Annotated in this window: 46 protein-coding genes (1 of these 46 cut by a window edge); 4 read left to right on the forward strand and 42 right to left on the reverse strand. The window is 40.7% G+C overall.

What is annotated here, in order from left to right; translation table 11 throughout:
• The 9 genes from QM374_RS02190 to QM374_RS02230 form a co-directional block, all read right to left on the reverse strand.
• Positions 1-212, reverse strand: the 5' portion of a protein-coding gene (locus QM374_RS02190) for a CPBP family intramembrane glutamic endopeptidase (RefSeq protein ID WP_153224597.1). It extends 463 nt beyond the left edge of the window; 212 of the gene's 675 nt are visible here — the first part of the coding sequence; it begins with the start codon at positions 210-212; its stop codon lies off the left edge, out of view.
• Between the two features lie 120 nt (positions 213-332).
• Positions 333-1,001 (reverse strand): lysostaphin resistance A-like protein, encoded by a 669-nt coding sequence (locus tag QM374_RS02195; RefSeq protein WP_414310732.1) that lies wholly within the window; start codon positions 999-1,001, stop codon positions 333-335.
• Between the two features lie 11 nt (positions 1,002-1,012).
• Positions 1,013-1,690, reverse strand: a complete 678-nt coding sequence (locus QM374_RS02200) for a CPBP family intramembrane glutamic endopeptidase (protein ID WP_371559651.1) — start codon at positions 1,688-1,690, stop codon at positions 1,013-1,015.
• Between the two features lie 122 nt (positions 1,691-1,812).
• On the reverse strand, positions 1,813-2,481 hold the full coding sequence (locus QM374_RS02205) for a lysostaphin resistance A-like protein (protein ID WP_414310733.1): 669 nt from the start codon (positions 2,479-2,481) through the stop codon (positions 1,813-1,815).
• Between the two features lie 115 nt (positions 2,482-2,596).
• Positions 2,597-3,460, reverse strand: coding sequence for an XRE/MutR family transcriptional regulator (locus QM374_RS02210; RefSeq protein WP_414310734.1), 864 nt, complete (start codon positions 3,458-3,460; stop codon positions 2,597-2,599).
• Positions 3,461-3,564: 104 nt separating this feature from the next.
• Complete coding sequence (gene tsaD, locus QM374_RS02215; RefSeq protein ID WP_414310735.1) at positions 3,565-4,575, reverse strand: tRNA (adenosine(37)-N6)-threonylcarbamoyltransferase complex transferase subunit TsaD; 1,011 nt, start codon at positions 4,573-4,575, stop codon at positions 3,565-3,567.
• Positions 4,565-5,002 (reverse strand): ribosomal protein S18-alanine N-acetyltransferase, encoded by a 438-nt coding sequence (gene rimI, locus QM374_RS02220; protein WP_414310736.1) that lies wholly within the window; start codon positions 5,000-5,002, stop codon positions 4,565-4,567. Before rimI ends, tsaD begins: the two co-directional genes overlap by 11 nt.
• Positions 4,999-5,682 carry a tRNA (adenosine(37)-N6)-threonylcarbamoyltransferase complex dimerization subunit type 1 TsaB gene (tsaB, locus tag QM374_RS02225; protein ID WP_414310737.1) on the reverse strand — a complete coding sequence of 228 codons (684 nt, stop codon included), beginning with the start codon at positions 5,680-5,682 and terminating at the stop codon, positions 4,999-5,001. The genes rimI and tsaB overlap by 4 nt, the downstream gene beginning before the upstream one ends.
• 110 nt (positions 5,683-5,792) lie before the next feature.
• Positions 5,793-5,999 carry a hypothetical protein gene (locus QM374_RS02230; protein WP_414310738.1) on the reverse strand — a complete coding sequence of 69 codons (207 nt, stop codon included), beginning with the start codon at positions 5,997-5,999 and terminating at the stop codon, positions 5,793-5,795.
• 399 nt (positions 6,000-6,398) lie between these two features.
• Between QM374_RS02230 and QM374_RS02235 the strand changes: the two genes are divergently transcribed.
• Positions 6,399-6,632 carry a DNA-dependent RNA polymerase subunit epsilon gene (locus QM374_RS02235; RefSeq protein ID WP_315640276.1) on the forward strand — a complete coding sequence of 78 codons (234 nt, stop codon included), beginning with the start codon at positions 6,399-6,401 and terminating at the stop codon, positions 6,630-6,632.
• Between the two features lies 1 nt (position 6,633).
• The gene (gene rnjA / locus QM374_RS02240) at positions 6,634-8,313 is read left to right on the forward strand and encodes a ribonuclease J1 (RefSeq protein WP_311522443.1); all 1,680 of its coding nucleotides are present in this window, start codon (positions 6,634-6,636) and stop codon (positions 8,311-8,313) included.
• Positions 8,314-8,414: 101 nt separating this feature from the next.
• Here the strand turns inward: rnjA and QM374_RS02245 are convergent, their stop codons facing one another.
• The 13 genes from QM374_RS02245 to QM374_RS02305 all read right to left on the reverse strand — a co-directional run bounded on the left by QM374_RS02245 (position 8,415) and on the right by QM374_RS02305 (position 22,431).
• On the reverse strand, positions 8,415-9,293 hold the full coding sequence (locus tag QM374_RS02245; protein WP_414310761.1) for a glycosyltransferase family 2 protein: 879 nt from the start codon (positions 9,291-9,293) through the stop codon (positions 8,415-8,417).
• A gap of 237 nt (positions 9,294-9,530) precedes the next feature.
• Positions 9,531-10,751 carry a hypothetical protein gene (locus QM374_RS02250; RefSeq protein ID WP_414310739.1) on the reverse strand — a complete coding sequence of 407 codons (1,221 nt, stop codon included), beginning with the start codon at positions 10,749-10,751 and terminating at the stop codon, positions 9,531-9,533.
• Positions 10,752-10,758: 7 nt separating this feature from the next.
• Complete coding sequence (locus QM374_RS02255; RefSeq protein WP_414310740.1) at positions 10,759-12,246, reverse strand: glycosyltransferase; 1,488 nt, start codon at positions 12,244-12,246, stop codon at positions 10,759-10,761.
• Positions 12,247-12,344: 98 nt separating this feature from the next.
• Positions 12,345-13,553 carry a glycosyltransferase family 8 protein gene (locus tag QM374_RS02260; protein ID WP_371607936.1) on the reverse strand — a complete coding sequence of 403 codons (1,209 nt, stop codon included), beginning with the start codon at positions 13,551-13,553 and terminating at the stop codon, positions 12,345-12,347.
• Between the two features lie 105 nt (positions 13,554-13,658).
• Positions 13,659-13,838 (reverse strand): glycosyltransferase, encoded by a 180-nt coding sequence (locus tag QM374_RS02265; protein WP_371607937.1) that lies wholly within the window; start codon positions 13,836-13,838, stop codon positions 13,659-13,661.
• A 603-nt stretch (positions 13,839-14,441) separates the two neighbouring features.
• Entirely contained in the window at positions 14,442-15,479 is a 1,038-nt protein-coding gene (locus tag QM374_RS02270) for an aldose epimerase family protein (RefSeq protein WP_414310741.1), read from the reverse strand.
• Between the two features lie 146 nt (positions 15,480-15,625).
• On the reverse strand, positions 15,626-16,621 hold the full coding sequence (gene lacD / locus QM374_RS02275; RefSeq protein WP_223140328.1) for a tagatose-bisphosphate aldolase: 996 nt from the start codon (positions 16,619-16,621) through the stop codon (positions 15,626-15,628).
• 10 nt (positions 16,622-16,631) lie between these two features.
• Positions 16,632-17,798: an SIS domain-containing protein gene (locus QM374_RS02280; protein ID WP_414310742.1), complete on the reverse strand. Its 1,167-nt coding sequence runs from the start codon at positions 17,796-17,798 to the stop codon at positions 16,632-16,634.
• 224 nt (positions 17,799-18,022) lie between these two features.
• Positions 18,023-18,427 carry a PTS sugar transporter subunit IIA gene (locus tag QM374_RS02285; protein ID WP_000167443.1) on the reverse strand — a complete coding sequence of 135 codons (405 nt, stop codon included), beginning with the start codon at positions 18,425-18,427 and terminating at the stop codon, positions 18,023-18,025.
• Positions 18,428-18,430: 3 nt separating this feature from the next.
• Positions 18,431-19,252, reverse strand: a complete 822-nt coding sequence (locus QM374_RS02290; RefSeq protein WP_000185293.1) for a PTS system mannose/fructose/sorbose family transporter subunit IID — start codon at positions 19,250-19,252, stop codon at positions 18,431-18,433.
• On the reverse strand, positions 19,239-20,144 hold the full coding sequence (locus tag QM374_RS02295) for a PTS mannose/fructose/sorbose/N-acetylgalactosamine transporter subunit IIC (RefSeq protein WP_075232293.1): 906 nt from the start codon (positions 20,142-20,144) through the stop codon (positions 19,239-19,241). The genes QM374_RS02290 and QM374_RS02295 overlap by 14 nt, the downstream gene beginning before the upstream one ends.
• A gap of 26 nt (positions 20,145-20,170) precedes the next feature.
• Positions 20,171-20,647 carry a PTS sugar transporter subunit IIB gene (locus tag QM374_RS02300; RefSeq protein WP_414310743.1) on the reverse strand — a complete coding sequence of 159 codons (477 nt, stop codon included), beginning with the start codon at positions 20,645-20,647 and terminating at the stop codon, positions 20,171-20,173.
• Positions 20,644-22,431 (reverse strand): beta-galactosidase, encoded by a 1,788-nt coding sequence (locus QM374_RS02305; protein ID WP_414310744.1) that lies wholly within the window; start codon positions 22,429-22,431, stop codon positions 20,644-20,646. Before QM374_RS02305 ends, QM374_RS02300 begins: the two co-directional genes overlap by 4 nt.
• 324 nt (positions 22,432-22,755) lie before the next feature.
• On the opposite strand from QM374_RS02305, the gene QM374_RS02310 reads away from it, so the two are divergent.
• On the forward strand, positions 22,756-23,472 hold the full coding sequence (locus tag QM374_RS02310) for a GntR family transcriptional regulator (protein WP_414310745.1): 717 nt from the start codon (positions 22,756-22,758) through the stop codon (positions 23,470-23,472).
• Between the two features lie 271 nt (positions 23,473-23,743).
• Entirely contained in the window at positions 23,744-28,126 is a 4,383-nt protein-coding gene (locus tag QM374_RS02315; RefSeq protein ID WP_414310746.1) for a G5 domain-containing protein, read from the forward strand.
• Between the two features lie 96 nt (positions 28,127-28,222).
• Here QM374_RS02315 and purB read toward each other — a convergent pair whose 3' ends face one another.
• The 20 genes from purB to QM374_RS02415 all read right to left on the reverse strand — a co-directional run bounded on the left by purB (position 28,223) and on the right by QM374_RS02415 (position 48,289).
• Positions 28,223-29,521 (reverse strand): adenylosuccinate lyase, encoded by a 1,299-nt coding sequence (gene purB / locus QM374_RS02320; protein ID WP_414310747.1) that lies wholly within the window; start codon positions 29,519-29,521, stop codon positions 28,223-28,225.
• Positions 29,522-29,576: 55 nt separating this feature from the next.
• Entirely contained in the window at positions 29,577-29,804 is a 228-nt protein-coding gene (locus QM374_RS02325; RefSeq protein WP_414310748.1) for a phosphoribosylaminoimidazole carboxylase, read from the reverse strand.
• Between the two features lie 9 nt (positions 29,805-29,813).
• Positions 29,814-30,905: a 5-(carboxyamino)imidazole ribonucleotide synthase gene (gene purK / locus QM374_RS02330; protein WP_414310749.1), complete on the reverse strand. Its 1,092-nt coding sequence runs from the start codon at positions 30,903-30,905 to the stop codon at positions 29,814-29,816.
• Positions 30,892-31,380 (reverse strand): 5-(carboxyamino)imidazole ribonucleotide mutase, encoded by a 489-nt coding sequence (gene purE / locus QM374_RS02335; RefSeq protein WP_414310750.1) that lies wholly within the window; start codon positions 31,378-31,380, stop codon positions 30,892-30,894. The genes purK and purE overlap by 14 nt, the downstream gene beginning before the upstream one ends.
• Positions 31,381-31,582: 202 nt before the next feature.
• Complete coding sequence (purD, locus tag QM374_RS02340) at positions 31,583-32,848, reverse strand: phosphoribosylamine--glycine ligase (RefSeq protein ID WP_414310751.1); 1,266 nt, start codon at positions 32,846-32,848, stop codon at positions 31,583-31,585.
• Positions 32,849-32,969: 121 nt separating this feature from the next.
• The gene (purH, locus tag QM374_RS02345) at positions 32,970-34,517 is read right to left on the reverse strand and encodes a bifunctional phosphoribosylaminoimidazolecarboxamide formyltransferase/IMP cyclohydrolase (RefSeq protein WP_414310752.1); all 1,548 of its coding nucleotides are present in this window, start codon (positions 34,515-34,517) and stop codon (positions 32,970-32,972) included.
• Between the two features lies 1 nt (position 34,518).
• Complete coding sequence (locus QM374_RS02350; RefSeq protein ID WP_371607952.1) at positions 34,519-34,983, reverse strand: GNAT family N-acetyltransferase; 465 nt, start codon at positions 34,981-34,983, stop codon at positions 34,519-34,521.
• Between the two features lie 44 nt (positions 34,984-35,027).
• A complete protein-coding gene (gene purN / locus QM374_RS02355) occupies positions 35,028-35,582 on the reverse strand; it encodes a phosphoribosylglycinamide formyltransferase (RefSeq protein WP_248034513.1) in 555 nt (184 codons plus the stop codon).
• Positions 35,582-36,604: a phosphoribosylformylglycinamidine cyclo-ligase gene (gene purM / locus QM374_RS02360; RefSeq protein ID WP_414310753.1), complete on the reverse strand. Its 1,023-nt coding sequence runs from the start codon at positions 36,602-36,604 to the stop codon at positions 35,582-35,584. The genes purN and purM overlap by 1 nt, the downstream gene beginning before the upstream one ends.
• A gap of 36 nt (positions 36,605-36,640) precedes the next feature.
• A complete protein-coding gene (purF, locus tag QM374_RS02365) occupies positions 36,641-38,083 on the reverse strand; it encodes an amidophosphoribosyltransferase (protein ID WP_414310754.1) in 1,443 nt (480 codons plus the stop codon).
• 306 nt (positions 38,084-38,389) lie between these two features.
• Positions 38,390-42,115, reverse strand: coding sequence for a phosphoribosylformylglycinamidine synthase (locus QM374_RS02370; RefSeq protein ID WP_414310755.1), 3,726 nt, complete (start codon positions 42,113-42,115; stop codon positions 38,390-38,392).
• 55 nt (positions 42,116-42,170) lie between these two features.
• Positions 42,171-42,878: a phosphoribosylaminoimidazolesuccinocarboxamide synthase gene (purC, locus tag QM374_RS02375; RefSeq protein WP_414310756.1), complete on the reverse strand. Its 708-nt coding sequence runs from the start codon at positions 42,876-42,878 to the stop codon at positions 42,171-42,173.
• 168 nt (positions 42,879-43,046) lie between these two features.
• Positions 43,047-44,387 (reverse strand): bacteriocin secretion accessory protein, encoded by a 1,341-nt coding sequence (locus QM374_RS02380; RefSeq protein WP_414310757.1) that lies wholly within the window; start codon positions 44,385-44,387, stop codon positions 43,047-43,049.
• A gap of 12 nt (positions 44,388-44,399) precedes the next feature.
• Positions 44,400-46,553 carry a peptide cleavage/export ABC transporter ComA gene (comA, locus tag QM374_RS02385; protein ID WP_414310758.1) on the reverse strand — a complete coding sequence of 718 codons (2,154 nt, stop codon included), beginning with the start codon at positions 46,551-46,553 and terminating at the stop codon, positions 44,400-44,402.
• Positions 46,554-46,733: 180 nt separating this feature from the next.
• Positions 46,734-46,913 carry a hypothetical protein gene (locus QM374_RS02390; RefSeq protein WP_414310759.1) on the reverse strand — a complete coding sequence of 60 codons (180 nt, stop codon included), beginning with the start codon at positions 46,911-46,913 and terminating at the stop codon, positions 46,734-46,736.
• The gene (locus tag QM374_RS02395; RefSeq protein WP_373115410.1) at positions 46,906-47,142 is read right to left on the reverse strand and encodes a hypothetical protein; all 237 of its coding nucleotides are present in this window, start codon (positions 47,140-47,142) and stop codon (positions 46,906-46,908) included. Before QM374_RS02395 ends, QM374_RS02390 begins: the two co-directional genes overlap by 8 nt.
• 106 nt (positions 47,143-47,248) lie before the next feature.
• The gene (locus QM374_RS02400; protein ID WP_049531242.1) at positions 47,249-47,458 is read right to left on the reverse strand and encodes a hypothetical protein; all 210 of its coding nucleotides are present in this window, start codon (positions 47,456-47,458) and stop codon (positions 47,249-47,251) included.
• A 24-nt stretch (positions 47,459-47,482) separates the two neighbouring features.
• Positions 47,483-47,671, reverse strand: a complete 189-nt coding sequence (locus QM374_RS02405; RefSeq protein ID WP_049549432.1) for a hypothetical protein — start codon at positions 47,669-47,671, stop codon at positions 47,483-47,485.
• A gap of 39 nt (positions 47,672-47,710) precedes the next feature.
• Positions 47,711-47,881 carry a H354_08695 family bacteriocin-like peptide gene (locus tag QM374_RS02410; RefSeq protein WP_414310760.1) on the reverse strand — a complete coding sequence of 57 codons (171 nt, stop codon included), beginning with the start codon at positions 47,879-47,881 and terminating at the stop codon, positions 47,711-47,713.
• Positions 47,882-48,112: 231 nt separating this feature from the next.
• Positions 48,113-48,289: a class IIb bacteriocin, lactobin A/cerein 7B family gene (locus QM374_RS02415; protein WP_049526785.1), complete on the reverse strand. Its 177-nt coding sequence runs from the start codon at positions 48,287-48,289 to the stop codon at positions 48,113-48,115.
• Positions 48,290-48,864: the final 575 nt, after the last annotated feature.

The raw sequence follows: 48,864 nt of genomic DNA on the forward strand, positions 1-48,864 counted from the left end.
AAGAGACCGCATTCTTTCCAACCTTGACTCTTTACTAGAACCACTGTAGCAGCAATCCCCTCAAGAACTATCAATAAAATTTGAAATCCATAAAATCCAAAATCTGATAATTGGTTAACAAATTCTAACCTTGCTACAAAATTAAAAATTAAGTAATAGGTGACTATTATCAAAACAGTTGACAAGTATAATTTCTTATCTTTCCTTTTCATCGTTGATCCTTTTAAGTTTTATTTACGTCGTCTTTCAGCCAAACCTGTCCAGATTCCTTTCATCCAATCAGAAGCACCACGATGAGGACTCATCCCTTTATTTACAATTCTCAAAATCCACTAAAATAACAAAGGTAGAATTTGAGCAATGGCATTATTAACTATATGCAGTCCAATAGGCCAATAAATAGACTTTGTCACTCTAAAAAAGACTGCCATTATTAGACCACCACCCATATATACGAAAAAGTCTGTCAAGACCCAACCATGACTACTGATATGCAGAATTCCAAATAAAGCAGCAGAACCAAGCACATCCAATCCCCATTTCTTCCCTTTTTCCAAAGCGGTCATCACCAATCCACGATAGATCATCTCTTCAAAAATGGGACCTGCAATCACTGGATAGAAAAAATACATCAAAAATGCAGTAGGACCTGTAAAAGTAGGAAGATCCAGTTGATAAGAAATTTCATTTTGGGTGGACGGGAAAATAAAAAATGTAACGAAATTCCAAACAAAAAAAGCAAGAAGAGCTAAAAAGGAATAGAAAAGATAGGACACTTTAAATTTTCTGCTATTGATTTGTTGCCATTTTCCTGACCAAATCATGGCAACAAGAGCAAGCAAAACCACAAGAAAATTCAACATCATATCCGAAAAATAATAGCCAAAATCAGATAGACCAGCAGCCAAGTCGCTGTGTAAAACCAGACGAATGAAGAACTGGTCCGCCATGATAAGTAGAATGGCTACAAACAAGTAGTAGCGTAAGATTATCTTTTTCATATATCACCTTTCTAAAATCCAAACACCAATAAACTAACAATAAGCAAGAAGGTATTCCATGAAGCATGTAAAGCTATGGTCCAATAAATAGAGTGTGTACAGCGAAACATCATGCAAAATATCAAGCCCATTACAAAGTATAGTATGAAATCTGTCGTTATCCAACCATGCTGTAAAACATGCATAGCGCCAAATATGGCAGCAGAAACAAGAACATCAATATAGTAGTTTTTAAATTTAGACAAGCTTGTCATCAAAAAACCACGACACACGATTTCTTCTGCTACAGGTGCGATAAGGCTACCGTAAAGTACACGCGTAATAAAATAGCTAATTCCTGTCAAACTGGTGGCTACTTCCACTACAGTACTTCCATTTTGCGTACGAGGAAAGATACGAGTTGCTAGATTTGCCCACACAAATAATAAGAAAAAAGAAAGAATGAAAACACCCAGGTAAGACCAACGAAACTGGAAGCGACCGCACTCTTTCCAATGTTCACTTTTGACAAAAATAATTGTAGATACAGTTCCCAGAATAAGTACCAATAAAACCTGGAACACATAGTAGATCTCATCAGACAAAGCTACAGTAAAATCTAAGTCTGGTATGACATTAAAAATGAGGTAATAGGTCAAAAGCAACAAGCCAGTTGCTAGGTGAAATTTCATTTCTTTCATTTTCTTCATTTAATCAACTCCTATAGTATCTATCCTCTACTACGCTTAAACAACTCACCTGTTGGATCTACAACCCAAGCAAAAGCACCACGATTAGGACTCATCCCTTGATTTATGATTATCAAAATCCTCTAAAACAGCAAAGGAAGTATATGCCCGATACCGTTATAGACTATATGCAGTCCAATAGGCCAATAAATAGACTTTGTTACTCTAAACAAGACCGCAAATATGATACCGCCACCCATATATACGAAAAAATCTGTCAAGACCCAACCATAATCACTAATATGCAGAATTCCAAATAAAGCAGCAGAACCAAGCACATCCAGTCCCCATTTTTTCCCTTTTTCCAAAGCGGTCATCACCAATCCACGATAAATCATCTCTTCAAAAATGGGACTTGCAATCACAGGATAGAAAAAATACATCAAAAATGCCGTAGCGCCTGTAAAAGTCGGAACAGCGAGTTGGTAAGCAAGTCCATTTTGGGTAGGTGGGAATAGGAAAAATTTAATAAAGTTCCAAATAAATAAAGCAAGAAGGGCTAGAAAGGAATAAAAAAGATAGGAACCTTTAAATTTTCTACTGTTGATTTGTTGCCATTTTCCTGCCCCTACCATGAAAATAAAAACAAGCAGAACCACAAGAAAGTTCAACATCATATCCGAAAAATAATAGCCAAATTTAGATAGACTAGCAGTAAAATCATTGTTTAAAACCAGACCACTAAAATACTGGTAAGCAATGACAAGTAGAATGGCCACAAACAAGTAGTAGCGTGAGATGATCTTTTTCATTCTTTTTTCTCCTATACTATGGAATGAAGACAGTATAACACGAAAAATTCCATATTTTAAAAATTCGCATATTTGACATTTTTTCTGGTAGGAATTTCACATTTGCGATTTCTAACTAATCGATAAGTGCTTTGTATTGTTGTAAGCGTAGTTCAAAAAGTGCTGATAATTGTGGATTTTCTAATATTTGCAGAGATTGGATAAAGTGTTCAATCTCTTTTTGATTACTTCCCTTGGTCTGAAGGAAAACACTCAATTTCTTTAAAAATTGCCATGATACTTTCTCAAAAACATCATACGGACGGAGCATGCCCTCCAACTCAGCTTCAAAGATTGGGATGTAAGAGAAAAGTTTGCGCTCCATGAGCTCTGAGATGATATTGAGATAGCCACTTTTCATATACAGTCTATTGTGTGCCAATTCTTTAAATTCCTTGGACTTTTCGAGTAAGGAGGTTGATAAAAATATCAAATCCTGGTTGCTCAAAAAAGGCATGGTATTGCAAAAGATATAGAGTTCAAACCAGGTCCAAGACTCGATAGCATAGAGATAGGTAGTTAAAAACTCGCTATCCTCCTCTGCTAGCGGATAGCTTTTATCTAGTGAATGGATAGCATCTTTAATCACAATAGAGTTCAAACGACGATAGGTCTGCGCCATCTGTTCTTGCTCAATTTCTTTCAACAATTGCTCTAAGCCAGCTATATCTTGATGGGCAAAGCGATCCACAATCCTTCTACCAAATCGCATATGTGGAGATTCTTGATAGTTGTTGAGCTTGTGCCCAAACTCATCAAAATTCATATTGATTCCTTGGATGGCTAAGATCAGCTTGTCCGCAGATAGCATAGACTGCCCTAGTTCAAACTTGGACAACTGAGAGGCTGTTAGTCCAGCACAAGCCACATCTGACTGCTTGAGCTTTCTAGCCAAGCGCAATTCCTTGTAAAATTCTCCCAATTCCATTCTCTCAATCATCTGACCACCTCCTATTTTTTATATAGTATATCATTATTTACACTTAAGTGTCAAAATATTCTGACATTTAAGCGAGCAAAAAAAGTCAGCCTTAAGCTGACTCCTTATTCCATAGTATCAAAAGCAAGACTTGGTTTGGCGTTTAGCTCCAAGCCTGCGAAGTTTTCTTTGTTCCACTCGCTAACGCTAGCATAGGCAATCATGCCTGCATTGTCTCCGCAAAGACGCAGAGGTGGAATGATGACCTTGACGTCAGTGATTTCAGCTGCCAAGCGTTCTCTTAATCCTTTGTTAGCTGCTACACCACCAGCCACAACTAGAGTTTTAACAGGATATTTCTCCAGGGCTTTCTTGGTTTTTGCCATGAGAATATCCATGACTGCTGCTTGGAAGGAGGCTGACAGGTCTTCCTTGGATAAGCTTTCTCCCTTTTGCTCGGCATTGTGGTGAAGATTGATAAAGGCAGACTTCAAACCTGAGAATGAAAACTCCAGATTGTCTTCCTTAATCATGGCACGAGGGAAATCATAAATATCCTGACCTTGATGAGCCAACTCATCAATCTCCCGACCTGCTGGATAGGTCAAGCCCATGACACGGCCAACCTTATCATAGGCTTCACCAACTGCATCATCACGAGTTTCACCAACAATCTTATAATCACCAGCCTCAGAAACATAAACCAACTCTGTGTGTCCACCGCTGACCAAGAGGGCTAGCAAGGGAAACTCCAAAGGCTCCACACTTTGAGCCGCCATAAGGTGGCCAGCCATGTGGTTCACGGGGATAAGCGGAAGTCCATGTGCCCAAGCAAAGGCCTTGGCAGCTGACAAACCAACAAGCAAGGCTCCGACCAAGCCTGGTCCATAAGTAACCGCAACAGCTGTTACATCTTCTTCTGTAATCCCTGCTTCTGCCAGCGCCTCCTCGATACAGGCTGTAATGACCTCAACGTGGTGACGACTGGCTACTTCTGGCACTACGCCACCAAAACGTTTGTGACTCTCAATTTGACTAGCAATGACATTGGACAAGAGCTCGTCGTCATTTTTCAATACGGCAACACTAGTCTCATCACAAGATGTCTCAAATGCTAAAATATATCTATCCTTCATCTATTTCTCTCTTCATGATAATGGCGTCCTCGACTGGATCATGGTAATAGACCTTTCTCTCAGCGATGACTGCCATCTTTTCTTTCTTGTAAAATGCTTGCGCTCGTTGATTTGACTTTCTGACTTCGAGGAAAATTTCCTTATCTATTGGCAAAGTTGCAAACAAGGCAGACGCAATTCCCTGACCCTGATAGTTTTGTTTGACAGCAATTTGCAGGACTTCTGCTTCAAATAAATTTTCCTGAACAGCTAAAAATCCAATCACTTCTATCCCATCGTAGGCTAAAGCATACCAGGTTTGGTCTTGAGACAGGTCTGCTTGGATTTGTTTCAAAGTCCAAGGACTGACTGGATAAACAGCTGCCATAACAGCATAGATAGCTTGAGCCAAGTCAGGCTGCTGTTGGATTCGTTTGATTTCTATCATAGGCGTTTAATGTAAGACTCGCCAGACTCGGTGTGGTTCTTGAGCCAGTTTTCCTCAGCTTCGACACGTTTGAGGTAATTCGGTACAAAGTCATGCAAGGAGTCTGCTTCCTTATCCCAAGCCAAAAGAGCTAGATTAGCTGCATTTGGTAAGGTTTCTAGATAGTTGGCTTGTGGCAATTGTTCTTGGATTTGATCTACAAAGGCTCCAACTTCTCCAACAAAGGTTACCTGATCAGCATCTTTGACTTGCTCCAAAACTTCTGCAAAAGACAAATGCGCTTCAGGAAAGACCAAATGGTCATTTTCATAAAATCCTGCATACACATTGTTACGGCGTGCGTCCATCAAAGGGACAACCAAACCTTCCTGCTGGCTCGGCGCTAGGGCTAAAAGGCTAGACATCCCAACTAACCCGATGTTCAGAGTATGAGCCAAAGTCTTGGCAGTCGCTACTGCGATTCGCAAACCTGTGTAGCTACCTGGCCCCTCTGCCACGACGATTCGATCCAAATCCTTGGGTGTCAAATCTAGACTAGCCATCAAAAAATCAATGGCTGGCATAAGGGTAATACTGTGATTTTTTTTGATATTGATTGTCGTCTCGGCAAGAAGCTGCTTGTCCTCTAAAATAGCAAGAGAAAGAGCCTTGCTGGACGTATCAAAAGCTAATACTTTCATAACACATTCCTATCTTTTTGTCTGTTTACTATTATACTACAAAAGCCCTCGCATGGGAATTTTCTTTGTTTTGAAACAAAAATGTCCTGCCAAACAGACAGGACAAGTACTTAAGCATTCAAACCAAAGTAAAATACAAGCCAGACCACATAGGTTACAAGAAGGAGGAAAATAGAATACAGTGTTACAAAGAGAATTTTCCAGTGTAAAGCTATTTTTCTATATTCCAGCCGAACAAATAGTAGATTGCCACCATAAACACAGGCAACAAAAACAGCAAATACCAAGAGACGAATCGCGATAGCTAGTTGAAACATAGAGAGCCTCCTTTCTCCAATTCTAAAGGCAAATATTTCAAAATCATCATCTAACGAAAAGGATCACAAACAGTTGTAGCAGTATGTAGAATTTCCATCCAAATAGGTGAAACATAAAATCAAGCATAGCTAGTCCTCCTTAATCAAGAAAAACCTCTTTTCTAACTTTATTATAGCACTTGCATCTGATGGCTTCAAATACTTATACAAGGTAAAATGAAACCCATTTCAAGCTCCTTACTTTCATGTTTCCTGCTTTTACTAATTCCCCTTTTTATGTTATAATTGAGATAATTGTAACGAATCAAGGTCAATAAAGACAAAAAATGAACTGGAATCAAACCAGCTTCAAACTGAGCATTTTTGAATATAGCTGACCTGAAAGCAGAAAGGAAACATATGATTTACAAAGTTTTTTATCAAGAAACAAAAGACCGTAGCCCACGTCGTGAAACAACACGCTCACTCTACTTGGACATCGATGCTAATTCAGAACTTGAAGGACGTATCGCTGCCCGCCAGCTTGTCGAAGAAAATCGTCCAGAATATAATATCGAGTATATCGAACTCTTGTCTGACAAATTGCTAGACTACGAAAAAGAAACTGGCGCATTCGAAATTACGGAGTTCTAATATGGCCTACACTCTTAAACCAGAAGAAGTCGGCGTTTTTGCCATTGGTGGTCTAGGAGAAATCGGAAAAAACACATATGGTATCGAATATCAAGACGAAATTATCATCGTTGATGCAGGGATTAAATTCCCTGAGGATGACCTACTTGGTATCGACTACGTTATCCCTGATTACTCTTACATTGTAGAAAATATCGACCGCGTCAAGGCTCTCTTGATTACCCACGGACACGAGGACCATATCGGAGGGATTCCTTTCTTGCTCAAGCAAGCAAACATCCCTATCTATGCTGGTCCACTGGCCCTTGCCTTAATCCGTGGAAAACTCGAAGAGCATGGACTTTTGCGCAATGCTACACTTCACGAAATCAACCACAACACGGAGTTGACCTTTAAAAACCTTAAAGCAACTTTCTTTAGAACTACTCACTCTATCCCAGAACCATTGGGAATTGTCATCCATACCCCTCAAGGGAAAATCGTCTGTACAGGTGACTTCAAGTTTGACTTTACACCAGTTGGTGAACCTGCAGACTTGCACCGTATGGCAGCCCTAGGTGAAGACGGAGTGCTTTGCTTACTCTCTGACTCGACCAATGCTGAAGTGCCAACCTTTACAAATTCTGAAAAGGTTGTCGGCCAGTCAATCATGAAGATTATCCAAGGTATCGAGGGACGTATCATCTTTGCATCCTTTGCCTCAAATATCTTCCGTCTCCAGCAAGCAACGGAAGCTGCTGTTAAGACCGGGCGTAAGATTGCTGTCTTTGGGCGCTCTATGGAAAAGGCCATTGTCAACGGAATCGAGCTTGGCTACATCAAAGCTCCTAAGGGAACCTTTATCGAGCCAAATGAAATCAAAGACTATCCTGCAGGCGAGGTTCTCATCCTCTGTACAGGTAGTCAGGGTGAGCCGATGGCAGCCCTCTCTCGTATCGCCAACGGAACCCACCGTCAGGTGCAACTCCAACCAGGTGATACGGTTATCTTCTCATCTAGCCCAATTCCAGGAAACACCACTAGCGTCAACAAGTTGATTAACATCATTTCTGAAGCTGGTGTCGAAGTTATCCACGGTAAAGTGAACAATATCCATACATCTGGACACGGTGGCCAGCAAGAACAAAAACTCATGCTCCGCTTGATTAAGCCCAAATACTTCATGCCTGTCCACGGTGAATACCGCATGCAAAAAGTCCACGCTGGACTAGCGGTGGATACTGGTGTCGAGAAGGACAATATCTTTATCATGAGCAATGGTGATGTGCTTGCCCTCACTGCAAATTCTGCCCGCATCGCAGGTCATTTCAACGCTCAGGATATCTACGTCGATGGTAATCGTATCGGTGAAATCGGCGCTGCTGTCCTTAAAGATCGTCGCGATCTATCTGAAGATGGCGTTGTACTGGCTGTCGCAACCGTTGACTTCAAGTCTCAGATGATCCTATCTGGACCAGATATTCTCAGCCGTGGATTTGTCTACATGAGAGAGTCCGGCGACTTGATTCGCCAAAGCCAACGTATCCTTTTCAATGCTATTCGTATCGCATTGAAAAACAAAGATGCCAGCGTCCAATCTGTCAATGGCGCTATCGTAAATGCCATTCGACCATTCCTTTATGAAAATACTGAACGTGAACCAATCATCATTCCGATGATTCTCACACCAGATGAAGAATAAGAAAAAATTCTCTGAAATCGAATGACTTCAGAGAATTTTTTTATTTTACAATAAGTTGAATTATTTTTCTTTAATCAACTAGTCTATAAATCCTATCGCTCTCACCGACGCTTGGTCTCAATAGCTTTTTTCACCAAAATCTGTTGATAAGCTTCCATATCTCCGCGTTTCAATGCTTCTTCTTCATGAATGGATAATCGCCATTTATAAGCTTGAATTTCCTTATCCAATAACTCCTGAGGTGCCCCAATCAGATTCAAAATAGTCAGACGCTCTTCAATACTCTTTAAAGGATAAACATCTGCAAGATTAACTGTTCTAGTCACACTTGTGGAGCGTTTTCTATGAATATAAATGGCTTTATTCATATAGGCAATCTTATCTGCTTGAAGATAAACCTTATAGGTCGTATAATCGTCTTCTACCTTCTGATCCGTTGGATAGACAATATCCTTGAAAAGCTCCGCTTTATAGAGTTTTGCCCACGGAACAGTAAAACATTGACTAAGATTATATTTTCCGTCATATTGATGATGGAACCAATCAAAAGGGCTATACACTTGTTCAAAATAGTTATCTGCACCTACATGGATTAAAAAACTTCCCTGATCTTCAATAAACTGAGTGAAATTACCAATTGCAATATCTGCATCCGTTTTTTTCAATAAATCATAAAGGTTTTGGATATGGTCTAACTCTAGCCAATCATCATTATCCACAAAGACAATGTAATCACCTGTCACAGCTTCCAAGGCACGATTGCGACTGGAAGCAACTCCTCCATTTGGCTTATGGTAAACTTTAACACGCGCATCTTGATTTTTATATCGTTGACAAATAGCTGCCGAACCGTCAGTTGAACCATCATTGATTAAAATAACTTCAAGATTTTGATAAGTTTGTTGAAGAATGCTATCTAAAAATTTTTCAAGATAGGCCTCTGACATATAAACAGGGACGATAACACTTATTTTTTCTATTTTTATTTCTTTCTTTACTCAATTTTTAGTCTAGTTTCTTCAAATATTTCTGAATCGATACAATCATATCCTCTTAGCCACAAACTCTTGATTACATTTCTCCATACTAAGTTGATGATTGAAATACAAATTGTCAGCAAGTGAAATACTAAGCTAAACGCTATATAGTTATTGATATCTTTATCTAGGAAGATCTACTCTAAAGCTTTCACGATACTTCTCTTATTTATCCATCATTTAAAAAAGTAACTTCAACTCTTCCCTGATCGCTAAGTACGGATTCATCTTTTGTTTATCATAAGCAGATTGATATTTTTCTGGATTTGCAAGTTGGGATAATTTGTCAATCATCTCTGCTACACCATCCCTTGGAAACACATGGTCAGTAGCATAAAACTCTGGTTGGTGGCACGTTTCCTTAAAAGCATAAAGGATCATACCATTTTCAAGAGCTGTACGGCTACCATCAAGTATTTCCTGCGCATGAGAAATATCCAGATAAATCCTACACGTTAGTAAAAGTTTTTCATATATCTCTCTAGACAGGCCTGGGTAGAGATGAACATTTGCATGACAATCCAGATCTAATAAACGTCCTCCCATTACTGTTAAAGCAGCAATATGAAATTCAAAATTCGGTAGGGCAGATACAAGCACTTCAATTTGTTCTAGTTCTTGCGTATCTGTCAAAATCAAAATATGCGGACGAAACTCCCTAAAGGCGCCAAGAAACGTTGGCAGATAAATCAGGGGAGGATTCATATTATCTGTCTTAAATTTCAAATCTCGGGTCAGTAGTTTCCCACAACGCTCTTTTAGATACGAAATATCTTCCGTGGAAAACTCTTCTCTCATATAAAATACTAACTGATTAGATGAGAGGTTAGGCATTTCCCTAAGCAAGTTTATATCTGATAACACTATGCAATCACCTGTAGATAATTGTTTATCTAAAACCAGTTTTCTTGCTTCATCAATTGAAGGAAGCCCCTGTTCCTGACCGTTTGCTTCTCGATAAAGTGCACGATCATGAGATGAAAAAAGATAGAGTTGTTCTTGACTTTCCTGACCATAAATGTCTATCTCTTTTTTCCCACCACTCCAAATTTCTCTATGAAAACAAGTTCCCGATAAATCGTAATGATCTCTTGCACAACAAACACCTTTGTTATCATACCATTCGACTAACTCCACCATTTGTGGCCACTGAGGATAACAGAAAATCTTCCCTTTTTTATTTCCTTCCGCTACGATATCACCTGTAGAAAGAACCTCCCAAAATCGAGGTAAGGGAAGTTGAGTCATGTGTAAGGGACTTGAATTTTCATGATTAGAAAAAAAACTAGTAAAAATATTGTTAATCGTTAATGGTTTCAGATCCATCCCCATGAGTTCTAAATCTTTTTTTAGGCGATCGTCATCTGAAGACCATTCCCTCGTCAGATAATAATACATCATTGCTTTTTTATTCCCATTCTCTAGTCAAAAATTCATACCATTGTTTTGTTATGCAGTCTGATAAATATTCTTCAGCCAAGCGGTAAGAGCCTTCCCTCAGCTGTTTGATCTGTTTGAAGGCTTTCTCTAAAGCTTTTGTTAAATCAACCACAATTTCCTCATCCGAACGAGCATCAAAAGGAACTAAATAACCATTTTTACCCTCCTGAATAAAGGTCTGATTTCCATAAGGTACATCTAGACCAACAAGAGCTTGTCCAGAACCAATTGCTTCTAACAAAGTTATACCAAAAGTTTCCCATTCCGAGGTAGCCAGGTAAAGTTCATACTCTTTGAAACGGTTTGAAATTGTCTGATGCCCCTTAAGATGGATATAATTTTGTGCTCCTAGATTGGCAATCTCTGCTTCAATATCCTGCCATAGCATCCCTTGCCCATAGATATCTAAGTTGACGTCTGGAAAAATTTCATGAAAAGCAACGATGGCTTTGATTGCTAAGTCTAACCGTTTTCGGCGTTCAAACCGCGCGGCAATCATCACAGAATAAGGTTTTCGTTCATCAGCTAATTGCAACTGTTCTAGGGCAGCTACTGGAAGAACGCGAACTTGACCAGTTTTCCCTAGTAATGCTAAATGTTTTTCCAATTCATCCTTCTGTGATTGCGTTGATACTAAAATATCATCAAATTCCTCGGCATATTGAAAAAGGTGATAGTATTCAGAATTGATCTGATCTCCCCAATAATGAATAGAGTGCACAACACAGGATAATCTTGCTTCTCCTTTTAAACGTAAAATAGGTGATGTGAAGGGAACATTCTCTAGACGATCAATAAATACATGATCCTCTTTACTAAACTGCAACTCTGATAAGGCTCGCTCTAAAAATTCAGACTCACTATAGAACCACTCCGATCCACACCGATAAACTGCTTCAGTATCCTCACCTGGTTCTTTCTTAATCTCTTCAAAGGCTATGGAACCATCTCTATTATGAAACAGTCGGCGAACAACTCTAGCTTCTAGACCAAATCCAGCATCCACTGCTGTAAAAAATTCTGTGAACAACTTTTTCTTACCATAATGTTCTCTACGAAGTAAACGACCAAATACATAATAATCTACATAATCCACATAATCCGGTTTTAGACTGTTTTTATGTAGAATGGTAGTCACACCATCTTGTTCTTGAAAAATCAATTCACAATTATTTTCCTTATATTCAGTAGTCAGGTGTAAGAGCTGCTTCATATCATCTATACGGATCCCCAAGCTCATATCACGCTGATCTGTCAACAACATATGTGCTAATAGGATTTCTTCCTCAAGATGACCCAAAGAAAGGTAATAGTCCCATTTAAAGCGAGGAGGGACCTGTGTAAAAACAAAACTGGCAGGAAGGTCCAAGTCGCGAAAAACCTTCCCACGATATGCTTGAGCAACATCTACACCATTTGGTTCTAAACCCACCATAAGATTAAAAGTGTAAAGCATTCTTTAACTCCAAACTAAACTCTAATCACAAGCATCAAAGCATAGACTCCATAAAAGAAGTGAACTAGCGAATGATTAGATTATCTACTAAAACTTTCTCATTTATCTAACGAATTGAGGTAAGCTTTAATCGCCACTACCATCACTTCAGGAGTTTGTGAAGAAAAAATCTGACTTCCTCCTGTTGGGTCCTTACTGGTATTATCAAAAGCAAAGATCGGTTTCCCTAATTTATGAATCTCCTGAGTGATATTCATAATTTCGTTAAAATGATTGATATCCAAATAAAAATCGATTTTGCTAAGAACATTTTCAAAATTATAAGGATTGAACTGTGGATAAATGGACACATTTAAATATCGTTGTAAATCGACCACTTGGGAGGCAAAAGTTGTATGAGCCAAAATATGAAAATGAACCTCAGGTAGTGCTTTTATCAAAAACTCCAAGTGCTCCATCTCGCAAGCATTTGTAAAGATTGCAGTATGATATTTTTCTTTTTCTGTAAGCTCATCTAAACCATGTTTGATAATCTCTTTCCGTAAGATAATATCTGACCAATCTAAAGCATAGAAGAACCACCACTTATCTCCCAAGCGATTATTATATACAGCTGACCATGGTTTTTCGTCTGTATAATGAATAACAGAAACCTCTGATTCATATTGATTCGCTTTTACATACCATTCATCTTTTTGAAAACGTGTCGCAATAGTATCCATTCCAACCATAAAATTGTAATTGACGTCTAGCTCTTTCCATTGCCCTACAAAAAATCGGTTTAAAATTCCTTGATCACCAAACTCAACTTCATGGTACTGATCTGCTAATTCAAACAATTTTGTTGAAATCGCATGCTCTCTCCAATGGGCATTATTTATCAATAAAACGCCTGAATTGAAATTTGTTTGCTGCAATTCATCTCTAACTGCTGCGACTGGGCTATCACCTAGATCTATTGCAAAAAGGGGTGTTAAATCTCCATTGACAATAATATCCGAATCAAGATATAAAACCTTATCTTCCTTCAGTATGTCTGGAATAAAAAAGCGAAAATAAGCTGCGTATGATAAATGCGCCGTTGGTAAATGATATTTTCGGAGATGATTATTAGAAATCTTTACATTTACAATTTCTGAATGAATAGCTTTCAATCGCTGATTCATAATACGAAACCATTCCGAAGGTAGATCGTCATTAAAAACATAAAATTTTATATTATCGTTATAAGCACAAACAGACTTGATAGTAGTTTCCACCTTATCCATATATCCATTATCTGCTCCAAGTACGATTGCTTTCTTCATTTTTCAATCCCTTTTATCTAACGTTTATTTTCTTTTTCTATTAACTAATAAAATCTGTCGAATTTCATCTACCATTTTTGAGGTTCTTCATGGGCGATTACTTTATCAAAGAGTTCTGCTTGATGGGCTACAATATCTAAGGGCAGCACAGTTTTTCCCTAGATCTTGATAGGTTTGATTGAGAATACTATCTAGACATTGTCGTAAGTAGTTTTCAACGTTGTAAACTGATACAATTATACTAATTTTTCTGTCATTTTTATATTTCTCTTTATACTTTTCCAAAGTTATGAAAAACGGTTCTTCAGTAGGATTCCCAATTCACTACTAGCTTTCTATAGTTTGCGGAAAAATTCTCTGATGAAAGCTGAGATATCTTTACTCATGATTTTATCCAGCCTCTCAGTAGTCAACTCCTCTGACCGGTTCCACCAATATCCTTGATTTGACCATCGGGTAACAGTTGAAAAAAGCGCTGATGTTGCTTATTTTTATGTAAAAATATACAGAATTTTCCAGATACTGATACCATTGCTAATCTTCCCCTTATAACTTTGACCAAGAACACGAATCTTCTATAGAGAGTTTTTTCCAAAAAATCTTTATAAAAATCTAGTATTTTTTAGTCAAAAGCCTAGATTTATTCCATTTTAATTATACCTTATTTTTAGCAAAAGAGCTATCATATAAATATATCTATTAGATATTATTGTAGCATTCAACTATCAATATAAGTCAATCATCTTTATTCAGTAAGAATATTTGATATATAGAATTATCTTCTAAACTTGAGATTATTTCCTTATTTTTCAAAAATCAAAAAACCTAGATTCTAACAGCTAGTAAATAACTAACGGTTAAAGTCTAGGTTTACTCAGAAAACAATCATTATTTCACAACAAGCTCGTAACGAGTTTTGCTGGTGAATGTTTCACCTGCTTTGAGGATGACTTGGTCTTTAAGATCGCTATGAATAGCATCTGGTAAAGCTTGCGCCTCAAGAGCAATTCCATTGTGCTGAATCATTGGCTTACCAGCGATGATGACACTCTCATCCACAAAGTTTGCTGTGTAGACCACAAAGCAAGGAGCCTCTGTCTTGAAGAGCAAGAAGCGACCTGAACCTTGATCATAGAGGAATCCAGCATTGTCATGTCCTGCAGGAAGAGCAAATGGATGGTCCAAACCAGATACGAGTTTGATTTGCTCATCTTCTTCTGCAAAGATATCTTTCAACAAAGCACCATTGTAGATATGTTTGACCACATCACGGTTAGCATCTGGAGTTTTAGCTGGGACACCGTCAGGAGCGATTGGATAGATACCCTCTGTATTCAGTTGGAAAACATGGCGGTCAACTGTCTGAGTGAAATCACCTGACAAGTTAAAGTAGCTATGGTTAGTTGGATTGACCAAGGTATCCTGGTCTGTCGTTACCTTGTAACTAACTTCGTAGGCACCATTTTCTTCCAAGTAGTAGCTAATCCAGATCTTAAGATTGCCAGGGAAACCTCCAGTCCCGTCTGCTCTCTCTGTGTAAAGAGTCAAACCATTATCATTAACTTCGACTAGCTCAAACAAGCTAGAATCCCAACCAGTTGAGCCACTGTGGTTACAGTTGCTAGCATTGTTGACTTCTAGTTCATAGGTCTTCCCATTGAGTTCAAATGTCGCACCTGCGATACGACCTGCTACCGGACCTACACTTGCTCCATGTTTAGGGCTATTTCCCACATAACTTTCGAAATCGTCAAAACCTAGAATAACATTAGCAAAATTACCAGCCTTATCTGGAGTTACATAGCGTAAAATTGTTGCTCCATAGGTCATAATTTCCAGTTGGTAGCCTGCCTCCGTTTCAAAACGGTAAGCGAGGACATCCTTGCCATCAACTTTCCCAAATACACGTTCTGTGTATGCTTTCATCCTTCTCTCCTTTTTCTATTTCAATTAAGTAAACAAACCATAGAAAGCGCATTCACGTTCTATGGTTTTATTGTATGATTTACAGACACCTTTGTCAAGAAACCATAAATATTTTCTTAACAAAAGTAGTTCCTTCTATTCCTGTTCTATGCTTCTACACGTTCAGTCCATGAAGTAGCTGTTGTTTGAAGAACCTTATTAAGTTCATCAATGTTTTCAAATCCAGTTGTACGAAGCCATTCGCGGGCTGCTGCTTCACCATCTTTGATGTAAGCTTCAACTGATCCAGCCCATGTTGCACGTCCACAAAGAACTCCGTTGAAATTTGCACCTGATTCGTGGGCAAATACAAGAGTTTCTTGGAAGAGCTTAGCGGATACACCTGCACTCAAGTAAATGTAAGGAAGGTTAGTTGCTTCGTCTTGTGCTTTGAAGAATGCTGCTGCCTCTTCACGTGTATGAACGATTTCTCCATCACCAAAACCTTCAACGTATTTCACATTGACTGGAACTTCCACTTTCAAAACATCGATGTTGAAACGTGGGTCGGAGAAGACCTTCATCGCACCAATAACCTTGTGTGGTTTCACTTTAGCGTATTCAGCAGAACCTGCATCAGCAATTTTTTCATCGTAAGCAAGGATTTCAAGGAAGAATGGAATGTCTTCTGCCACACACTCAGAACCGATACGTTCAATGTAGGCTTGTTTTTGTTGGTTGAGTTCGTCAGAGCTATCTACGTCATAGTAAAGCAAGAACTTAACAGCATCTGCACCTTGTTCTTTGATACGTTTTGCAGACCAAACATCCAAGCAGTCTGGCAAACGTTTTGTGCTTGTTGTGTCGTAGCCTGTTTTTTCATAAGCAAGGAGAAGACCAGCTTTTGGATCAAGAGCTTTAGTCGCTGGAAGTCCATACTCAGGGTCAAGTAGCATAGACGAAGCGTATTTTGTCAATTCATCTGCTACCAAGACTTTTAATTCTTCCATTTGAGCTACTGTTGGCTCTTCAGTTTGGTATTGAGCCATGAGACGTTTCAAAGCACCACGTTGGTCAAAGGCAAGAGCTGAGATGATACCATTCTCATCAGAGAGTTTTTGCATGCAAGCAAGTTTATTGGGGCTTAATGTTAATTTACTCATAGATTCTTCCTTATTTTTCAAACTCGTGAATAATGACACCTTGAACAACACGGTTCACTGTACCTGTTGGTGATGGTGTATCAGGTCTGTTTCCAACCTTAAGCGAAGTCAAAAGTGCAAATAATTGACCGTAAACGATGTAAGGGAAAACACGGTAAACATCATTCAAAACGCCACCGCAGCCAAGCGCTACTTCCTTCACATTCTCAAGTCCAAAGGCTTGATCGCTTAAAAGCACAACGCGACGGGCAATTTGATCCCCAGCAACTTCACGAACCAAGTCCAAGTCATACTTACGAGTATAATCTGTTGTAGTACCGAAGACCAAAACTACAGTATCTTCATTGATAAGAGATTTTGGACCGTGACGGAAGCCGACTGGACTTTCATACATAGTCGCAACTTGACCAGCAGTCAATTCCAAAATTTTCAGTTGTGCTTCATGAGCAAGTCCGAAGAATGGACCTGCACCTAGATAAATCACACGATTAAAGTCTAGGTCAACCAACTCTTTGACATCTGCTACATTGTCAAGAACTTTGCGAGCAAGACTAGAAAGCACTTCAAATCGTTCAACTTTAACAGCAAATTCTGTTGGATCAAATACCAAAAGTGCGGTCAACATCATTGAAGTGAAGCTTGAAGTCATAGCAAAGCCAGCATCGTTAGAAGCAGCTGGTTGCAAGAGCAAGAGGTTGCGATCATCACCATGCGCTTGGAGAGCCAATTTCCCTTCAGCTGCACATGTGATGGTCACTTGATAAAGCTCATCAACCAAAGCCTTGGCCAAGTCAACTGTTGCCACACTCTCAGGTGAGTTCCCGCTACGCGCGAATGATACCAAAACAGTTGCTACATCTTTTTTCAAATAAGTTTGTGGATTAGCTACGATATCAGTTGTCGCAATAGCATTGAAGTTCCATTTACGCTCATCGTAAACTTCTTTAAAGTAAGGAACCAGAGTATCACCTACATAGGCAGAAGTTCCAGCACCAGTTAGGATTACTTTGATATAGTCATGCTTATCTGCAATTCCTTGCAAGAAAGCTGCAATTTCATCACGTCGTGCTTGATAAGTTTCAAAAGCTTCTTTCCAAACATCTGGTTGTTGGTAGATTTCGCATGTTGTGATTTCTGCCCCCAACTCAAGCAATTCTTCTTTTGTATAATCTAGCATTGAGTTCCTCTAATCTATTATTATATTGTTTTTTATCTAAAATATGGGAATGGGAGTAAGCCCCATTCCCATGTATATTCTATATAAAATGCTCTAACGGTTTTCACGTTGTCACATCGTATACTCAATGAAAATCAAAGAGCAAACTAGGAAGCTAGCCGAAGGCTGTACTCAAGTACGGCAAGGCGAAGCTGACGTGGTTTGAATTTGATTTTTGAAGAGTATTATTCATCTTCATCGTCATCGAAGCTTGCCAATAAATCATTAACTTTGACAATGCTTTCTGAAGCACGACTCTTATAATCTGCATCAGCGCCGGTTAGGCTCGCATTGATAAACTCAATAACCATTGGAAGATTCATTCCTGCGTAAAGTTCGATGTCACGACCTTCCATAATCAGACGGCTCACCACATTACATGGTGTTCCACCAAGGAGGTCAGCAAAGACTAGGAAATCATCCAAACCTTCGACAGCGGCTTCAAATTTTGCAGTGAAATCTTCTGGTCCATCTTCTGGAAGAAGAGCTACCGCATGAATGTTGTCTTGTGGACCCATAATCATTTCTGTGCTACCTTTAAGTTCTTCACAAAAACGTCCATGACTCACTAAAATTAATGATTTAGTCATAAATTATGCGCCCATTCCAAGTGCAAATTTACCAAAGGCAGAAAGAGCCAAGGCAAGCACGATAATGATACCGATAGCTTTTGTAGAGTTCATACCTTTCTTACCAAGCAACCAGAAGATAAAGGCTGTGAAGATTGCTGGAAGCAAGCGTGGGAAGATTGAGTTCAAGATATCTTGGAAGTCAATCATCTTTTCACCGATTGGCAATTTGTATGAAATTTCAAAATTGATCATTGTTGCTACAAGAGCACCCATCATGAACACACCAAGTACAGATGCAGCTTCAATCAAAGCTGTCAAAGTGCTTTGCATGTTGTTGATAAGGTTAACCCCTTCTTTGTAGGCAAATTCCAACTGTTTCCAACGGAAGATGTCATATGCTACTGCAACTGCGATCCAAAGGAAGATACCCCAAGGTTGACCAGCGATAGCCATTGTTGCAGCGATAGATCCCATGATAGCAGGTACAAGCGAACCAAAGATAGTATCTCCAAGAGGAGCGAATGGTCCCATCAAACCTGTCTTGATACCGTTAACCGCATCTTTTGAGCCAACGCCATCTTTTTCTTCCATAGCAAGGTCAAAACCAGCGATGATTGTGTGGAAGAATGGTGAAGTGTTGAAGAATTGAGTATGAACTTTCATCATTTCTTTCAACTCAGGAGTTCCATCTCCATACATTTTACGTAATTGTGGCAAGATCATGTAAAGGTAACCTGATGCTTGCATACGCTCGTAGTTCCATCCCAATTGGAAAGTGAACAAGCTACGTTTGTTAATTTGATTAAAATCTTCTTTTGTTAATTTGTAATTAGAATTCGTCATCTTCAATTTCCCCACTTTCTGATGGTGTAGAAGGTGCTGCTACAGCAACTTTTTGGCTGTTCTTGAAGTGAACAACCGCAAGGAAGATACCTACGATAGAGATACCGATCATAGACAATCCTTTGAAGTTGTTGGCAAAGCCAATTTTTTCAGCAACGTCAGCAGGAAGAGTGCCAATGATACCAGCAACTGCTCCACCAAGACCTGTTACGTATGAGTAAAGAACAGTCAACATAGCTGTCAAACCGAATCCCATAGCAAGGTAGTGAAGGTTACGTTTAACTGGAAGGTAACGAAGCAAGATAGCGAATCCAAGACCTGGAAGCATACGACCTGCAAGAGTCAAACCGTCTGCAACCCATTGGAATTCTTTAACAAGGTTTACAACTGCTTGTACGAATTCTCCACCAAAAGCAAGGGCGAAGAATACTGGAAGGGCACGAGAAGCAGCCCATGGAAGCGCACCAAGAAGGTAGTTACGTTCGATTGCTTTATAGTCAAAGCGTTCGATCGCAGCATCAATACGGTGTGCGAAGAATGTAGTAGTCATACGACCAAGTACGTCGAAGTAAGTCAAAAGTGCCGCTACTGGTACAGCGATTGTAGTGATCGCAAGATCTGTTTCGATACCTTGTGAAACTGAGAAAGCTGTCGCAAGAACCGCACCAGAAGTTGCGTCGATACGAGAAGCACCACCGAAGGTACCTACCCCAAGGACAAACAACTGCAAGCTACCACCGATAAACAAACCAGTTGTCAAATCTCCCATGATCAAACCAGTAATGAAACCAGCGAATACAGGGGAACCTGCAGAAGAAACGATCGTCAACTCATCACAGATTTGATAAGCTGAGTACAGAGTGAGAAGTAAAATTTGCCACCATTGTATCATAACAATGACCTCCTAAAAATTTTTTCCTATTTTAATAAGCTCAAAAAGTCTGAAACTGGATCATTTGGAACCATTTGAGCAGTAAGTTTAACACCTTTTTCCGCCAATTTGTGGAAATCTTCCACGTCTTTATCTACAACGTTGATAGAACGTGTAATCGCACGTGTTTCTGGTGTTTGAGACATGTTGCCGACATTGACAGTTTCAAGTGGCACACCTGCTTCTACCAAACCGAGGAAACGGTCAGGCTTGCGTACTACAATCAAAAGACGTTGGCTATCGTATTTACCAGCAAGGATATTGGCTGCAGCTTTTTCAACTGGCAAAATGCTAAGTTTTACACCTGGTGGTGTTGCAAGTTTCAATCCGCTCTTTTCAACATCGTTGTTAACAACCTCATTGTCAACGACCATGATACGTGAAACATTAAGTTTAGCAGACCAAAGGTTTGCTACTTGTCCGTGGATCAAACGTCCATCGATACGGCATCCTACAATTGTCATAAATTTTCCCCCTTTATATGTTTTAGTGTAGGTTTACGAGTTAAATGTATGTGATCTTTATACTCCCCTTCAGTTTCAAAGATAATGATGCGGTTATCACCTTCCTTGAGATAGCTGTGCGGAATATAAAGCGATAAGGTTGGACCAACATTCCAGAAACGTCCGAGATGATGGCCATTGACATAGACAATCCCTTTACCAAACTCAGATAGTTCTAAGTAGGTGTCCTTCGGAGCCTCAACTTCAAAGTCATAGGCGTAAAAGGCAGGTTGTCCTTCTGTCCATCCTTTTGAGAAATCAATCTTTTCAGGATTATCTAGTGGAAGCGGATAGTGTTCCCAGTTCAGCATAAAGTGTAGGTCTTTGCAGACACCTGTACGAATCCCTTTTCGTTGTGTATCTGCTAGGAACTTATGCCCGTAATTGACACGACCCATATTTTCAATAAGGATGTCAAATCTAGAGAGCGCTTTCTTTTTTCCTTGATAGAAGACATCTTCTCCAATTTCAGTCTGGTACTGAGTTGCGACCCATTTCCCATCTACAAATAGCTGAGCTCTATCGCGTCCATCAATGATACGGATGCGTTCTTCTTCTGCGTCCCAGCTAGCTTCTGTACGATAGAGTAGGTAGCCATAGCTTTGTCCCAACTCTTCCATTTTCTTAGGATAGAGACTCTCGATAGGACTTGTCAGGCTATCCAAGGTTTCGAAAAGAGAAACTTTCTCGACCAGTGGAATGTTTTCGACTTCCATACTCTCTTTGTAAAGTGGCTCTAATTGTGGATACTCAGGATAGTAAGTCGCCATCATTTCTTTAACTGCCATGTATTTAGCAGTTGGATTGCCAGCTTCATTAAGGAGAGCGTCATAATCATAAGATGTTACTTGTGGTAAATCGATGGTTCCTCGAGCTGAACAACCATTCATAAAACCAAAGTTAGTTCCACCGTGGAACATGTAAAGGTTGATAGAGCCTTGCTCTAGCACCTCATGTACGGCTTCTGCTAACTCCTCTGGCTCACGCGTGATGACTGGTTCTTTCCATCGGTTAAACCATCCATCCCAGAATTCCATACACATGAGTGGCCATTTCTTGCCATACTCATCAAAGAACTCTTGCATTTGCGAGAAGTTAAAGTTAGCTTTTGAACCAAAGTTCCCTGTCACAAAGAGATCATCTTCAATCAAGGTACCAGCTTTCAGAGTTGCTCGCCATGGGCCATCAGATGTAAAGAGCGGACAAGTCACTGAACGTTCTTCCATCAATCGGCGAATCTCACGCAAGTAGGCCTTGTCCTCACCGTATGAACCGTACTCATTTTCAACCTGCATCATGAGGATGTTACCACCATTGTCAAACAATCTTGAAACAAGACGTGGAAGTAAATGATCGTAGTAACGTCCTACCATTTCAACAAAGGCTGGATCAGAAGAACGGATTCGCATGTCTTTCTTTAAAAGCCATGCTGGTAAACCACCAAATTCCCACTCTGCACAGATAAAGGGAGATGGTCGAACAATAGCATACAAGCCTAAGTCCTGAGCTGTCTGAAGAAATTTTTCAATATCAAGATTGCCTTCAAAATTGAAGTTTCCTTCAGTTGGCTCATGCAAATTCCAAGCGACATATGTTTCAACAGTGTTAAAACCTAAAGCCTTGAGATTATACAATGAATGATACCAGTCTTCTTCAGGAATTCTAAAATAATGAATGGCACCAGATAAAATTTTGAATGGTTCCCCATCTAGGTAAAAATCATCCTCAATTTTAAACCTTGTCATTTTACCACCCCATACTTTTTCGTTTGCGCTTTCATTTGTTATTATATTAAATGATAAACTAATGAATCCATCTTGTCAATAGATTTTTCGAAAATTATTTAAAATTTTTCTTTTTTTTACTGAATTGTTTTCTAAAATTCTTGTAAAAAATTTTTTTCTTAAATATTTTCGATCTAGATAGCATAAATGTATGAGTTTTTAACCGTAAATAATATGTAAGTCAATCGCTTAGAATATTATTTTATTTTTTTACATTATTTACTATCATTTTCAAACTATTTATGGTAAAATCGAAGATGGAGAAGGAAAAAATGAGGTGAAAATATGGCAATTCCAAAGTATCAATATATCAAAGATGAATTGAAAAATAAAATCATTTCAGGTCAATTTGCAAGTGGCGACAAGTTCTACACTGAAGCAGAGTTGATTGCAATGTATGACGTAAGTTCGATCACTGTTGTTCGCGCCTTAAACGACCTTGCTAAAGACGGTTATATTGTCCGCCAACAAGGAAAGGGAACCTTTGTGGCTCGCGCTCGCAAACACAAACTCGTAGAATTTTCTGATGTAGAAATTTTTGAAACCAAGGACGATAAAGTCACTGTTCTTTCCATTGAACGCGGTAACGATCTTAACTACTTAGAAAAATTAGGATTGCGTGGCGATCAATTTTATTACAAAATCGAACGTATCCGTGAATCTAACGGTGCTACTTATATCTACCACACATCTTATATCCCTGAACAATACATCAATGCAAATTATCCAAATCTTGAATACTATAGTTCTATCTATAATCGTTTCAAATTGGACTACCACATTCACATGAATGACGAGCATTTTGAAGAAATCAATGAAATTGTATTTCCAACTCCAGAACATGCTGCTTCTATCCTAGGAATCGACTCTCAGTTCCCAACTGTTCTCCAAACCAAGACAACTAAACTTGAGTCAACTGGCCAAGTGTTGGAATACATTGAAACATACAAACGTTCTGATTTCTATAAGATTAAATTTATCTCATGTGATCGCGATCACTAAACATTAAAAAGTCTGAGACAATTGTTTCAGGCTTTTCTGTTTTTCATTATAGCACGCCAGCTTTTAGTAAGAAATATCAAATGGCTTTAAACTATAATTTGGAGAAATTTTACTAAAAACAGAGCAAAAATTGAAAAGCAGTTCAAATTAAATAACTTCTTATATTTTTTATAGGTATTTTATTAAAATACTTGACTTTACTAGATTCAGATAATACAATGGAATCAGTTTGTGAAAACGCTACCAAAACAATAAATTAGGAGGTTATTTAATGAAACCAGAAAATAAACAGCGTTTCTCTATTCGTAAATACGCAATCGGGGCAGCTTCTGTCTTGATCGGCTTTGCCTTTCATGCGCAAGCTGTTGCCGCTGATGGAGTCGTACCTACTACAACAGAGAATCAACCTACTATCCAAGCCGCAGGAGAATCGTCTCCACAGGCCAGCGAAGAAAAACTTGAAACTAGTCCTACACCAGAAGCCGTAGCTCCTGCAGCTCCAGTGACACCTGTAACAAACACTGAAGCACCAAAAGTTGAAGCTACTCCTGCACCTATCGTAGAAAAAACTGTTGCAACCGAAGAAACTCCAGCAAAACCAGAAGTAACTGAAGAAGCTAAGCAGCCAGAACCAGAAAAGGCAGAAAACAAAGAAGTTGCTAAAGTTGAAGCTCCTGTAGTCGCTACAGAGAAAGCAGCTCAAGTCAATGAAAAACTAGCTAAAAAGAAAATCGTTTCAATCGATGCAGGGCGAAAATACTTCTCTCCTGAACAACTGAAAGAAATCATCGACAAAGCCAAACACTATGGCTATACTGATCTTCATCTCCTAGTCGGAAATGACGGCTTGCGCTTTATGCTAGATGATATGTCCCTAACTGTAGGAGACAAGACTTATGCGAGCGACGATGTCAAACGCGCTGTTGAAAACGGAACAAACGCCTACTACAACGATCCAAACGGCAATCATCTAACTGAAAGCCAAATGACCGACTTGATTAACTATGCCAAGGATAAAGGTATTGGACTTATCCCATCTGTTAACAGTCCTGGTCACATGGACGCTATCCTCAGTGCCATGAAAGAACTGGGTATTGAAAAGCCTAACTTTAACTATTTTGGTAAAGAATCAGCACGTACTGTCGACCTTGACAATGAAAAAGCAGTTGCCTTCACAAAAGCTTTGATTGACAAGTATGCAGGCTACTTTGCTGGTAAATCTGAAATCTTCAACATCGGTTTGGATGAGTACGCTAACGATGCTACTGATGCTAAAGGATGGAGCGTTCTTCAAGCCTATAAATGGTATCCAGAAGATGGATTCCCAGACAAGGGCTATGACAAATTCATCGCCTATGCTAATGACCTAGCTCGTATCGTCAAATCTCACGGTTTAAAACCTATGGCCTTCAACGACGGTATCTACTATAATAGCGATACAAGTTTTGGTACCTTTGACAAGGACATCATCGTCTCTATGTGGACTGGTGGCTGGGGCGGTTACGATGTCGCTTCTTCTAAATTACTAGCTGAAAAAGGACACGAAATCCTCAATACTAACGATGCTTGGTACTACGTTCTCGGCCGTAATGCTGATGGACAAGGTTGGTATAACCTGGACCAAGGTTTGAACGGTATTAAGAGTACACCGATTACTTCGGTTCCAAAAACTGAAGGTGCGGATATTCCTATTATCGGTGGTATGGTAGCTGCTTGGGCTGATACTCCATCTGCTCGCTACTCTCCATCTCGTCTCTTCAAACTCATGCGTCAATTCGCAAACTCAAATGCTGAATACTTCGCTGCTGATTACGAGTCTGCTGAACAAGCTCTGAAAGAAGTTCCAACAGACCTTACTCGCTACACAGAAGAAAGTATTGCAGCCGTTAAAGAAGCTGAAAAATCCATCCGTTCTCTCGATAGCAACCTCAGCCGTGCTCAACAAGATACTATTGACCAAGCGATCGCAAAACTCCAAGAAGCTGTTGGTAACTTGACCTTCACTCCAGAAGCTCAAAAAGAAGAAGACGCTAAACGCGAAGTTGAAAAACTAGCTAAGAACAAGGTTATCTCTATCGATGCTGGTCGTAAATACTTCACGCTAGACCAACTTAAACGCATCGTAGATAAAGCCAGCGAACTCGGTTACTCTGACCTTCACTTGCTCCTTGGAAACGATGGACTTCGCTTCCTACTTGATGATATGAGTATCTCAGCAAACGGCAAGACCTATGCAAGTGACGATGTGAAAAATGCCATCATTGAGGGAACAAAATCTTACTACGATGATCCTAATGGAACTACTTTGAACCAAGCTGAAATTACTGAACTTATCCAGTATGCTAAGGACAAAGGTATTGGACTAATCCCAGCTATCAATAGCCCAGGTCACATGGATGCTATGCTTGTCGCTATGGAAAAATTAGGCATCGCAAACCCTCAAGCTAACTTTGACAAGGTTTCAAAAACAACCATGGACCTTGAAAACGAAGAAGCAATGAACTTTACAAAAGCCCTTATCGGCAAGTACATGGACTTCTTTGCAGGCAAAACTAAGATCTTTAACTATGGTACAGATGAGTATGCCAATGATGCTACCAACGCTCAAGGTTGGTACTACCTCAAGTGGTATGGCCTCTACGGTAAATTTGCTGAATACTCTAATAGTTTAGCTGCCATGGCTAAAGAAAAAGGTCTTCAACCAATGGCCTTTAACGATGGCTTCTACTACGAAGACAAGGATGATGTTGAGTTTGATAAAGACGTTATCATCTCTTACTGGTCTAAAGGATGGTGGGGTTACAACCTTGCGTCTCCTCAATATCTAGCAAGCAAAGGCTATAAATTCCTTAACACGAATGGAGATTGGTACTACATTCTCGGTCAAAAACCAGAAGATGGTGGTGGCTTCCTCAAGAAAGCTATTGAAAATACTGAAAAAACTCCATTTAACCAACTAGCATCAACTAAATATCCTGAAGTTGACCTACCTACTGTTGGTAGTATGTTAGCTATCTGGGCTGATAGACCAAGTGCAGAATACAAGGAAGAAGAAATCTTTGAACTCATGACTGCCTTTGCAGATCACAACAAAGACTACTTCCGTGCTGACTACAAAGCGCTACGCGAAGAACTTGCTCAAATCCCTGAAAACTTAGAAGGATACAGTACAGAAAGTCTTGACGCTCTCAAGGCTGCTAAAGAAGCTCTGAACTACAATCTTAACCGTAATAAACAAGCTGAGTTGGATGCCCTCGTAGCTAATCTTAAAGCAGCTAGACTAGGGCTTAAGCCAGCCGCAACTCACTCAGGAAGTCTTGATGAGAGTGAAACTGCTGCTGCAGTTGAAAACCGACCAGAGCTTCTAGTTAAGACAGAAGAAATTCCGTTTGAGATTGTTAAGAAAGACAATCCTAACCTTCCAGCAGGACAAGAGAAAGTCATCACTGTCGGTGTCAAAGGAGAACGTACAAATTACCTTTCTGTCGTAACTGAAAATGGTGAAGCACATGAAACTCTCCTTGATTCTAAGGTAACAGTAGAACCTGTCGCTCAAGTGGTAGAGGTAGGAAACCCTGTCACTCACGTCGGCGACGAAGAAGGAGTTGCTCCTGTGGCAGATGCAAAACCACGTGTTGTGATTGAAGACGAAGAAATTCCATTTACAACTATCACTCGTGAAACTGATGCATTGCCTAAGGGAGAAACTCGTGTCGTAACTGAAGGAGTGAACGGTCATCGCAGCTACTTCTATTCTGTAACTACGGCTGCTGATGGAACTGAAGTTAAAACTCTAGTAAGCAGTGAAGTAAGCCTAGAACCGATTACTCAAGTGGTAGAAGTGGGGAACCCTATTACTCACCTTGGGGATGAAAAGGGACAAGCTACTATTGCTGAAAACAAACCGAGAGTTGACATCCAAAATGAAGAAATTCCATTCACAACCATCACTCGTGAAACTAATCAATTACCTAAAGGACAATCTCGTATCGTGACTGAAGGTGTTAAGGGATGTCGGAGTCATTTCTACTCTGTGTCTACTGCTACTGATGGTTCTGAAGTGAAAACTTTAATCAACACTGTTGTTGCTCAAGAACCTGTCACTCAAATCATAGAAGTTGGCAATCCTGTCACTCATGTTGGTGATGATAAAGGGCAAGCTGCTATCGCTGAAAATAAACCACGTGTTGTCATCGAAGACGAAGAAATTCCGTTTACAACTATCACTCGTGAAACTGATGCCTTACCTAAAGGAGAAACTCGTATAGTAACCGAAGGCGTTAAGGGTCGTCGTAGCCATTTCTATTCAGTGTCTACTGCTGCTGATGGAACTGAAGTTAAAACTCTAGTAAGCAGTGAAGTAAGCCTAGAACCGATTACTAAAGTGATTGAAGTGGGGAACCCTGTCACTCATGTTGGTGATGAACATGGTCAAGCAGCTATCGCTGAAGAAAAACCAACACTAGAAATCCCAAGCGAGCCAGCTCCAGCAACTGTTCCTGCTGAGGAAAATAAAGCTCTTCCTCAAGGTCCAGCTCCTGTAGCAAAAGAGAAAAAACTACCTGAAACAGGAACTCAAGGCTCAGAATGGTTGATTGCTACTGGTCTTATGACTGCTCTCACAGCTTACGGACTTAGCAAGAAAAAAGATTAAAGATGAATCTTTTGATATAAAATAAAAAGCGGGATTAAATCTCGCTTTTTGCATTAGATATAAAAACTATTTTGCTTGTGGGTCTATCACAAAATATTAGTCACCAAGCCCGAGGCGCTCAAAGATATCATCCACTCGTTTAGTGTAGTAAGCTGGGGTGAAGATCTCGTCGATTTCTTCTTGAGTCAGGCGTGAAGTCACTTCTGGGTCTGCTTCAAGAAGTGGTTTAAAGTCTACTTGGTTGTCCCAAGAGTAGGCTGTTTTTGGTTGTACCAAATCATAGGCTTGCTCACGTGTCATGCCTTTTTCAATCAAAGTAAGCATGGCACGTTGGCTGAAGATAAGACCAAATGTAGAGTTCATGTTGCGGATCATGTTTTCTGGGAAGACCGTCAAATTCTTGACGATATTTCCAAAACGGTTGAGCATGTAGTCAATCAAAATAGTCGTATCTGGTGTGATGATACGCTCAGCTGATGAGTGAGAGATATCACGTTCGTGCCAGAGTGACACATTTTCATAAGCTGTTACCATATGACCACGGATCACACGCGCAAGACCTGTCATGTTTTCAGAACCGATTGGGTTACGTTTGTGAGGCATAGCTGAAGAACCTTTTTGACCCTTCGCAAAGAACTCTTCTACTTCACGTTGTTCTGATTTTTGAAGACCACGAATTTCAGTCGCCATACGCTCGATAGAAGTTGCGATGCTAGCAAGAACTGCAAAGTACTCAGCGTGAAGGTCACGAGGAAGCACCTGTGTAGAGATTTCTTGAGCACGGATACCCAATTTGTCACAGACGTATTTTTCAACAAATGGTGGGATGTTGGCAAAGTTACCCACCGCACCAGAAATTTTACCAGCTTCCACACCAGCAGCTGCATGCTCGAAACGCTCGATATTGCGCTTCATTTCGCTGTACCAAGTCGCCAATTTAAGACCAAAAGTTGTCGGCTCAGCGTGCACACCGTGGGTACGACCCATCATGATAGTGAACTTGTGCTCCTTAGCCTTATCAGCGATGATGTTGGTGAAGTTTTCAAGGTCACGACGGATGATGTCGTTGGCCTGCTTGTAGAGGTAACCATAGGCAGTATCCACCACGTCGGTAGAAGTCAAACCATAGTGAACCCACTTGCGCTCTTCGCCAAGCGTTTCAGAAACCGCACGTGTAAAGGCAACCACATCGTGGCGAGTCTCCTGCTCAATCTCCAAAATACGGTCGATGTTAAAGTCCGCCTTCTCGCGAATCAAAGCCACATCCTCCTTAGGGATTTCCCCCAATTCAGCCCATGCCTCGTCAGCCAAGATTTCCACCTCAAGCCAAGCACGGTATTTATTTTCTTCACTCCAAATGTTCGCCATCTCAGGACGAGAGTAACGTTCGATCATTGTTATATTTTCCTTTCTTTTGATGTTTCACATCAGTTAGCAACCAACAGTCGTTTTATTCAAATTCTTCTTTCCCAATCCACACAGATGGATAGTGATCGAGTGTATTCAAATCCGTATCCAACGGTAGATCATAGATGGCTAAATAGTTTTCAGGATATTGTGCAACTAGCTCTTCATACTTAGCTTTCACCTTTTCGTGATCACTACTAGCATACAAGACTTCGACGACTGCTCCAGTCTTCTCTTTTTCGACGAATGCATTAACGATGATTTGTATCATAGGCATGTCCTAAAAATCAATCCCTTTCCCAAACTCCTCAACCTTATCCGGTTCATCACTAAACAAAGTCACGTGTCCCATCTTGCGGTTGTGCTTCGCTTCTATTTTACCATATAAGTGGAGGTGGGCGCTTGGATTTTCTGTCACATATTTTTCAGCAGCCTCGACGTGTTGGCCGAGTACATTGAGCATGACAGCTGGTGCATGAAGGTGAATTGCTGGTAATGGTGCTCCGAGAACGCCCAAGATATGAGTGTCAAACTGAGAAAAGTCGCAGGCTTCAATCGAGTAGTGGCCTGAGTTGTGTGGGCGTGGGGCGATTTCATTGACAATGATGTCGTCAGCAGTCGCAAACATTTCCAAGCAAAGGGTTCCAGAAAGGTTTAGTTGTTCTGCTATTCGTACTGCCATGACCTTGGCTTTTTCAGCTAAACTTTCCGAAATGCGAGCAGGCACAATGGTTTTTGAGAGAATGTTGTTGCGATGGATATTTTCCTGAACTGGGAAAACTGTCACATCCTTGCCATTTCCTGACACGATGACAGAAATCTCAAGGTCAAAGTTGACGAATTCTTCCAAGACGCAGTCTGCTGAATCGGCTAGTGCACGGGCTTCTTCAAAGTCTGCTTCTGAACGAATGACCTTTTGTCCATGCCCATCGTAGCCACCTGTCGCAGTCTTGAGAACATAGTTTTTCGACAAATCGATACCTGCCAAATCTTGGCTTGATGTCACGACCTTGTAAGAAGCCACAGTGACTTGTGCCTTGTTGGAAAGAAAGTCCTTCTCAAAAATGCGATTTTGAGAAATGCGAAGCAGGTCAGTTCCTTGTGGGAGTTGTCCTTCTTTGATAACAGCATCCAAACCATCAGCATCCACATTTTCAAACTCATAAGTGAGGACATCGCAACGCTCCGCCAACTGGCGAAGAGCGTCCACATTATTATAAGGAGCCACGATGATCTCCGCCACGCGAGAGGCCGGGCAATCCGCCGCAGGATCCAGCGCGATAACCTTGTGCCCCATGTAAATAGCAGAAATGGCCATCATCTGGCCAAGCTGGCCACCACCGATGATCCCAATGGTTTTAGTTGAGCTCATTTGTAGACTCCTCTGCGATTTTTCCTTGTTCTTCAGCAAAGTTAGCAAGCGCATCTGCAATGGCCTTGTCTTCTACTGAGAGGAGGCGGAGGGCAAAGAGGGCAGCGTTAGTCGCTCCAGCCTCACCGATAGCCATTGTCGCAACAGGTACGCCTCCCGGCATCTGAACGATAGAGTAGAGAGAATCCACACCGCTAAGGGCACGTGATTTGACGGGCACACCAATGACTGGAAGTGTAGTCTTAGCAGCGACCATCCCTGGCAAGTGAGCTGCACCACCCGCACCTGCGATGATGACCTTGATGCCACGGCTACGTGCTTCTTCGGCATGTTTGAACATGAGGTCTGGTGTACGGTGTGCGGAAACAACTTTCTTTTCGTAAGAAACGCCAAAGTTGTCTAGGACTTCTGCTGTTTTTTGCATGGTTGCCCAGTCAGATTTTGAGCCCATGATGATGGAAATTACTGGTTTCATAGTTAATAATATCCTTTTCTTTTTTGATAATGGTCTTAGGTGTTGGGGACGGAAGCAAACCTTCGGTTTCATTCCTAAACTTTGAGCCTAAGGTCTCAAAGTTTCCCCCGACCAGAACAGATGCTGTTCTGGTCTTTTCACCACGGCGACCATTATCTTACTTTGGCTCGCTTTCGCTCGCCATTGTCAAATATAGTATCTGTTAATCTTTTAACGCTTTGCTTCCAATGTCATTTCGATAGAAGAGGCCTTCTGTGTTTTGTTTATCGAGTTGGCTGTAGATGGTGTTTTGCCCGTCTTTGACGGTGTCTGCTGTAGTGACCAGCATGTAAACACGTCCTCCATTTGAGAGTAGTGCTCTGCTATTTTCCGCAAACTTAGCACCGGCATAGTAGGTGATGATGTCGCCATCTGTTTTGACCGGCAACTTAACACCTTTCTCATAAGCAAGTGGGTAGCCCTTTGATGCGACAACCACACCCAGTGTCACACCCTTGTCCGTCCAAGTGATATTTGGCTCCTTGCTATCCAGAATATCCGTAATGTTTTGTGAAAAATCAGATGTCAAACGAGGCAAGATAATCTGAGTTTCTGGATCTCCGAAACGAGCGTTAAACTCGATGACTTTGGGTCCATCAGCTGTCAAGACAAGACCAGCATAAAGAACACCAAGATACGGACGACCTTCTTTGATCATGCCTTCAAGAACCGGCTTGACAATCGTGTCAACCGCTGTGTCAACCACGCTCTGTGGCAAGTGAGGAACTGGTGCATAGGCACCCATCCCACCAGTGTTAGGACCCTTGTCGCCATCATAAGCACGTTTGTGGTCCTGAGCCGTTGGCATGATATAGAACTTGTCTCCATTGACAAAGGCAAAGAGAGAGAACTCTTCCCCGTCAAGGAATTCCTCGATGACCACGCGCGCGCCTGAATCACCGAATTTATTGTCCAAAAGCATCTCATGAGCGGCTTCAACTGCTTGCTCAACTGTCTCCGCAACGACGACACCTTTCCCAAGGGCCAAGCCATCTGCCTTGACGACGATTGGAGCGCCTTTATCCTCGATATAAGCCTTGGCTTCCTCAAAATCTGAAAATGTCCCATAGGCTGCTGTCGGAACATTGTATTTGACCATGATTTCCTTAGCAAAATCCTTAGACCACTCCAGCTCAGCCGCAGCCTTGGTAGGACCAAATGCCCTGAGACCTGCCGCATTGAAATCATCTACGATCCCAGCCGCAAGGGCATCATCTGGACCGATAAAGCTCCAAGCAATATCGTTCGCTTTTGCGAAGTCAATCAGCTTAGAATGTTCGGGAATAGAGATATTTACCAAATCCAAACCATCTAAGGTCATCCCGTCATTCCCAGGAGCCACGAAAACTTGCTCAACGTCTTTAGACTCCAACAACTTTTTGGCAATCGCATGCTCACGACCACCTGAGCCGACAACTAACAGTTTCATCTCTAAACCTCTTTTGCGAATTATTTACTAACATTATACCATAAACGTTCGTTTTAATCTTGTTTCGTTTAGCTTTTTAATCAAAAAAAGGAAAGAAACTGTTTTCTTCCCTTTTATTTTCTTAATGTCTAAAATGTCTCACACCTGTGAAGACCATAGTCAAGCCGTATTTATCAGCAGCTTCAATAGACTCTTGGTCACGGACTGATCCACCCGGTTGGATGATGGCCTTAATACCTGCTTTGGCGATTTCTTCCACGTTATCCGCAAATGGGAAGAAGGCATCAGAAGCAAGAACAGCACCATCAAGACGGTCTTTAGCTTGGTCAATAGCGATACGAACTGAAGCCACACGATTGGTTTGACCAGGGCCAACACCAAGTGTCATGTGGTCATTGGTCACGATGATACCATTTGATTTGACGTACTTGATAGCTTTCCAAGCAAACTCAAGAGCTGTCGCTTCTGTTTCAGTTGGTTGACGTTTGGTCACCACCTGCCAGTCAGCCTGACTTTCTTTCACAACGTCTTGGTTTTGAACAAGGAGACCACCAACAACACCTGTGTATTCTGCTTCCACTTCACTAGCATCTTGTGCGTCAAATGGTAAGGCAAGAATGCGCAAGTTTTTCTTTTTGTTGGTCAAAATAGCTAGCGCTTCATCTGCATAGCTTGGTGCGATGATGATTTCAAGGAAAACGCCGTGCATCTTCTCAGCTGTCTCAGCGTCCACTTCACGGTTGAGAACGACAATACCACCGAAGATAGACACTGGATCAGACTCATAAGCGTAGTCCCAAGCAGTTTCGATATCGTCAGCTTGACCAATCCCACATGGATTCATGTGTTTGAGAGCCACAACTGTTGGACGGTCTTTGAAGTCACGGATGATACGGATAGCAGCATCAGCATCACGGATATTGTTGAATGACAATTCTTTGCCGTTAAGTTGTTTAGCTGAGGCAATTGAGTAAGCTGTTGGCAAACCTTTTTGATAGAAGTCTGCGTCTTGTTGAGGGTTTTCACCGTAACGCATTGGTTGCTTAAGGTCATAAGTCAAAGTGAGTTTCTCAGGTTTAGTTTCCCCTACTTGAGCTGTGAAGTATTCTGCGATTAAAGCATCATAGGCTGCTGTGTGACGGAATACTTTTGCTGCCAAACGTTGGCGAGTTTCGTAAGAGGTTTCACCGTTTGCTGCCAATTCGTCAAGCACAACAGCATAGTCAGCAGGATCTACAACAACTGTCACGCTAGCGTGGTTTTTAGCTGCTGAACGAAGCATAGATGGTCCACCGATATCGATGTTTTCAACCGCATCAGCGTAAGTCACATCTGGTTTAAGAATCGTTTCCTTGAATGGGTAAAGGTTGACCACAACAAGGTCGATCAATTCAATCTTATTGTCCTTGGCAGCCTCTAGGTGACTATCCAAGTCACGACGAGCGAGAAGACCACCATGGATATTTGGGTGGAGAGTCTTGACACGACCATCCATCATTTCTGGGAAACCAGTCACATCATCGATAGCAATGGTGTCCACCCCAGCATTGTCAAGGGCAACTTTGGTACCACCTGTTGAGATAATATCCCAACCGAGTTTTTTGAGTTCTTGGACAAATTCTACAATGCCCGCTTTATCTGAGACACTAATTAGTGCACGTTTAGTCATTCTATTCCTCTTTCTTTAGATCCAACCGCATAGCGACTTCGTTATTTTCTTCTATAAATCCTGTTTCCTGAAAACCCAAACTAGTCAGCAGGTACTTCATTTTTTCATTTCCAACTACATAATCTGCGATAATATGATTGCAAGCTCTATCCATCTGAGCCTTTTTGATCAAAACTTCCAAGGCTTTTCGTCCATAACCTATTCCTTGGTACTGCTGGCCAATCATTATCCGCCAGATAAAGTATTCCGCTTCATCCTTATCTATTTCCAACAGGAGAAAACCAACTACAAGCTTATTCCAATAGATTGCCATTGGAAACACATCCCCATTCTCTCGGTAGAGCCATGCGTCAGCTAAAGAGCGTACATTTGGAGCCACGAAACGTGCTCGTTCATCAGCTTCAGATATTTTCAAATCCAGCACTGCCTGAAAACTGTTCTCATCTACTAATTTTATCTCAATCATTTTTTCTCCTAGCAATATTGCAAAATCAAAACTTGATTTACTTCTTATCTACTCCCCACTCCCAAACTATCCAAGACTTCTGGATAAAGTTTGTACTCTGTTTCGTGGATTCGAGTCTCGAAAGTATCAAGGGTATCCCCTTCAAGACGTGGCACACGGACTTGTTTGATGACCTTACCGGTATCGACACCAGAGTCCACCCAATGAATAGTCACGCCAGACTGGTCAACGCCTGCATTCCAAGCATCCTCAATACCATGAGCGCCTGGAAATTCAGGGAGATAAGCTGGATGAATATTGATGATACGGCCTTCATAAGCTGCTAGTAAGGTGGGGCCGACGATTTTCATATAGCCTGCCAGACAAACCAAGTCAATCTGGTGTTCATCCAAGAGTTCGACGATGGCACCTTCATAGTCTGCCTTGTTCTCAAACTCTTTGAGTTCGAAGGCATAAGATAAAACACCAAGCTTTTCGGCACGTTCTAAGACATAGGCATCCCGGTGATCTGAAAAGACAAATTCTACTGGAAATTGTTCCGCAATCACCTGAAAGTTTGAGCCGTTACCAGAGGCAAAAACAGCAATTTTTTTAGCCATTATTTAATCACCACACTTGCATCTGTCTTCTTCACAATACGACCGATTTCATAAACTGGTTCGTCAAGAAGTTCTTTGACACGTTCCACATTCTCTGGCTTTACTGCAAGCATGAGACCGATACCCATGTTGAAGACTTCAAACATTTCTTCGTGTTTGATTTGGCCATATTTTTCAAGAGCTTTGAAAATGGGAAGGACTGGCACTTTGCTTTCGTCAATTTCAGCAGCCAAGTCATCTGAGAACATACGTGGCACATTTTCAATGAATCCACCACCTGTGATGTGGGCAATACCGTTAACCAACTCTTCTTTGATGAGTGGTAAAGCTGCTTTGACGTAGATACGTGTTGGTTCCAAAAGAACGTCTTTAAGTTTCTTCCCTTCCAATTCTGGGAGAACTTCTTCACCTGTGTAATCAGCAAAGACACGACGAACAAGTGAGTAACCATTTGAGTGGATACCGCTTGAGGCAAGTCCAAGAATCACATCGCCTTCAGCTACTTTTGAACCGTCGATGATTTGAGATTTTTCTGCAACACCAACAGCAAAACCAGCCAAGTCATAGTCATCTTCACCGTACATACCAGGCATTTCAGCCGTTTCACCACCGATAAGGGCTGCACCAGCTTGCACACAACCTTCAGCCACACCAGCAACAACTTGTTCTAGTTTAGCTGGTTCATTTTTACCAGTTGCGATATAGTCCAAGAAGTAGAGAGGCTCTGCACCTGTAGCGATGATATCGTTGACACACATGGCCACACAGTCTTGTCCAATGGTATCGTGCTTGTCGTACTTGATAGCAAGCATGAGTTTAGTTCCGACACCATCTGTACCTGAGATCAAAACTGGCTCTTTGACACCTGTTTTTGAAAGGTCAAACATCCCACCGAAACCACCAAGAGCTCCCATAATACCTGCACGTTCCGTACGAGCAACGTGCTTTTTAATCCGTTCAACAACTTCATAACCCGCTTCAACATCCACACCAGATTGAGCGTATGCATTCTTATTTGTCATTTGTTTTTTCCTTTTCTTTAATGGAGAATCTGCCGCCTACTTGTAAAAACTAGTCTTTTCTTCCAAACTTCTACGATAGTCTTCTTCATAGTCGTAGAGAGGTGTTGGGTAGTCACCGTCAAAGTAAGCGACACAGAGACCACCGTTCGGCGCATCTGTTTCGATACCAATCGAATCAATCAATCCCTCAACAGAGAGATAAGTCAGACTGTCCGCCCCAATGATTTGGCGAGTTTCTTCGACCGTATGATTAGCTGCAATCAACTCCTGACGGGTTTGGATATCAATTCCATAGAAGCATGGATAAGCTAGCGCTGGACTTCCAATGGCAACGTGGACCTCAGTCGCACCTGCTTCTTTCAAAAGCTGAACGATACGGCGAGAGGTTGTCCCACGAACAATGGAATCATCCACCATGACCACACGTTTGCCTCTTACAACACCAGAAACAGCAGACAGTTTCATCCGCACCCCTTGCTCCCGCAATTCTTGAGTTGGTTGGATGAAGGTCCGTTGTGTATATTGGTTCTTGATAAGACCCATTTCATTTGGTAGCCCAGACTCTTCCGCAAAGCCCATAGCTGCACTGAGTGAGGAGTTTGGCACACCGACCACAATGTCAGCTTCATGCTTGAACTCACGTGCTAATTGAGCTCCCATTCGCTTACGAGCCGTGTGGACATTGACACCATGGATATTGGAGTCAGGACGGGCAAAGTAAATGTACTCCATGGAACAGATTGCCAGCTGAGTATCGTTTGTATAGCTGTCATACTGGATGCCATTGTCATCAATAATGACAATCTCGCCTGGTTTCACGTCGCGAATCCACTCAGCACCGATTACTTCAAAGGCACAGGTTTCAGATGAAACCACTACTGCTCCATTAGCCATTTTCCCGATTGACAGAGGACGGAAGCCATTTGAGTCAAGCGCTGCAATTAACTTATCTTCAAACATCAAGAGATAAGCAAAACCACCTTTAACAAGACTGAGCGCTTCCTTGATTTTACCCATCAAATTTGGATTGTGGCTACGGCGAATCAAGTGAGCCAAGATTTCAGAGTCAGAAGTTGAGCTGAAAATCGCTCCTCTTTGTTCCAATTCTTGCTTGAGCGATTCTGCATTGGTCAGATTCCCATTATGAGCTAAACCAAACTGCATATCGTGAAAGCGGAAGAGGAAAGGTTGGATATTGTCTACAGAAGCTTCTCCCGCAGTCGCATAACGCACGTGTCCAATCGCTCCAGTTCCTGTCAATTTATCCAAATTAGCAGGATTTTTGAAGACTTCTGATAAAAGCCCCATATCACGATGACGCTTCAATTGTCCATGGTCATTGGAGAGGATTCCTGCCCCCTCCTGACCACGGTGCTGAAGACTATGGAGTCCAAAATAGGTCATTTTGGCAGCGTCTGGGTGGCCCCAGATACCGAAAACACCACATTCTTCATTAAGAGATTTTACTTCGTATGTCATTTTCTATACCTAATTTTTATTTGTGTATCATTCCTTGAGTAGTAGGTACGCTCTCAACTCTCTTTAATGATTTTCTAATTTTTTCATTGTCGTCATAAATGCCGACGAAAAAACAGAAAGTCTATCAGGAAATTTTCGAGCTAGTATTTGAGCCAAAGTCTCAAATACTCCCTTAACAATACTACAGCGGAATGATACGGTAGAAGCTCGTTTCACTCACAACAACAAATCATTTACAATTATCGCAAGTTACATCTACTTGATTTTACATTTACTGATAGTTATCTATTAGAAAATCTGCAAATCTTATTTCCCAGTAAAGTATTTCACCGCTGATGCAAAGAGGTGTTGGTCTTTATTTCCTGGAATATTTTGGAAGAGACCGTCTTCGAAACGTTCTGAGTGACCCATCTTACCAATAATTTGACCGTTCTTACTTATAATACCTTCGATAGCATTGACAGATCCGTTAGGATTGTATTTAGAATCCATGCTTGGTTTACCATCAAAGTCAACGTATTGGGTAAAGATTTGACCATTGTCACGAAGCTCTGCAAATTCCTCAGCAGTCACAACAAATTTACCTTCACCGTGCGATACTGGGATGGCATGAATGTCACCAACTTCTACTCCAGCAAGCCATGGTGAGTTGGTATTGGCAATCCGTGTTTCCACCATCTTAGCCACGTGTTGGTTGGCATCATTATAGAAGAGGGTTGGACTAGTGCTGCTTGCATCTTCAAAGTTACCGTATGGAAGAAGACCTGATTTGACAAGAGCTTGGAATCCATTACAGATACCAATAATCAAACCACCACGTTCAATGAAGCTATCAATAGCTGCACGTACTTTTTCATTGAGCAAGATGTTCACGATAAATTTAGCTGATCCATCTGGTTCATCGGCTGCTGAGAAGCCACCTGCAAAGAAGATAATGTTAGCTTTTTCGATATTGTCAACCATTGTGTCAACAGACTTGACAATCGCCTCTTCGTTCAATGTTACAAATGGTACTAAGTTGACTTTTGCACCTTCTTTTTCAAAGGCCTTAGCTGAATCGTACTCAGAGTTCGTACCTGGGAATACTGGGATGTAAACCACTGGTGTCTCAACTGTTTCTTTAGCTTTGATAACAGCATCTGATGCCACTGCAGGAACTTCTTCCAACTCAGTTGCTTGTGCAAATTCTGTTGGATAAACTTCTTCCAATTTACCTTGGAAGGCACTGTCAAGTTTGTGTCCATCAACCCTTACACCATTGACAGTAAGTGTAAAGTCAACTACTGTTTGTCCGATCTTGGCAACACCTGCAATTTCTTCAGGCGATGTGAATACGAATCCACCCAATTGAGCTGTCAAGCTAGTGTCAAGGTCTGCTAATTCGACGTTTGCACCAATACGGTTACCAAATGTTGCAAGGGCAAGTGCTTCAAGGACACCACCATATTTGACAGCTGATGCAGATGTGACTTTATGGTCAGCTTGGATGGCTTCAAATTGAGCAAAGTTAGACTTGATAAGATCGAAGTCAATTTCTTGTGCCAAAGCTTGACCAGGGATGTAGTAAATATTTTCACCAGCAGCTTTGAATTCTGGAGAAAGAACCTTACGGCTATCTGCAGTTGTTACCCCAAAAGCAACCAAGGTTGGTGGTACGGTCAATTCTTCAAAGGTACCAGACATAGAGTCTTTACCACCGATAGATGGCAAACCAAGTTGAATCTGAGCTTCAATGGATCCAAGGAGAGCAGCTACTGGTTGACCAAAACGCTCTGCTTGTTTATCCATACGCTCGAAGTATTCTTGATAAGAGAAACGAGCCTTAGACCAGTTGGCACCAGCAGCAACCAAACGAGCGGTTGCCTCGATGACCGCATAAGCAGCACCATGATATGGAGACCATTCTGCTACATAAGGGTTGAACCCTTGTGCCATAACAGAAGCAGTTGTTGTCACGCCGTGTTGGACTGGCAATTTCTGAACAGAAGCTTCCGTTGGTGTGATTTGGTAACGACCACCAAGTGGGTGATTGACTGTTGAACGTCCAACTGAGCTATCAAAGATAGTTTGTAACCCTTTTTGACTGGCATGGTTGAGGTCAGCCAAGACTTCAAGAGTATCAGCTTCAAGGGTTTCAGCAGATGTTTGACGTTCTTCTGGAAGCTTGACATCCTTGTCAACCACCTTAGCATCCACAACCACACGTACACCGTTTGTATCAAGGAAACGACGTTCCAAATCAACGATGGTTTCACCATTCCAGTGCATGACAAGATTTGGTTTTTCTGTCACTGTCGCAACGACAACAGCATCAATATTTTCTTTGTTACATTCAGCAACGAAGGCATCTACATCTTCTGGACGAACCACTACGGCCATGCGTTCCTGAGATTCAGAAATGGCTATTTCTGTACCGTTCAAACCTTGGTATTTCAATGGCACTTTGTCTAGATCAATTTCAAGACCATCTGCCAATTCACCGATAGCCACACAGACACCACCAGCACCAAAGTCATTTGATTTCTTGATAAGACGTGTCACTTCCCCATTACGGAAAAGACGTTGAATCTTACGTTCTTCGATGGCATTCCCTTTTTGAACCTCAGCACCAGCTGTTTCAACAGATTCAACCGTTTGAACCTTAGAAGAACCTGTCGCACCACCGACACCATCACGTCCAGTCTTACCTCCGAGCAAGATAATCACATCACCTGCTTCAGGTTTTTCACGGACAACATTTTCCTTAGGAGCCGCACCGACAACTGCACCTAGCTCCATACGCTTGGCAACGAAACCTGGGTGGAAGTATTCACGGACATAGGTTGTTGCCAGACCAATCTGGTTCCCATATGAAGAATAACCATGAGCCGCTGTTTTAGAAATCACTTGTTGTGGCAATTTACCAGCACGAGTTTCTGAAATTGGTGTTGTAATATCACCAGCACCTGAGATACGCATGGCTTGGTAAACGTATGAACGACCTGACAATGGGTCACGAATGGCACCACCGATACAAGTAGCCGCTCCACCAAATGGTTCAATTTCAGTAGGGTGATTATGAGTTTCATTTTTGAACATGAGAAGCCATGGTTCTTTCACACCATTGACATCCACTTCAATTTCAACTGAGCAGGCATTAATTTCATCAGAAACTTCCATGTCATCCAAACGACCATTGGCACGCTCATAACGACCAAAAATAGTCGCCATATCCATCAAGGTTTGAGGTTTCTCTGTACGTCCCAACTCATCACGCATGGCAATATACTTGTCATAAGTCGCTTGCAATTGTTTTTCAAATTTAGAAGCTGAGAAGTCGATGTTTTTCAACTCAGTCTCAAAAGTTGTGTGACGGCAGTGGTCAGACCAGTAAGTATCCAAAACTTTGAGCTCAGTCTCAGTTGGTACACGTCCAATAGATTTGAAATAGTCTTTAATGAAGAGAAGGTCATCCACTTCCATGGCCAATCCTTGCTCTGCCTTATACTGTGCAAAATCTTCTGCCGTATATGTTTCAAAGAAATCCAAGCTTGGAATGGTCTTGTCGGACTCAGAGAAATCCTGTTTAGCAATACCAACAGTGATATCTTTGAAACGAGAATCCACTGGGTTCAAAAGGTAATTTTGGACGGCTTCCAACTCATTCGCATCGATATCCTTGTTAACCAAGTAAAGTTGTGCTGTGTTTACCGTTACATCGTTTGAACTACCAAGCAAAAGCAAAGCTTCTTGTGATGATGCCGCACGTTGGTCAAATTGACCAGGCAAACTTTCGATAGCAAAGAAAGCATACTTCTCAAGATCAGCCTTAACCGTAGCTTCATCCAAAACAGTATCTGTCACTTGCTCAGAGAAGATATGTTTTTCCGCACGCGCAAACAAGTCCTCTGCCAAACCAAAAACATCGTAAACTTGAACAATCCGAAGATCCTTCAAAGTTTTCAACTGAAGATTATGCTGTAATTCTTTTACTAAAGAGTGAGATTTCACACGAAAATCAGCTTTTTTCTCAACGAAAATACGTTTATCCATTTTATTTCCTTTATCTATTTCTACTTAAAGATCATAGTGAAGACCAAGTAAAAGGTTACTTCAAGCCCTGCAATTTCTCTAATACAACCTTATATACATCCGTTAAACTGCCTAAATCTCTACGGAAAACATCCTTGTCCATATGGTGCCCTTCAGCATCCCAAAGGCGGCAGTTATCTGGTGAGAATTCGTCTGCCAAGATAATCTTGCCATCCTTATCAAAACCAAATTCCAATTTGAAGTCAATCAATCGAAGACCAATTTGTGCAAACCAATCTTTCAGCAATTCATTGATTCGACGCGTTTCTTCCTTGATATAAGCGATTTGCTCATCGTTAGCAATATCCAAGAACTTGACATGCTCATCATTGATGAATGGGTCGTCCAAATCATCGTTTTTGTAGTAAAATTCAACGATTGGAGTCTCCAAGTCCAAACCTTCTTCCACACCAAAACGTTTTGAGAAAGAACCCGCAGTCACATTACGAAGAACAACCTCCAAAGGAATGATTGAAACCTTCTTGTTAAGTTGTTCTGTGTCAGAAATACGTTCGATAAAGTGTGTCGCCACACCAGCCGCATTTAATCTTTCAAAAATAAGAGACGAAATCTGATTATTCAGCACACCTTTACCCTCAATGGTCTCTTTGCGAGCTCCATTCAGCATAGTGGCCTGGTCCTTGTAGACCGACTTAATCACATTTTCGTCTTCTGTAGTATAGATATCTTTAGCTTTTCCCGTATAAATAAGTTTGCTGGACATTTTCTTGTTCGCCTTTCGTATTACTTGAGCTAATTTTATCACAATGATAAGTAAAAATCAAATATTTCACGAACTATATTTGGTGTCATGTCTGAAAAAGTACAGAAAAATCGCAAACGAATTTTCACTTGCGATTTTCTAAGATTGATTTGAGTTAGAATGCGAACCTTATTCTCGTTTCAAAAAGCGGTCAAGATAGTAGCGTAAAAAACTCTTCCTACCTCTAATCATAGTCAAACGCCCTTCAAGTCCATAACGAAGTTTTTCTGCTTGTTCAGCATTCAAATCCGTCTCTGCCTCTAATTTAAAGAAATTGCCCTTTTCTGTCTGAGTCGCACTGGTATCGATATTGGTAATCTTGGAGGTCAATACTAGCTGCTTATTGGCATCCGTTACCGTTGTAAATCGTACCTCATTTCCATGCTTGAGACCAGCCACTTCCTTAGAACTGATATAAGCTGTTAGTTTTGCCTTCCTCTCTTTAGCCAACTGCGGAAAAAGATGAGCGAGGATCGTTCCTTCTGGAATGATGGTAGATCGACTATGCTCAGGATTCAAATGTAGAACACCATCTTCTGTTGCTGTAATTTTCCCCTTGTCTAAAAGATTTCCTTGAATCTTTTTACCTGACTCCGCTTCAAGAATTTTCTGATCCAAGAGCGTTAATTCCTGACCTACCTTGGCTAGTTGCTGAGATTTTAATGACTCCAACTGACTTCCTAATCCAGATGCATAAGCTTGCTGGGCTCCTGAACCTGCATACTGTACTCGATAACCTGCAAGAGTTGACTCCAGCTGAGTGATTTGAGCATCTAGCTGAGATAAGGCCTGCTGTTTGGCTTCTGATCCCTGCTCTTTTGTTGACTGATAAATGGCATAAGCTGGATGATCACTCTCTAAGTGTCCATCACCCTGAATAGCGGATTTGGCTTGCTGATATTCTTTAATTTTGGACTGGGTTTCACCGATGAGATTGTCTAACTCTGCCTGACTACCACTAGCTGCTGCATTTTGAGATGATATACTAGCATTTTGTTGCTCAACCTGACTTCTCAGACTAGCAGCTTGATTTAGATAATCTAAAAAACTATGCTGATAACCAAATTTGTCCGCTTCTGGAAATTGATCACTTCCTGCTTGAAGGCTTGCTTTTAAATACTCCAGTTGAATCTTCTGATCCTTGAGCATTTCCAACTGACTGGCATAATTCTCAGCCTGAACGGCTTCTGCTCCCTCTTGGTATTGAACGAGAAGATCCCCTTGCTTGACAAATTTATTTTCAGCCAAATGATTGGCCACAATCTTGCTATTACTACTAGACTGAATGGTAGCAATAATACGAGCAGGTTCTACCGTAGCTCCAGCTGTCAAGCTTATCTCCTTTTGTGCAAAGATTGAAAAGACTAGCAGGAACAAAAACAAGATAAAGCTTGGAAAAATCACATAACTAGAAAAATTATGGTAACGACGATTGTAAAACTCAGCACTTTCTAAAAATTCTGATTGCATCTTTTCTCCTCTCTAACTATTCACCAGGTGGGCGTAAAAGCCACCCTGAGCCAGTAAATCCATATGTGTCCCCTCTTCGACAATCTTGCCCTGATCCAAAACGACAACCTTCTCTGTCCGCTCAGCAATGGTCAAGCGGTGGGCGATGAAAATCAAGGTCTTATCCAAAGCCATCAGATTATCGACAATTCGCTTCTCGGTCAAAATATCCAGACTGCTGGTCGCCTCATCCAAGATCAAGACAGGCGCATCAGTTAAGAGAGCACGCGCCAAAGCGATCCTCTGACGTTGCCCACCTGAAATGCCCGCTCCATCCGAAGTCAATTCTGTCTGGTAATTCAGTGGCATCCGCTCAATATCCTCCCGAATCTCTGCCAACTCCACTGCTCTCAATATATCCTCCTGGGTCGTCCCCTTCTTAGCTCCAAGAAGAAGGTTCTCCAAGATTGTTCCATTAAAAACGTAGGGTTGCTGAGGCAGGTAGTTGATATACTGGCGCAGAGCCTTTTTATCAATCTGATTGAGATTGACGCCACCCAGACTAATCTCCCCCTGACTTGGATCGTAAAAATTAACCATCATCTTAGCCAAGGTCGTCTTACCCGATCCTGAAATCCCCACGAAAGCCACTTTAGAGCCTTGCGGAATGGTTAGATTGATGTCCGACAAAACATCTCGACCATAGCCATATTTGTAGTGAACCTGCTTGAAAGTCATATCTCCTTCTAGCAAGCTCAAATCTGAGACTGTTTTCTTTTCCTCAAACTCAGATGCAACCAGATAAACTTCATTCAGACGGTTATTGGCAACCTGCGCTGTCTGAAGTTTGGTTTGCAGATTGATGATATTCTCCAAAGGATTTGTAAAATAAACAAGCAAGGTATTATAGGTGATCAACTGGCCCAAACTCATCTTATTGTCCATAACTAAGAGAGCCCCCATCCAGAGAATGCCAACATTGAGCAAGAGCTGGGCAAGCTTTTTCAGAGCCTTTTGCTGACTTTCTGCCCGACTATAGGTAAAAGATTTTTTCAGATAATCCACAAATTCCTTGTCAATCTTTTGATAACGGGAGCTTTCACTAGTCAAGGATTTAATCGTCTCAATGCCATTGATGTCCTCAATGATAGAAGAAGACAGAACCGCATTGGCTTCCATGGTATCCCGATTCATCTTTTCAAAGGGCTTCATAAAAGCAAAGATAATCACTGTGTAGATAGGAAGGGCTAGTAAACTCATGAAAAAGAGATTGCTATTCTGCGAAAATAGAACTACTGAAATAATCAAGACAGTAGATACATCCAAAAAGATTGACAGAATAGTCGAAGCCAGCGCATCGATGATACTATTTGCATCCGTGAAACGAGACACGATTTCCCCTGTCCTGCGTGTCGCAAAAAAGGACATGGGCAAATGAAACACGTGCTTGATATAAGACAAAATCACATCAATGGACAAGCGTTGCCCCAAAACAAGTAAAAGATATTCCTGGGCATAAGATAAGATTTGCTGAAGGACATAAACGATGACTAGCCCTATTGAGATAATGCCCAAGGTTGAACGCATCTGATCTGGTACATAAGTGTCAATGATTGATTGAAGGTAATAAGAACCCACAATGTTAATCAAGGTTACCAAGAGGGTCGCCAAAACGATATTAACAATCAAACCTCGCTGTTTCACTAATATAGGGATAAAGGAGAGCAGACCATTTTTTTGTTCCTTATGAGGCTTATAAGTCGGAGATGGGGCCATAAAAATAGTGATTCCTGTCCACTCCTTAGCAAAGCGCTCACGAGAAATCTTGGTCAGCTTAACACTAGGATCTGGATCTGCAATATGAATGTTGTTCTTGTCTTGCCCAGTCACCACATAATAATGGAGCAATTTCCCTTCCTTAAGCACATGAGCCACAAAAGGAAAGGTTACATCCGGCAAATCAAACAAGCTCATGTCCGCCTTTATTGCTCGCGTCTCAAAACCTATCTCCTCAGCAACCTTGACTAAGCCTAAAGCCGTAGTCCCATCCATGGTCGTCTTGGCCAACTCTCGCAAGTGAGCCAGAGAATAATAACTACCATAATAACCAAAGACCATGGCTAATGAAGCCACACCGCAGTCCATCTGATCTACCTGAGGACGATAATGCCGTTTACTAAATTTCATATCCTACTCCTTTTCCTAACAATCTCCAAAGAAAACTTTGTAAGATTATTTTATCCAAATAAAAAAGCAAATAGAAAATTATTTCTAAAAAAACAATATCCTCACCTGAACAGCACTTTTTCCTAAATAAAAATAGGTAGAACAAACGTCCTACCTAGAAAATATAATGATTAATATTTCTTATCTTTTCCAATTTTTGTCAATCATATACAAAACTATAAATGAAAACAAGGGAGGTACAAGATAGCTTTTTTCACTCATTGTCAGCTGAAAGCCTAGACTAGCAAGTACTTTAAAAAGCAAAAGATTCATCAGAAATAAGAAAAGGAATGTTAGAAAAAATTTTAAAGTCTTATTCATTTCCATCCTGATTATCTTCTTTACCTCTTATTTTCTGGATAGCATGATATTTTACTGCTATGTAAATAATTAAAAAAAGTAGGGGATAAGAGAATAAATCTGAAAGTTCCATGAAATTTATACTATACTTTCCTAGCAATAGTTTATAGTCTATTAAAACTTGCATGATAGAAAGTACAATACGTACTAGTAGAAGCAGCCCTAATAATATCACTTCTTTTTTAAACATACGAATATCTTTCTAACTAAAATCAGACTACAGTTCATCAGCTTAACACCCAAACATTCCCCAAGATTGCCCTAATACTGGAGCCACAAAGTTCAGATCTATTTAATCAACCTTTATCATATTTTTCTTCACTTCTATAAAGTAAAATAAATACTATCAAGAATAGTGAAATTGTAGGCATGTCAAAATTTTCAAACCATGTAGGTAGATTTATTTTGTTTACATCAGCGACTATTCTAACAATGATATAAACCATCGAACTGCAGCATACAGTAAACTCTAGCCAAGCTTTTTGTAACACTTGAACGACTTTCATCTCAAACTCCATTTTGATGGTCCATCAATTCCCAATCTTACTTCCTTTTGTTTGATACTTGTATCCTACATAAAACAGACCAAGCAGAATTGGATAGTTTTCTGGATAAAACAAGGTATTGATCGGTTTTTTCAAAATCAAATACGTTGCGATATAGATAATGACTGACACTATAAAATAACCTTCAGCAAATCCCAATAAAAATTTTTTCATAGCAGACTCCTGCTTTCTTATAAAGAATTTACTAGCTTTTTATCCACCTCGTGATGCAGACTGATAACCATTATACGCACCCCAAGCTAATAGTCCAACAGACAAAATACCACCACCAATTAAAAGTACCACTCCTCCACCATTGACTCCTTGCAGTTCAACATCACTTAACGTAGTATAATTTTGTTCAATAGTTTGTAAATTCGACATGTTTATCCTCCATTTTAATAATAAAAATTAGTTTTCTTTTAATACACCAATAATAATCATCAATACACTCATAACAAACGCAGACAACAGTCCTTTAGTAGTACTATTGAAAAAAGGTCTATCAAAAACATAATAATTATATGCAGATAATCCTAAACCAACGGCAGTCACCACAATTGTAATAACGAGTAGTATAATCCAAAATGTTTTCTTGCTCATATTTATCAAAAACTATGGATGAGTAATATAGTAGAACGTTTTACCAGCAGCTTCACCAACTTGGTAAATCCCCCAACCAATTGCAATACCCACAGAGACCACCTCCCAAGCAACTCCCCCATCCACTTCCATCAGCTCTTCTTCCGTAAGAGCTACAAAGTTCTGTTCCATTTTGTCAAAGTTTGTCATCTTTTCTCCTTTATGTTCATAGTTTTTTATTTGCGATTTTTAGCCTTTAAACCATTTCAAAAGCCAAATTGGATAAATAACTGAAATAATCATTTCTAATCTCCTTCCTCTTCTTCTCACTTATCTATTCGAGAAATCATTTTAAAATGAATGAATAAATTTAATTTATTTAAAATACAATTTGATAAACCATGGAAGTAAAATTGGTAAATACATTAATCAGACTCCTTTCCTTTTCTTCTTACTTATCTATTCGATAAAATAATTTTAAAATAAACAACTAAGTCAAACTTATTTTAAAAACCACTTGATCAACCACGGATAAATACCTGTCACATACATCAGTAACCCTCCTTTTTTGTTCTCATCTCTTTATTCGTAAAATCAACTGTAAAATTTCAAAATCTTATCTTTTTTCGAGAAACAAAAAAACAACATGACTTGCATGGAGCCCACTGAAAAAGTCATCCAATAGATGGCTTTTTTGTTATACTAGAGATGAGGTGAAATGATGCTTGATAATCAGTTAACTATGGATGTCAGTCCTTATTCTAGTTTGTATAATATCGTGGTTC

This window comes from Streptococcus infantis, from assembly GCF_047465525.1.
GTDB lineage: Bacteria > Bacillota > Bacilli > Lactobacillales > Streptococcaceae > Streptococcus > Streptococcus infantis_R.

Coding starts and splice junctions, on each gene's coding strand:
- QM374_RS02195 (WP_414310732.1), bottom strand. CDS start 1,001: ATGAAAAAGATAATCTTACGCTACTACTTGTTTGTAGCCATTCTACTT.
- QM374_RS02200 (WP_371559651.1), bottom strand. CDS start 1,690: ATGAAGAAAATGAAAGAAATGAAATTTCACCTAGCAACTGGCTTGTTG.
- QM374_RS02205 (WP_414310733.1), bottom strand. CDS start 2,481: ATGAAAAAGATCATCTCACGCTACTACTTGTTTGTGGCCATTCTACTT.
- QM374_RS02210 (WP_414310734.1), bottom strand. CDS start 3,460: ATGATTGAGAGAATGGAATTGGGAGAATTTTACAAGGAATTGCGCTTG.
- tsaD (WP_414310735.1), bottom strand. CDS start 4,575: ATGAAGGATAGATATATTTTAGCATTTGAGACATCTTGTGATGAGACT.
- rimI (WP_414310736.1), bottom strand. CDS start 5,002: ATGATAGAAATCAAACGAATCCAACAGCAGCCTGACTTGGCTCAAGCT.
- tsaB (WP_414310737.1), bottom strand. CDS start 5,682: ATGAAAGTATTAGCTTTTGATACGTCCAGCAAGGCTCTTTCTCTTGCT.
- QM374_RS02230 (WP_414310738.1), bottom strand. CDS start 5,999: ATGTTTCAACTAGCTATCGCGATTCGTCTCTTGGTATTTGCTGTTTTT.
- QM374_RS02235 (WP_315640276.1), top strand. CDS start 6,399: ATGATTTACAAAGTTTTTTATCAAGAAACAAAAGACCGTAGCCCACGT.
- rnjA (WP_311522443.1), top strand. CDS start 6,634: ATGGCCTACACTCTTAAACCAGAAGAAGTCGGCGTTTTTGCCATTGGT.
- QM374_RS02250 (WP_414310739.1), bottom strand. CDS start 10,751: ATGATGTATTATTATCTGACGAGGGAATGGTCTTCAGATGACGATCGC.
- QM374_RS02255 (WP_414310740.1), bottom strand. CDS start 12,246: ATGCTTTACACTTTTAATCTTATGGTGGGTTTAGAACCAAATGGTGTA.
- QM374_RS02260 (WP_371607936.1), bottom strand. CDS start 13,553: ATGAAGAAAGCAATCGTACTTGGAGCAGATAATGGATATATGGATAAG.
- QM374_RS02270 (WP_414310741.1), bottom strand. CDS start 15,479: ATGAAAGCATACACAGAACGTGTATTTGGGAAAGTTGATGGCAAGGAT.
- lacD (WP_223140328.1), bottom strand. CDS start 16,621: ATGAGTAAATTAACATTAAGCCCCAATAAACTTGCTTGCATGCAAAAA.
- QM374_RS02280 (WP_414310742.1), bottom strand. CDS start 17,798: ATGCTAGATTATACAAAAGAAGAATTGCTTGAGTTGGGGGCAGAAATC.
- QM374_RS02285 (WP_000167443.1), bottom strand. CDS start 18,427: ATGACTAAATCATTAATTTTAGTGAGTCATGGACGTTTTTGTGAAGAA.
- QM374_RS02290 (WP_000185293.1), bottom strand. CDS start 19,252: ATGACGAATTCTAATTACAAATTAACAAAAGAAGATTTTAATCAAATT.
- QM374_RS02295 (WP_075232293.1), bottom strand. CDS start 20,144: ATGATACAATGGTGGCAAATTTTACTTCTCACTCTGTACTCAGCTTAT.
- QM374_RS02300 (WP_414310743.1), bottom strand. CDS start 20,647: ATGACAATTGTAGGATGCCGTATCGATGGACGTTTGATCCACGGACAA.
- QM374_RS02305 (WP_414310744.1), bottom strand. CDS start 22,431: ATGACAAGGTTTAAAATTGAGGATGATTTTTACCTAGATGGGGAACCA.
- QM374_RS02310 (WP_414310745.1), top strand. CDS start 22,756: ATGGCAATTCCAAAGTATCAATATATCAAAGATGAATTGAAAAATAAA.
- QM374_RS02315 (WP_414310746.1), top strand. CDS start 23,744: ATGAAACCAGAAAATAAACAGCGTTTCTCTATTCGTAAATACGCAATC.
- purB (WP_414310747.1), bottom strand. CDS start 29,521: ATGATCGAACGTTACTCTCGTCCTGAGATGGCGAACATTTGGAGTGAA.
- QM374_RS02325 (WP_414310748.1), bottom strand. CDS start 29,804: ATGATACAAATCATCGTTAATGCATTCGTCGAAAAAGAGAAGACTGGA.
- purK (WP_414310749.1), bottom strand. CDS start 30,905: ATGAGCTCAACTAAAACCATTGGGATCATCGGTGGTGGCCAGCTTGGC.
- purE (WP_414310750.1), bottom strand. CDS start 31,380: ATGAAACCAGTAATTTCCATCATCATGGGCTCAAAATCTGACTGGGCA.
- purD (WP_414310751.1), bottom strand. CDS start 32,848: ATGAAACTGTTAGTTGTCGGCTCAGGTGGTCGTGAGCATGCGATTGCC.
- purH (WP_414310752.1), bottom strand. CDS start 34,517: ATGACTAAACGTGCACTAATTAGTGTCTCAGATAAAGCGGGCATTGTA.
- QM374_RS02350 (WP_371607952.1), bottom strand. CDS start 34,983: ATGATTGAGATAAAATTAGTAGATGAGAACAGTTTTCAGGCAGTGCTG.
- purN (WP_248034513.1), bottom strand. CDS start 35,582: ATGGCTAAAAAAATTGCTGTTTTTGCCTCTGGTAACGGCTCAAACTTT.
- purM (WP_414310753.1), bottom strand. CDS start 36,604: ATGACAAATAAGAATGCATACGCTCAATCTGGTGTGGATGTTGAAGCG.
- purF (WP_414310754.1), bottom strand. CDS start 38,083: ATGACATACGAAGTAAAATCTCTTAATGAAGAATGTGGTGTTTTCGGT.
- QM374_RS02370 (WP_414310755.1), bottom strand. CDS start 42,115: ATGGATAAACGTATTTTCGTTGAGAAAAAAGCTGATTTTCGTGTGAAA.
- purC (WP_414310756.1), bottom strand. CDS start 42,878: ATGTCCAGCAAACTTATTTATACGGGAAAAGCTAAAGATATCTATACT.
- QM374_RS02380 (WP_414310757.1), bottom strand. CDS start 44,387: ATGCAATCAGAATTTTTAGAAAGTGCTGAGTTTTACAATCGTCGTTAC.
- comA (WP_414310758.1), bottom strand. CDS start 46,553: ATGAAATTTAGTAAACGGCATTATCGTCCTCAGGTAGATCAGATGGAC.
- QM374_RS02390 (WP_414310759.1), bottom strand. CDS start 46,913: ATGAATAAGACTTTAAAATTTTTTCTAACATTCCTTTTCTTATTTCTG.
- QM374_RS02395 (WP_373115410.1), bottom strand. CDS start 47,142: ATGTTTAAAAAAGAAGTGATATTATTAGGGCTGCTTCTACTAGTACGT.
- QM374_RS02400 (WP_049531242.1), bottom strand. CDS start 47,458: ATGAAAGTCGTTCAAGTGTTACAAAAAGCTTGGCTAGAGTTTACTGTA.
- QM374_RS02405 (WP_049549432.1), bottom strand. CDS start 47,671: ATGAAAAAATTTTTATTGGGATTTGCTGAAGGTTATTTTATAGTGTCA.
- QM374_RS02410 (WP_414310760.1), bottom strand. CDS start 47,881: ATGTCGAATTTACAAACTATTGAACAAAATTATACTACGTTAAGTGAT.
- QM374_RS02415 (WP_049526785.1), bottom strand. CDS start 48,289: ATGACAAACTTTGACAAAATGGAACAGAACTTTGTAGCTCTTACGGAA.